At 38.7% G+C, this 57,671-nt stretch carries 54 protein-coding genes and 1 pseudogene (2 of these 55 running past the window's edge); 48 read left to right on the forward strand and 7 right to left on the reverse strand.

Annotation, left to right across the window (positions count from 1 at the left end):
- The 9 genes from MHH33_RS09290 to MHH33_RS09330 form a co-directional block, all read left to right on the forward strand.
- On the forward strand, positions 1-1,164 hold the 3' portion of the coding sequence (locus MHH33_RS09290; RefSeq protein ID WP_342543678.1) for a S8 family serine peptidase. 2,349 nt of this gene lie to the left of the window's left edge; only the last 1,164 of its 3,513 coding nucleotides appear in the window; its start codon lies off the left edge, out of view; its stop codon occupies positions 1,162-1,164.
- 900 nt (positions 1,165-2,064) lie between these two features.
- Positions 2,065-6,171, forward strand: coding sequence for a phosphodiester glycosidase family protein (locus MHH33_RS09295; RefSeq protein ID WP_342543679.1), 4,107 nt, complete (start codon positions 2,065-2,067; stop codon positions 6,169-6,171).
- A 168-nt stretch (positions 6,172-6,339) separates the two neighbouring features.
- Positions 6,340-6,669, forward strand: coding sequence for a hypothetical protein (locus tag MHH33_RS09300; protein WP_342543680.1), 330 nt, complete (start codon positions 6,340-6,342; stop codon positions 6,667-6,669).
- An 86-nt stretch (positions 6,670-6,755) separates the two neighbouring features.
- Positions 6,756-7,241 (forward strand): hypothetical protein, encoded by a 486-nt coding sequence (locus tag MHH33_RS09305; RefSeq protein ID WP_342543681.1) that lies wholly within the window; start codon positions 6,756-6,758, stop codon positions 7,239-7,241.
- A gap of 147 nt (positions 7,242-7,388) precedes the next feature.
- Positions 7,389-7,739, forward strand: coding sequence for a hypothetical protein (locus MHH33_RS09310; RefSeq protein WP_016427180.1), 351 nt, complete (start codon positions 7,389-7,391; stop codon positions 7,737-7,739).
- Between the two features lie 79 nt (positions 7,740-7,818).
- A complete protein-coding gene (locus MHH33_RS09315; RefSeq protein WP_342543682.1) occupies positions 7,819-8,235 on the forward strand; it encodes a DUF4304 domain-containing protein in 417 nt (138 codons plus the stop codon).
- Positions 8,236-8,282: 47 nt separating this feature from the next.
- Entirely contained in the window at positions 8,283-8,696 is a 414-nt protein-coding gene (locus MHH33_RS09320; protein ID WP_342543683.1) for a hypothetical protein, read from the forward strand.
- A gap of 240 nt (positions 8,697-8,936) precedes the next feature.
- Positions 8,937-9,683 (forward strand): formylglycine-generating enzyme family protein, encoded by a 747-nt coding sequence (locus tag MHH33_RS09325; protein WP_016427181.1) that lies wholly within the window; start codon positions 8,937-8,939, stop codon positions 9,681-9,683.
- Between the two features lie 313 nt (positions 9,684-9,996).
- Positions 9,997-10,386, forward strand: a complete 390-nt coding sequence (locus tag MHH33_RS09330) for a hypothetical protein (protein ID WP_342543684.1) — start codon at positions 9,997-9,999, stop codon at positions 10,384-10,386.
- Positions 10,387-10,641: 255 nt separating this feature from the next.
- Here the strand turns inward: MHH33_RS09330 and MHH33_RS09335 are convergent, their stop codons facing one another.
- Positions 10,642-11,046 carry a DUF3888 domain-containing protein gene (locus MHH33_RS09335; protein ID WP_342543753.1) on the reverse strand — a complete coding sequence of 135 codons (405 nt, stop codon included), beginning with the start codon at positions 11,044-11,046 and terminating at the stop codon, positions 10,642-10,644.
- A 611-nt stretch (positions 11,047-11,657) separates the two neighbouring features.
- Here MHH33_RS09335 and MHH33_RS09340 point away from each other — a divergent pair.
- Entirely contained in the window at positions 11,658-12,095 is a 438-nt protein-coding gene (locus tag MHH33_RS09340) for a VOC family protein (protein ID WP_342543685.1), read from the forward strand.
- A gap of 287 nt (positions 12,096-12,382) precedes the next feature.
- Positions 12,383-12,604: pseudogene (locus MHH33_RS09345) on the forward strand (DUF6366 family protein).
- Between the two features lie 107 nt (positions 12,605-12,711).
- Here MHH33_RS09345 and MHH33_RS09350 read toward each other — a convergent pair.
- Positions 12,712-13,605 (reverse strand): DNA/RNA non-specific endonuclease, encoded by an 894-nt coding sequence (locus MHH33_RS09350; RefSeq protein WP_016427183.1) that lies wholly within the window; start codon positions 13,603-13,605, stop codon positions 12,712-12,714.
- A gap of 222 nt (positions 13,606-13,827) precedes the next feature.
- Positions 13,828-14,214 (reverse strand): large conductance mechanosensitive channel protein MscL, encoded by a 387-nt coding sequence (gene mscL, locus MHH33_RS09355; RefSeq protein WP_016427184.1) that lies wholly within the window; start codon positions 14,212-14,214, stop codon positions 13,828-13,830.
- A 156-nt stretch (positions 14,215-14,370) separates the two neighbouring features.
- Here mscL and MHH33_RS09360 point away from each other — a divergent pair, with 156 nt between their 5' ends.
- Positions 14,371-15,057, forward strand: a complete 687-nt coding sequence (locus tag MHH33_RS09360; protein WP_016427185.1) for a lytic transglycosylase domain-containing protein — start codon at positions 14,371-14,373, stop codon at positions 15,055-15,057.
- A gap of 37 nt (positions 15,058-15,094) precedes the next feature.
- Here the strand turns inward: MHH33_RS09360 and MHH33_RS09365 are convergent, their stop codons facing one another.
- Positions 15,095-15,343 (reverse strand): GlsB/YeaQ/YmgE family stress response membrane protein, encoded by a 249-nt coding sequence (locus MHH33_RS09365; RefSeq protein ID WP_016427186.1) that lies wholly within the window; start codon positions 15,341-15,343, stop codon positions 15,095-15,097.
- A 535-nt stretch (positions 15,344-15,878) separates the two neighbouring features.
- Here MHH33_RS09365 and MHH33_RS09370 point away from each other — a divergent pair.
- Positions 15,879-16,553, forward strand: a complete 675-nt coding sequence (locus tag MHH33_RS09370) for a DNA alkylation repair protein (RefSeq protein WP_016427188.1) — start codon at positions 15,879-15,881, stop codon at positions 16,551-16,553.
- Between the two features lie 25 nt (positions 16,554-16,578).
- Here MHH33_RS09370 and yfkAB read toward each other — a convergent pair whose 3' ends face one another.
- Positions 16,579-17,691 carry a radical SAM/CxCxxxxC motif protein YfkAB gene (gene yfkAB / locus MHH33_RS09375; protein ID WP_016427189.1) on the reverse strand — a complete coding sequence of 371 codons (1,113 nt, stop codon included), beginning with the start codon at positions 17,689-17,691 and terminating at the stop codon, positions 16,579-16,581.
- Positions 17,692-17,805: 114 nt separating this feature from the next.
- On the opposite strand from yfkAB, the gene MHH33_RS09380 reads away from it, so the two are divergent.
- From MHH33_RS09380 to MHH33_RS09465, 18 genes are all read left to right on the forward strand, one after another.
- Positions 17,806-18,207 (forward strand): DCC1-like thiol-disulfide oxidoreductase family protein, encoded by a 402-nt coding sequence (locus MHH33_RS09380; RefSeq protein ID WP_016427190.1) that lies wholly within the window; start codon positions 17,806-17,808, stop codon positions 18,205-18,207.
- Between the two features lie 18 nt (positions 18,208-18,225).
- Positions 18,226-18,714: a DinB family protein gene (locus MHH33_RS09385; RefSeq protein WP_342543686.1), complete on the forward strand. Its 489-nt coding sequence runs from the start codon at positions 18,226-18,228 to the stop codon at positions 18,712-18,714.
- A gap of 137 nt (positions 18,715-18,851) precedes the next feature.
- Entirely contained in the window at positions 18,852-21,563 is a 2,712-nt protein-coding gene (gene acnA / locus MHH33_RS09390) for an aconitate hydratase AcnA (RefSeq protein ID WP_016427192.1), read from the forward strand.
- A gap of 130 nt (positions 21,564-21,693) precedes the next feature.
- Entirely contained in the window at positions 21,694-24,903 is a 3,210-nt protein-coding gene (locus MHH33_RS09395) for a BTAD domain-containing putative transcriptional regulator (protein ID WP_342543687.1), read from the forward strand.
- 504 nt (positions 24,904-25,407) lie between these two features.
- On the forward strand, positions 25,408-26,625 hold the full coding sequence (locus tag MHH33_RS09400; protein WP_342543688.1) for a substrate-binding domain-containing protein: 1,218 nt from the start codon (positions 25,408-25,410) through the stop codon (positions 26,623-26,625).
- Positions 26,626-26,720: 95 nt separating this feature from the next.
- Positions 26,721-27,494: an ABC transporter ATP-binding protein gene (locus MHH33_RS09405; RefSeq protein ID WP_342543689.1), complete on the forward strand. Its 774-nt coding sequence runs from the start codon at positions 26,721-26,723 to the stop codon at positions 27,492-27,494.
- Positions 27,472-28,179 (forward strand): ABC transporter ATP-binding protein, encoded by a 708-nt coding sequence (locus tag MHH33_RS09410; protein WP_342543690.1) that lies wholly within the window; start codon positions 27,472-27,474, stop codon positions 28,177-28,179. The genes MHH33_RS09405 and MHH33_RS09410 overlap by 23 nt, the downstream gene beginning before the upstream one ends.
- 12 nt (positions 28,180-28,191) lie before the next feature.
- The gene (locus MHH33_RS09415; RefSeq protein WP_342543691.1) at positions 28,192-29,052 is read left to right on the forward strand and encodes a branched-chain amino acid ABC transporter permease; all 861 of its coding nucleotides are present in this window, start codon (positions 28,192-28,194) and stop codon (positions 29,050-29,052) included.
- A 4-nt stretch (positions 29,053-29,056) separates the two neighbouring features.
- Positions 29,057-30,058 (forward strand): branched-chain amino acid ABC transporter permease, encoded by a 1,002-nt coding sequence (locus tag MHH33_RS09420; RefSeq protein WP_342543692.1) that lies wholly within the window; start codon positions 29,057-29,059, stop codon positions 30,056-30,058.
- Positions 30,058-31,068 carry a 3-oxoacyl-ACP synthase gene (locus tag MHH33_RS09425; protein WP_342543693.1) on the forward strand — a complete coding sequence of 337 codons (1,011 nt, stop codon included), beginning with the start codon at positions 30,058-30,060 and terminating at the stop codon, positions 31,066-31,068. Before MHH33_RS09420 ends, MHH33_RS09425 begins: the two co-directional genes overlap by 1 nt.
- Before the next feature lie 11 nt (positions 31,069-31,079).
- Positions 31,080-31,964, forward strand: a complete 885-nt coding sequence (locus MHH33_RS09430; RefSeq protein ID WP_342543694.1) for an alpha/beta hydrolase — start codon at positions 31,080-31,082, stop codon at positions 31,962-31,964.
- Between the two features lie 11 nt (positions 31,965-31,975).
- On the forward strand, positions 31,976-32,716 hold the full coding sequence (gene fabG, locus MHH33_RS09435) for a 3-oxoacyl-ACP reductase FabG (protein ID WP_342543695.1): 741 nt from the start codon (positions 31,976-31,978) through the stop codon (positions 32,714-32,716).
- Between the two features lie 16 nt (positions 32,717-32,732).
- Positions 32,733-34,217: an AMP-binding protein gene (locus MHH33_RS09440; RefSeq protein ID WP_342543696.1), complete on the forward strand. Its 1,485-nt coding sequence runs from the start codon at positions 32,733-32,735 to the stop codon at positions 34,215-34,217.
- 48 nt (positions 34,218-34,265) lie between these two features.
- Complete coding sequence (locus MHH33_RS09445; RefSeq protein ID WP_342543697.1) at positions 34,266-34,691, forward strand: thioesterase family protein; 426 nt, start codon at positions 34,266-34,268, stop codon at positions 34,689-34,691.
- Positions 34,691-34,990 (forward strand): hypothetical protein, encoded by a 300-nt coding sequence (locus MHH33_RS09450; RefSeq protein WP_342543698.1) that lies wholly within the window; start codon positions 34,691-34,693, stop codon positions 34,988-34,990. The genes MHH33_RS09445 and MHH33_RS09450 overlap by 1 nt, the downstream gene beginning before the upstream one ends.
- 203 nt (positions 34,991-35,193) lie before the next feature.
- The gene (locus MHH33_RS09455; protein WP_342543699.1) at positions 35,194-36,078 is read left to right on the forward strand and encodes a type II toxin-antitoxin system SpoIISA family toxin; all 885 of its coding nucleotides are present in this window, start codon (positions 35,194-35,196) and stop codon (positions 36,076-36,078) included.
- An 82-nt stretch (positions 36,079-36,160) separates the two neighbouring features.
- Positions 36,161-36,361, forward strand: a complete 201-nt coding sequence (locus MHH33_RS09460; RefSeq protein WP_342543700.1) for a hypothetical protein — start codon at positions 36,161-36,163, stop codon at positions 36,359-36,361.
- A gap of 103 nt (positions 36,362-36,464) precedes the next feature.
- Complete coding sequence (locus tag MHH33_RS09465; protein ID WP_342543701.1) at positions 36,465-36,608, forward strand: hypothetical protein; 144 nt, start codon at positions 36,465-36,467, stop codon at positions 36,606-36,608.
- Positions 36,609-36,750: 142 nt separating this feature from the next.
- Here MHH33_RS09465 and MHH33_RS09470 read toward each other — a convergent pair whose 3' ends face one another.
- A complete protein-coding gene (locus MHH33_RS09470) occupies positions 36,751-37,041 on the reverse strand; it encodes a HesB/YadR/YfhF family protein (protein WP_342543702.1) in 291 nt (96 codons plus the stop codon).
- 35 nt (positions 37,042-37,076) lie between these two features.
- Positions 37,077-37,682 carry a glycerol-3-phosphate 1-O-acyltransferase PlsY gene (gene plsY / locus MHH33_RS09475; RefSeq protein ID WP_342543703.1) on the reverse strand — a complete coding sequence of 202 codons (606 nt, stop codon included), beginning with the start codon at positions 37,680-37,682 and terminating at the stop codon, positions 37,077-37,079.
- A gap of 205 nt (positions 37,683-37,887) precedes the next feature.
- Here plsY and parE point away from each other — a divergent pair, with 205 nt between their 5' ends.
- The 17 genes from parE to MHH33_RS09560 form a co-directional block, all read left to right on the forward strand.
- Positions 37,888-39,861: a DNA topoisomerase IV subunit B gene (parE, locus tag MHH33_RS09480; RefSeq protein ID WP_016427209.1), complete on the forward strand. Its 1,974-nt coding sequence runs from the start codon at positions 37,888-37,890 to the stop codon at positions 39,859-39,861.
- The gene (gene parC / locus MHH33_RS09485; RefSeq protein ID WP_342541571.1) at positions 39,858-42,299 is read left to right on the forward strand and encodes a DNA topoisomerase IV subunit A; all 2,442 of its coding nucleotides are present in this window, start codon (positions 39,858-39,860) and stop codon (positions 42,297-42,299) included. Before parE ends, parC begins: the two co-directional genes overlap by 4 nt.
- A gap of 55 nt (positions 42,300-42,354) precedes the next feature.
- Positions 42,355-43,575, forward strand: coding sequence for an MFS transporter (locus MHH33_RS09490; protein WP_342541572.1), 1,221 nt, complete (start codon positions 42,355-42,357; stop codon positions 43,573-43,575).
- 208 nt (positions 43,576-43,783) lie between these two features.
- Entirely contained in the window at positions 43,784-44,509 is a 726-nt protein-coding gene (locus MHH33_RS09495; protein WP_342541573.1) for a Wzz/FepE/Etk N-terminal domain-containing protein, read from the forward strand.
- A gap of 13 nt (positions 44,510-44,522) precedes the next feature.
- Positions 44,523-45,221 (forward strand): CpsD/CapB family tyrosine-protein kinase, encoded by a 699-nt coding sequence (locus tag MHH33_RS09500; protein WP_342541574.1) that lies wholly within the window; start codon positions 44,523-44,525, stop codon positions 45,219-45,221.
- 122 nt (positions 45,222-45,343) lie between these two features.
- Positions 45,344-46,108, forward strand: a complete 765-nt coding sequence (locus tag MHH33_RS09505; RefSeq protein ID WP_016427214.1) for a CpsB/CapC family capsule biosynthesis tyrosine phosphatase — start codon at positions 45,344-45,346, stop codon at positions 46,106-46,108.
- Between the two features lie 29 nt (positions 46,109-46,137).
- Positions 46,138-47,955 (forward strand): nucleoside-diphosphate sugar epimerase/dehydratase, encoded by a 1,818-nt coding sequence (locus tag MHH33_RS09510; RefSeq protein WP_342541575.1) that lies wholly within the window; start codon positions 46,138-46,140, stop codon positions 47,953-47,955.
- Between the two features lie 24 nt (positions 47,956-47,979).
- Positions 47,980-48,135 carry a sugar phosphate nucleotidyltransferase gene (locus tag MHH33_RS09515; protein ID WP_342541576.1) on the forward strand — a complete coding sequence of 52 codons (156 nt, stop codon included), beginning with the start codon at positions 47,980-47,982 and terminating at the stop codon, positions 48,133-48,135.
- A 339-nt stretch (positions 48,136-48,474) separates the two neighbouring features.
- The gene (locus tag MHH33_RS09520; RefSeq protein WP_342543754.1) at positions 48,475-49,566 is read left to right on the forward strand and encodes an aminotransferase class I/II-fold pyridoxal phosphate-dependent enzyme; all 1,092 of its coding nucleotides are present in this window, start codon (positions 48,475-48,477) and stop codon (positions 49,564-49,566) included.
- Entirely contained in the window at positions 49,563-50,819 is a 1,257-nt protein-coding gene (locus MHH33_RS09525) for a glycosyltransferase family 4 protein (RefSeq protein ID WP_342541577.1), read from the forward strand. The genes MHH33_RS09520 and MHH33_RS09525 overlap by 4 nt, the downstream gene beginning before the upstream one ends.
- A 213-nt stretch (positions 50,820-51,032) precedes the next feature.
- On the forward strand, positions 51,033-52,259 hold the full coding sequence (locus MHH33_RS09530; protein ID WP_342541578.1) for an O-antigen polymerase: 1,227 nt from the start codon (positions 51,033-51,035) through the stop codon (positions 52,257-52,259).
- Positions 52,260-52,291: 32 nt separating this feature from the next.
- Positions 52,292-53,602, forward strand: coding sequence for a nucleotide sugar dehydrogenase (locus MHH33_RS09535; protein WP_342541579.1), 1,311 nt, complete (start codon positions 52,292-52,294; stop codon positions 53,600-53,602).
- A gap of 11 nt (positions 53,603-53,613) precedes the next feature.
- Complete coding sequence (locus tag MHH33_RS09540) at positions 53,614-54,345, forward strand: hypothetical protein (RefSeq protein ID WP_342541580.1); 732 nt, start codon at positions 53,614-53,616, stop codon at positions 54,343-54,345.
- Entirely contained in the window at positions 54,342-55,256 is a 915-nt protein-coding gene (locus tag MHH33_RS09545) for a UDP-3-O-(3-hydroxymyristoyl)glucosamine N-acyltransferase (protein WP_342541581.1), read from the forward strand. The genes MHH33_RS09540 and MHH33_RS09545 overlap by 4 nt, the downstream gene beginning before the upstream one ends.
- Positions 55,253-56,365 carry a Gfo/Idh/MocA family oxidoreductase gene (locus tag MHH33_RS09550; RefSeq protein WP_342541582.1) on the forward strand — a complete coding sequence of 371 codons (1,113 nt, stop codon included), beginning with the start codon at positions 55,253-55,255 and terminating at the stop codon, positions 56,363-56,365. The genes MHH33_RS09545 and MHH33_RS09550 overlap by 4 nt, the downstream gene beginning before the upstream one ends.
- On the forward strand, positions 56,358-57,269 hold the full coding sequence (locus MHH33_RS09555; protein WP_342541583.1) for a GNAT family N-acetyltransferase: 912 nt from the start codon (positions 56,358-56,360) through the stop codon (positions 57,267-57,269). Before MHH33_RS09550 ends, MHH33_RS09555 begins: the two co-directional genes overlap by 8 nt.
- Before the next feature lie 37 nt (positions 57,270-57,306).
- Positions 57,307-57,671 carry the 5' portion of a DegT/DnrJ/EryC1/StrS family aminotransferase gene (locus MHH33_RS09560; RefSeq protein WP_342541584.1) on the forward strand. It continues 793 nt past the right edge of the window, so 365 of the gene's 1,158 nt are visible here — the first part of the coding sequence; its start codon is at positions 57,307-57,309; the stop codon falls past the right edge of the window.

Raw genomic sequence — 57,671 nt, forward strand, 5'->3', positions numbered from 1 at the left:
CTGACAGTTAATGTGAATTTACCAGATTCCTTAAAGAAAAATAGTTTTGTAGAAGGATTTGTTCGTCTAGTTCCGGTTACCAAGGACCAAGATAAAGCCGTGCCTTTATCCGTTCCTTATATGGGCTTTTATGGAAATTGGGGTGAACCACTAAATATCGATCCTCCTGCATGGGAAAAAGATGCATTTTTAGGTTATACTGCACTTTGGGATGGAACATCAGAACGTTATCCAAAGGGATATGATCCTAGTACTGGAACGTTTGATCTTAACAAAATTGCCATCTCGCCAAACTACCATCTAAATGGTATCTATTCTTCATTTACGTCTTTACGTAATCTACAAAAAACAGAAATGTTTGTTGAAGATCAATCAGGAAATATCGTTAAATATTTAGGTGACTTCAGTGAATATACAGGGACACCATGGAAATTCAGAAAAAATATCATGTCAATTGGGGATACTTATTACAATGAACTCTATCCTTGGGATATGACAGATGAATCTGGACAATTTGTACAAGATGGAAATTATCAATATGTGATTAAATCGACATTAGACTATCCAGGCGCAAAACCACAGGAAGTTAAAATGCCTGTGAAAGTAGATTCGACACTACCTAAAGTTACAGACATTACTGTGACTCCAAAGGATGGAAAATACGAAATTTCCTGGAAAGGCACAGATAATGAAAACGGAAGTGGATATGTTGCTGCAATGGTTTGGGTGAACGGAAATTATTATCTACCAGGAAAAGAGTCAACATTACTATTAAACTACGAACCGAAAAATATTGTAGTAATTGGAGCAGACAACGCGTTTAACCACTCTTACACCGTTTGGGGAGATCAAAGTCCACAATATATGAGTGAATGGATGGTCCTTTCCAATTCTAGTGTATGGCCGACTAAAAGTTTAAACAATAACACTCCAACTGAGCTAGATTACTTTGCCCAAAACAGATCGGACTGGACGTTTTATGTTAAAGATACAAATGGTAATATAGTCGATACATTTGAAGTTAAAAATGAAAAAGAAGTTCATAGAAAATGGGTACCTAAACCGGATCTTCCAAATGGTAACTACTTTATTTCAGCTGATCTAGTAACAAAAGATGGTTTTAAAGTATCAACAACGTCAGTAAAAGTTACAGTTCTTCAATAACTAATAAAAAATAAAGAAAGCTAACCTTAATAAAGGGTTAGCTTTCTTAGTATGTTCTCGGAATTAGGATCTAACAAAAGAATAGGTCATATATACATTCGGTAATTCATTATAGATTTCTACATAATGAAATCATGTCCAAATAACTTGAAATTCTATTATATTATTGTATTACTGATAATATTTTCAATAAATTTTTATACATATAAGTCTATGGAACTATGCATTAATTAAATAGGTTGTTTTTCTAAGTAGCGCGATAACCATCATTATTGCTATCTAGATCCGATGAATCCCCACCAAAAAAACACACGTAACATTATATTTAAGAGTGAAGAGCGAAGTGACTAGTCACTTCGCTTTTCTTATGTAAATATGTATGGTTGTGGATTACCGATAATAGTGAGCAGGGATGGACTCGTAACTGTTTCTAAAGCGAAACGCCGAATCCCAATCTCCACATTGTGGGGGCTGGACGCCTAAGTTCTTGATGGCTACCGGATATGAAAAGGTAATATCACCGTTGCCTATTTTAGAGGAGATGCTGTTCCTCATCCCAATCGGGGTGTTATGTCAACCTACTGTGAATGCTAGAGTTAAAGTCCTTAATGTTTATTTAATAGATCATTTACAAATCTATAATATCTAAGACGTATTTTATTAACAATACAGCTTTAATATATATTAGTGGGGATAGCTTGAGTGGCTATCATGGTATTTGGCGAAGGAGGAGCCATTTTTCAGTATACATATTTACGCTTAAACAAGAAGGTACATTCTATGAACTCCTATTAATTAAAGATTTCAATTCAGAAGGACCAGCAGCACATAAGTGGTAGAAAGTACTGTATCAAGGGATCTATAGCAAATTTAATTAACCATTAATTTTGGAGGTTCTATATGAGGAAAAATTGGAAAAAAAGGATCTTACCGATTACCATGTCCTTTGCATTGGCAAGCAGTATTATTTCGCCAAGTCTTACATCAGCTTTAGGCAGTTTCGATTTAAACTCACCCGTCATTCAAACACCCATCAATGAATATCAAGCTAGTCTTGCTCCGGGTGTAACGGAAAAACACTACAGCTTTGAAGGAAAAGATGGAAAAAAGATTGAGAGTTTCGTAGTGGATGTTGATGTACAAAATTCGAGCGTATCCATTGAAGCAGGTACACCGAATGACGGAGCAGCATTTGGCCTGCAGCCCGTTAGACAGCAAGCCAATGCAGCAAATGGCGACAACCGTAAAGTAGTGGCAGCTGTGAATGCTGATTTTTATAATATGGCTACTGGTGAACCAATAGGCGTTGTTTACAAAGATGGACAAGCATTAAAGGCTCAGTATTCAGCATCACAAAAATTCTTCGGAATCAAAAAATCTGGTGAAGCCGTCATTGGGGACTCAACTCTATATGATGGAATGAAAGATCAATTACAAGAAGCGCTGGGTGGGAATGCCATTCTCGTGAAAAATGGTCAAGTCTATCAAACTCCACAAACGGGAGCAGATAGAGAGCCTCGAACAGCGGTAGGGATTAAAGCAGACGGCGATGTATTTTTTGTCGTGGTCGACGGAAGACAAGAGGTATATTCAGCTGGAATCTCCATGCCTGAATTAGCACAATTAATGATCGATTTAGGGGCAGTAAATGCGTTAAACCTTGATGGAGGTGGGTCTTCTACCTTCACAACTCGCGAACTGGGCGGCGATAATCTTGAGGTAGACAATCAACCTTCTGACCGTTCAGAAAGAAGCGTAGCAAACTCTTGGCTGATTGTCTCGAAAGAGCCATCCGACCACCTTTTTGATTCGGCTCATATTGAACCATATGACCAATCCTTTACCCCAAGTGCCACGATTCCATTCACGGCCAAGGGAAGAGACAAATCCATGGCTTCAGCATCTCTGCCAGCCTCCGGTTTAACATGGGAATTGTCTGATTCAACCTTTGGTACGATCGATGAGAATGGAAAGTTTTTATCAAATGGAAAAACAGGACAGTTGGAAATCATCCTGAAATATCAGGGCAATCTGGTTGGAAAAAATATCGTTGAAATTGCTAAGCCTGATGAGATGTCCTTTACTTCAACAGAGCTAACAGCAGCTAAAAATAGTCAAACCAATTTAAATTTAATGACAAAATTCCAAAAGAGAAATGTACACTGGAACTCTCAAGATATGGAGTTTGACATCCCTGAAGGAATGGGAACCATTGATGAATCTGGTGTCCTCCGTACTGGAGACAAAACGGTTTCAGGGACGATTACGGCTCGCTTGAAGGGGACAAACCTTTCAGCACAAATCAATGTTTCGGTTGGAAAGCTTCCTGAAGTCTTATTTGATTTTGAAGGTGGGCTTGAGGGCTGGAAACCATCTGTTGTGGGGCGCGGTGAAAAAGCGACACTAGGTTTGGCTGCCTATCCAGCACCAGTAAGATTCGGCAATCAGTCATTGAAATTGGATTTTGATCTAACAAGTGCACAAACTGGAACCACCCTTGGAGCCTATGCAGGACCTGGCTCAAATATCGCAATTCCAGATAATCCCTCCAGCATTGGAGTGTGGATTTACGCAACTCCGGATGCACAAGGTTATTGGCTGAGAATGAACATTGTGGACGGAAACGGCAAAACGCAAACCATTAATCTTAATCAAGAAAAACCAGGGATCAATTGGACAGGCTGGAAATACATCGAGGCCGACATACCAGCCTCCTTTACAGGTCCGTTCAAAATATCAGGAACACAAGCGGTAAGATTAATGGTTACGAAATCAGGAATCACCGTACCCCTGAGAAAAGGCACCATCTATATTGATAATATTAGAGCCGTATATGGAGATAAAGTGGATGACTTAAATCCTCCAGTTATCCAATCAATTAACGTAGAAGGGAAAGAATTCACGAAAAATGCGGTCAATTTGAAAGCAAATGTGAATGAATATGAAGATGATCCTTTTAAAACGGGAATTGACTGGGAAAAAATCAGATTTTTAGTAGATGGTAAAGACTACTCCAAATTAGAAGGTCATTTTTCATTTGATATGGATGGATCGGTCTCATTAAGTGGATTACAATGGGCGGATGGAACCCATCAAATAACCCTTATGGTCCCTGATAAATTCGGAAACCAAGCCGTTAAAACGGTCTATTTTACCGTGAACACTGGCGCGGCAAAGATGGAACTGGTCAAAAAACAAGATCAAGCCTTGCTAGGTGATGTGTTTGACCTAGTAGTGAAGGCTGACAATCCATCTGAAATCTCTGGCTCCACCATTAAAATGCAATTAGATAAGAACTTCCCAGTGGAAAATGTTACTTTTTCTAATGGGTTCAACACAAGTACATCAAGCTATGATACTGAAACTGGAATACTTACATTGAATCTAATGAATAGCGGCGAAACAGCGGCAACCGCAGAAGCTGCAACGATTCAGATTCGCATTCCTGCATCGACAAAAGAAGGCAGCAAATTAACCTATGAAATGATAGAAGCTAGCTTAAGCTACACGGAGCCAAAAGAAGAAAACTTCGTTTCGACATATTCAATGGCACCAGCCAGCTTCGAAGTGAAAGGTGCCTTCGATATTATCGCAGAGCCTATATTAATCGGGAAGCCTGTTGTTATGACAGTGAAAGATATGAACAACGAGTTAATCGCTGACGCAGAAATTTTCGCCATCATCAATGGCAACACGGAACCTGTTCTAGTAGGAAAAACAGATGAAAAAGGTGTTCTCCGTGTGGATACTATCACAAATGAAGTGAAGAACATCTCTTTATATGCTGTAAAGGATGGAAAGTATTCGTTTAAAGTAAACACGCAGACCTATCCGCCTCTTGCGGCAGTGACAGAAATAAAAAATATCCTTTCCACTCCAACAAGTGATCCTCATAAAGGAAAAGGTTTCACATGGATGTCGAGTCCGTTAGCGAAAGAAAAACCCGTTATTCAATTTGCACGAAAAAAGGATTTTGACAAGAAAGGTGAACGGTCGCTAGAAACCATCGACGGATCATCCACTAACCAGGTATTCTCTGGGGAGCAAGATCCTACGAAAAATGGAATCGTCCGAGTAAATGAAGTCACATTAAAGAAATTACAACAAGGGACAACATACGTTTATCGAGTGGGAGATGGAGAGAACTGGTCAGAGCTGCAAGAATTCACCACTTTAATGAGGAAGCAAAGCTTTGAATTTGCCGTTTTAGGTGACACGCAATCGCCAGCAGATTTAAGTGACTTTACGAAAATTCTTGGGGATCTTGATAAAAAAGACTTATCGTTCATGATCCATGTAGGCGATCTGATTGACGAATCCTCCAAATTTAAACAATGGGATGATACATTAAATGTCTTAAGCCAATACAGCAACATTCGTTCCACCGATCTTGTTGCGGCGCTAGGAAATCATGAATACATGGGAGATGCGAATGGTCAGCTAGCAAAAGCCATCTTAAACTCCCCTGAAAATGGACCTGAGGCAGACAAAGGCGGGACATATTCGGTTGATTACAATAACATGCACATTAGCGTACTAGGATACACCGATGATACCGAGATTTTGAACAAACAGTTAGAGTGGCTGAAACAGGATGTCACAAATTCCGATAAACCTTGGAAAATCCTTGTGACACACAAACCTCCTTATTACACAAATCCGTTTGGCGGGAATGAACTCATGAAACAAAAACTGCCACCGGTCGTCGATGAATTAGGGATTGACATCGTGTTCTCTGGCCATGATCATTCCTATGGCAGAACGAAAAAGCTGAAAGACGGAAAAGAAGATCCGAACGGAACGGTTTATGTGGTCGCCGGTACAACCGGTAAAAAGCACTATGATGCCGTGGCAGATGAGAAATTTGACTTCGTCAACATGGAAAATATCGCAATTTCATTACAAGCCAAAGTGAACAAAGATCAAATCAGCTTCACCACTGTTTCATCTGACGGTGAAACCATTGATCAATTTACAGTTGTAAATAAAGATTATCATGAAGAGTAAAAAATAAAAAAGGTGCTAGATATCATCCGAATTATGGGTGGTACTAGCACCTTTTATTGTTAAATTTACTTGTTAGTGCATTGGGAAGAAGCTAATCAACTATATAAAAGGTGATTAGCTTCTTTTTCTCAGTGCCCTCCTCATTGCAGAAGTGGCTCTGTTTTTTGGTTGAAGTGGTTCAAAATTGGGGTATTATTTTCATTTGTTTTTTTAGGATATTCTATTTACCTTTGGAGAAAAAGAAAAGAGGGTAAGGGATATTATTGGGATGATGAAGGGGTTGTATTTGACCTGCAAGGGAATAAAGTTTTTTGGGATGAGATTGAAAGTATTAAATTTTCCAATGTAAAAGGTATGAAGTCTACTGCGATTTATCCTCACTATACAAATCACGAAAAGATTAGAATCCGTCGTAAGAAATCGATGACAACAACTGCACACTCAATTGATTGGTTTTTGATTGAAAAGCCAAGGGAAATTCACAAGAAATGGTTTTAAATGCTTCCCTGAAATCGCAAGGTATTCTTTCAATTGAATTGTGTCCAGAGTTGTTATTTCAATATCCTTAAAATATTCAATAAGTAATGACAATTGGAGCCGATAAGCCTTTAATGTCTGTGGAGAAAAGCCTTCAATCCTTTTATCAGATTCAAATGCTTCCCATGCTTTTGACAGTAGCAATTTTGTTCCTCCTAAAAAAAGTATCGTTAAAGGAAATATTGCCAATTCTATCGAAATTAAGACATATGGATAGTTTACAAACGGACAGGTTAGTTGAAGAGTTCGGTATGCAAAGCGTTAGGCTTTCAAAAGATGAATGGGAATGGAGGGTTAATGTGTATTTGCTTCTTTCAATAGTTTTGAGTACGATTTTAGGATTTGCTTTACTTACTATGGGACCACTTATAGGCGGGGTCATTGCTTTTGGAATAGTTGTTGGTTGTATATTTAGAGGATTGTATTTACTAAATGACCTACATAAAAGTATTTTATCTATATCTCCCAAAAAAGATAAAGTCCAACAGGCATATGAAAATTATTTAAAGGAACGAGATAAAGATTCTAATTAAACTGATGCGTTAGTTAGAGATCATCGGCTGATTAAGAAGCCTTTTTTTATTGAACAAGCGGGGCAGTTTAGTTAAAAAAGGTTAACTTGCAGATTGTGGAGAATATGTAAATAGAGGAAAGAAGATGGGAGAGGAATGGTAAGTAACTTGAAGAAAACAATTGGTTGGACACTTGCTTTAACTACACTTTTAATCGGAGGAGCAATCTATTATTTCATAACAGTTTCTCTCTACGAACCATCGGAAGATTTATTTGACTTCCCTATTCCTAAAAAGGCTGAACTAGTTAAAGAAAATGAACACGCGGTAATTTATGATTGGTCCAGCGCATCCGAAGAAAATGGGATACCATTTGGGTATAAATTAGTTATCAAAGCGAATGGATGGGAAAGAGTTGAGAGTTCGGATATAGATGCTTCTCCCCATTACTCAAAAGGGAATCATCAAATAAATGTGCTTTCTCTAAGAAAGCAATTGACCCTCATCATAGAGAAATAACTGACATTGAAATATTTAGAACCTTATTCAACTGACGGGGCAGGTTAGTTGAACAAATTAACCTGAGAAAGGAGAAAAAATGGAATCGAATCAAAGAAAAATGATGGATAATGCCTTGAAAAAAATTGTGATACCGGCTTTAAGAAAACAAGAATTTAAAGGCTCGTTTCCTCACTTTAGACGGACAAATGAAAAGATTATAGATTTAATTACTATCCAATTCAACAGATGGGGTGGTTCATTTGGAGTTGAATTGGAAACGTGTCCAATAGAAGGTGTAACTATGAGTTGGGGAGAAAAAATCCCACCAAACAAAGCAACTACTCATCATCTAAACAATCGGTTTAGGTTAGGAGCAAAATCAGTTGATGAAGAAGGAATATGGTTTGATTTTGAGAATGCAAAAACAGAAGACGATTTTGAGGAAATAGCTTCAAGTGTTGTGGGTTTATTAAATACATCAGACCGTTTTTGGATTTCTATGTTGTTAAACTAACGGGGCAGGTTAGTTCAAGAAGAAAGTAGTAACAAGGGGGAATCAGATTGAAAAAAATGATACTATTTTTTTCTCTACTAGGTGTTCTGTTATTTACTTCGGGTTGCTTGAATGAAATGATTGGGCAAAAAATAACTGTGCAGAAACGAACTGGTGAAGAAAATATTTTTGAAGACTTCAAAGAAGTCACTCAAAGAAAACAGGTGAAAAAAGCGATAGGTATAGTGAAAAATGCTAATTGGGAAAATGAAAAAGTAGAAGTGGCAAGCTATGCTGACTACCAATTTCAATTTCCGTTTAAGAATAGCAGCGAAGACAAAATAGCGTCTTATTCACTATGGGTTAGCCAAAATGGTGAAAATATAGAGATACGTAGCGATAGTAGTAGATATGTGAAATTAACAAAGCAAGATTCAGCAGACCTATATGAAATTTTAACAGGAGAAGAATTAGTAAAATAATTCCCTGTCTTCGAATAATCTTCAACTAACGGGTGGTTTAGTTGAAGATTATAAAGCAGACTTTTAAGCTGTATGAATAGATGGATACATAGATTTTAAGGCAACTTGGTTGCCTTTCAGTTAAATGAAAGCGGACCAGATAATCAACAGTAGGATAATTAAATTATGTTAATGTAAATGTTAAGTTTGTGAAGAAATTTACTTAAAGTAACGGGCAGTTAAATAATAAAGGAGTTAGTAATGAAAAATAATTTATACGAATATGTTCAACAACAATTTGTTTCTATTCCTAGCGGTACAGAATTAATACGTGATTACCGAGTTACCAACAAATGGTTAAGTGCTAATCATCAGTTAGCAATGCCTGGCTCAAGAAAAGGGCATACTGAAAAAATAATGGTTGTAGAAGTGCATGGATTTTATTTGGATAAACTACCTGTAACTGAATCGTTATATAATACCATCTTAAATAATGAGTTTGAAATTACTTTAAACGATCGTAAACCAGTGACTAATGTTTCTTGGCTAGATGCCATAAAATTTTGTAATTCTTTTTCGATACAATTAGGCTTAAAACCTGCTTATGAAATTTTAGATGATACAACGAATATTTCATGTGATTGGTCAGCAAATGGATTTCGGTTACCTACTGATGCGGAATGGCAATATGCATGTAAAGCTAATATAAATAAATATTCATATGGTAGGCTTGAAGATATAGCTTGGTATAAAGGAAACTCGGATAACAAAATTCACCCAGTAGGTTTAAAACAACCTAATTTATTTGGGTTATACGACATGATAGGGAATGTTTGGGAATGGTGTTGGGATTTATATGATATCGAGACATATGGAGAATATCGAATTTTTAGAGGAGGTAGTTGGGCTGAGGAGGAAAGAGGGTGCGGTAGTACGTCTAGAAGACGAGGACATCCAACATTCACTATTGATGATTTAGGTTTTCGATTAGCAAGGTCTATTCTATAATTAATACCTAAACACGATACAGTTTGTTTGTATCTTCAGGACTTAAATACAATGCTCTTTGGGGTCATGCGTCTATTTATAGACATTAACTCCAAAAGGCTTTTTTTATTTTGAAGGGAGTGAGATGAAGGAAGACTTCGAGTTTGATCATCAGGCTGATTAAACAGCCCTTTTTCTTATTGAACTAACGGGGGAGGTTAGTTGAATAAAAAGGGATTTTTGGAATGGTGTTGAATAAGTTAATATATGTAAATTATTGAGACTTTTAAGCACTTTCCATTGGACAGGGGTATAAATTTAAAGGGGATGTATTATGCGTCGAAGTATTTCAGTATTATTGTTGCTGGTATTGGTATCATTTTTGCTTTCAGCTTGTGGCTATAAAACATTCGCTTTTTCTGGAGAGTCGGATAATTGGATGGCAGAATTAAAGGTTACTCAAACCGAAGACGAATATGAAGAACAGGAATTAAAAATTCAATATAAAGGCAATGACGTAGACTCTGTTGGAGAAATTAAATATATCGTAGAGACTAATGCAGGAGGTTTTAGCGGTAGCGGTTTATCATTGGAGAAAAATGGAACTCTAAAAGCTAGTGCTGAAGGTAATCCAACCAATGCCAAAATCATTGAAGAATCTGAGGTTATAGTAACAATAGAATGGAATAGCCATACTGAAACAATCATATTAAAAATCAATTAATTAATGAAATAACGTTGCTTAGTTGGTGACATATGAGCTGCTAGTCAGCTCTTTTTCTTATTGAACTAATGGGCAGTTTAGTTAAAGGTGACCTTGCCAGTAATAAAGTAATACTTGCTGTAAAACAATTGATGATTAATATTCCTTCTTCAACTAACGGGTGCTTAGTTAAAGATCATCGGGTTGTTTAAACAGCCCTTTTTCTTATTGAACTAACGGGGCAGTTTAGTTGAAGCCTATTTATTATTCGGGAGGTTATTTATACGTCTTTAGGTGCGTGTGATTTATCAATTTAACCTCAGGTCCAACAGATATTTCATAGGTCATTCGGTCCTTCCCTACTGGAACCCAGTGTCCACCATCGGTAGGCTCAATTTCAAATGTAATTTCTAAGTTAAAGCCACGAAAACCATTTACTCTTCTTGTTTCAATCACTTCAATTTTCCATGGAGTGACCTGAGGTGAAAAATCCTTTAAAATCTTCGGGTAATAATAGTTATTCAAATCTTTTGCAATATAAGGAGTTAGCATGTTCATAAGCATATCCTGTAATCTAAGCTCCTCAGAGTCTTGAGTTGGTTCAGCTGATGAAAGGATTGTTGTTTGAAAAGAAGTAATAACAACAAGGGAAAGTATAAAAATGATTATCCTCTTTTTCATTCTCTTCAATACACCTCTTTACGACTTTATCTAAATAATTGTATTGTGACCTTTTCTGAATAAAGTATGTGCTTATTGAAACTAACGGGGCAGGTTATTTGAACTGAATTTAAAACTTTTTGGAAAGAATTACGTATTAACTTTAATCATTTCAAATTAGGGGTGTAGATAATGAGCTTCCGATTTGAACTAAGTTTTAAAAACAAGAAAGTTAGAATATGGTTTGTTATTATGGTACCAGTTGTGTTAGGAAGTGTATTATTTATGCTTTTTACTGAAATTAATTACCATTCTTTAGTGTCTTTATTCCCTGTAATGGGTTGGTTGATTTTTTATATATGGCGTTATCTATATAGAAGGAAACAGAAGAAAGAATCTCCTAATACTTAATGTTACTTTGTGGTTCCATTCTAAAAGGATTAGTTTAATTATCTTTTCTTATTAAACTAACGGAGCAGTTTAGTTGAACATAGTTGTTTAACTTGTGTTCAACAATCGGGCCAGTTTGTTGAACAAGGATGTTTTCTATTTTTTAGCGAATTAGAATTACAAACAAACTTATCAAGGATACAGAATATTTCAAAATAACAGGAACGTAGGAGGTATGAGCTATGAAAATCCTCAGAATAGATCATGTAGGTGTAATCGTAAATGATCTCTCTGCCGCTAAAGAGTTTTTTCTCGATTTTGGCCTTGAGGTGCAAGGGGAATGGGAAATGGAAGGAGAGTTCATGAATCAGGTATTTGGTCTTAATGACGTAAAAGTAGCATGTGTAGGATTAGGGACTCCAGACGGTCAGGTATGGATAGAGCTAATCAAATTTTATAGTCCGTCAGATGAAAGAGAAATTCAGCAACCTTTTGCAAATACCCTGGGTATCCGGCATATTGCATTTGCTGTTGAAGATATTGAAGCTGTTGTTGCCAAGTTGAAAAAGAAAGGTATGGAAATCTTTAGTGAGTTACTACACTATGAAGAAAGTTATAAGTTATGCTACTGCAGTGGGCCAGAGGGAATTATATTAGAGTTGGCGGAGCAAATCAAATAAATTAAGCGTAATTAATAGTTATCGGGCCAATAATTGATGGATTTTGACATACCTCCAGTTAAATATGTAATCACGTCGATAAAGTTGTTCCGCAAGCGGGCGCGATTGTTATGTAAGCGTTTCTGTTCTTATTAAACTAACGGGTGCTTGAGTTCAAGATTCAGGAGCTACAATGTCTAACGAGTGCTTTACTTCAAGAAGGGGTAAAGACTTTTTATTATTCAACTAACGAGGCAGGAGTGGAAGAAGGTATAACTAAGATATAAGAAAATACAGTAATCAAAGGGATGTTTAGTTTGAATAATCGACAAGAAACTCCAGAAGAAAAAAGAGAGAGATTAAGACAATAAGAACTTAAAAAAAATCCGTATGGTGCAATAAGAGATGGATTAAATCGAGGTGAAAATGGAAATATAACAGATTTAGTTGGTGATTTAGGTTGGAAAGGAACAGGAATATTAATAATTGTATTAATAGTTGGATATGTACTTTACAAATTATTATATTAAATCTGATTAATATTTCCACTTTCATATAGAAGACTTAAATATATAGGCAGACCCAAGTGAATGAAAATATCACTAGGGTCTTTTATGTTCTATTAATTAGGTTACGTCTAGAATTTTATATCCTCAGGTACCTCAATCACATGTGATTCTAGTGGATTAATTGGGTCGTGATTACGTAAACACCCAAAATTAAGACCTGTAATTGTTTCTATACTTGATATTGGAACTTGATATGTTTTATATTCACCGTAGGTAAATTCCAAATTCTCAATAAGATCTTTTTGAGTCTGTAAATAAGCAGTTGCAGAAAGGTTACCATCTTCCTTAACCATAATAGCGATTTTCCAAAACTCTGAAGGTATTTTAACACCTCTGTAAACAATGTCATCCTCCCTAAAAACTGGTCCAGTAAACACTGTCACTTTTAGATTCCAGTTTTCAGCATTATCTAAAATATAATTCTCAAGATCCAACCAGATTTTTTGATTTAAATCGCTATGTTGGGGAGCACAATTTGTGAAATGGAATGTATCCTTATTCGCCTTTTCCGCTGCATCTCCCCAAATAGGATCGCTGCGGCGGACTAGATGCCCTCGATCAAGTGGATTGTTTTTATATAATTCAGGACCACACTGGTATTCTATTTCGATACGAGGATCCAGATACCATTTATCATTACGTTGAATACTTCTCAATTGGTTTCCATCAATATTTACCACCGTATAATATGCTAAACGGCGTGACTTACTCATGACTATCGAAAAATGAGTGTAATGAAGCACCTTGCTTCCGTCTTTTAGAAGGGCAATATCCTGTTCATCACTTCGGAATGTCGGATGTGGAACCTCATAATCATCACCAAGAAATTTTGGGTCATAACCAACCGAAGCTTCATACCATGAATCATTTAATATCTCAACTATCATCTCATCAGAATTATCTTTGGTGATTTCTTGCCCTTGCACAAGTTCATTAATTAACAATTTCTGATTTTCATTCAAAGTTGTGTCCTCCTTCTTTTTATTAGGTATTCTACAACTGATTTTAAATTCCTTCTTATAAGAAGAGGACAAACTATTTTATCTTTGTAAATATCAAGACAAACAAAACCCTCTAAGAAATCAAAAAAGGCAATAACATATTTGATATATAAAAAATGTTATTGCCTTTCATTTTATTAAATTTTATAGGAATCACCAATATTAAAGTATCAGATTCATTTTTTACTGATCATTTTTTTGGTTTTTCAATAAGTCGCGAATTTCAGTAAGCAAAGCTTCTTTTGCATCTATTACTGGGCCATCCTCAACCACGGCTTCTTTTTTGCGCTGGAATTTCATCAGGATACGGATGACCATGAAGATTGCGAAGGCAACAATGAGAAAGTCCACGATGGATTGGATGAAGTTTCCGACCATCACTTCTGCATCGCCAACTGGAATAATGATTCCTGTAAAATCAATACCACCCATTAACACGCCGATCAATGGAGTTATAATATCTGCAACGAGGGAAGAGACGATTTTACCGAATGCTGCCCCGATTACAACCGCTACTGCTAAGTCCATAACATTTCCTTTTAACGCGAATTTCTTGAAATCTTGCCACATATTTTTCTCACTCCTTTGCTCTCAGTCTACAAAAAGAATAAAATATTGTAAATGCAAGCAATATGATATTTGTCAAAAAGTAGACCACAAACTAAATTGAAGTGACGGTGTCTTACCATCTGTGATAAAATGATGAAAAAAACGGGATGCGAATGTATGAAAAAACGAAAGAAAATGAAACGATTGTCTGCAGTTACAAGAGGATTGTTAATCATACTTATGGTACCCATTACAATGACTCTGTTTGTTTTGACGAGTGTGTACTGGGGAGATTTACAAAGAATTCCAATCGTCCACACACTGACTGAATCGATACAAGATGCACCCAAAAAGATGATGGATATGGACATTCCTGAAGAATATATACCGATTTACAAGGAAGCAGCGAAGGAATATGAAGTTCCATGGACGCTGTTGGCAGCACATCATCGCATTGAAACGAAATTCTCAACTATGGATCCTCTACTGTCTCCTGTAGGAGCTGAAGGACATATGCAGTTTATGCCATGTACATTTGTAGGATGGCAGCATCCTAGTTGTTCGGGTCAAGGAAAAGGGGATATATCAAAAGAAGATAAAACAAACCCAGATGTCATTGCCGAATATGGTGGATATGGTATTGACGCCAATGAGGATGGGAAAGCAGACCCATATCAGCTAGATGACGCTATATTTAGTGCAGCGAACTATTTAGCAAGTAATGGAGCAGCAAATGGTGATCTTGAACATGCTATTTACATGTACAATCGCAGTGATGAATATGTAGAAGATGTATTATATTACTATCATAAATATGAAGAAGAGCAGGGCACACAAGGACAAGCTGCTTCTTCAGAACAATAAAAAAAGAGACGTTCAATTGAACGTCTCTTTTTTGATCTTATGTTTTGCGTAGTGCTTTTAAAATCATGCTTACGATGAAGATTAAAATAACTGCACCAATAAATGCTGGAATGATTTGAATATCGGCAACTGTTGGTCCGAAGCTGAATAACATACCGCCGATCCATGCACCGATGATACCAGCAATAATGTTACCAATAATTCCGCCGGGTATGTCTTTACCTAAAATAAGCCCTGCTAACCAACCAATGATACCACCGATAATAAGGTATAAAATAAATCCCATGTTCGTCATCTCCTGTTCGATAAAGTTTAATTTGACTTGCTAGTAATTAGATATCCTCAAACGATTCACTTCAAACCATTTTTTGAAAATATTTTTTACACCATAACAATTTCATATCCTACTGCAAACGAATAATTCTACAAACCAGTTTGACTTTGCGTGCATATAATAAAAACTTCAGCGCTAATCAATAGTCTGAACAAAAACAAAAAAAGTATGTATTTTAATTTCAGATTCCGATATTTTTTTCGTTTTTAATGTCAGAAAATTCGTAAAAAGTTTTGTGAATTGAAAATTAAAGGCGTATAATTAAAAAAAGGAGTGAGTTGAGATGGACGAAATCATGATGAGAAAACTTAACCGACAGGCAATGTGGTTTGTTGTGCTTCACACGATTTTTATCTTCAATCTCGCATTCGACGTCATTGAATTTACTTAAAAATTGTGGATAGCTTGCCTATCCACAATTTTTTTACGGATTGATACATAAAAGACCGCCCAATTACATACACCAAAGTAGTCAGGAGTTTTACTATTGAAGAGACCATGGGATCGATATACATATTGTCAAGTATTTGAAAATCTTCGCGATGAGCAATTGGCTTCACCTATGGAAGCATATATGAAACACAATTTTCCTTTTCTCGGCATTAAAAGTCCGGCACGAAATGAAGCATTAAAAAACTATTTTGCTGAACATGAAATTCCCGAAAAACAACAATTGTTTAAAGAAGTGTGGGAAATTTATCAGCTGCCTGAAAGGGAATATCAATATGTAGCAATAGCTTTATTAAGTAAAAAAATTAAAGCATTAACATTTGAGGATTTGTCTTTCATCGAGAAACTGATAACGGAAAAATCGTGGTGGGATAGTGTCGATTCCATTGCGCCATCCATTGTTGGAGAAATTGTAAAAAAGGATAGACCAAATGGAGAAAAAGTCATGCGATTGTGGTCAGATTCAGATAATATGTGGCTGAATCGCTCAGCTATTCTGCATCAATTGAAATATAAAAATGAAACAAACGAAAACATACTGGAAGAAATCATTTTAAATCATGCAGAATCGAATGAATTTTTCATACAGAAAGCAATTGGTTGGGCATTACGGGAATACGCAAAAACCAATCCTGTATTTGTTCAACAATTTGTAGAAGTGAATGAATTGAAACCTTTAAGTAAAAGGGAAGCACTGAAACACTTCAAATGAAAAAGCAGCCAATCGGCTGCTTTTGTTATTTTACGGAGTCACTGATGAATGTGTGGTCTTTATAATACATGTTTTTCACCAATACATTTGGTCCCAGACATTTTACTGCCGGGCAATGGCAGTTCAATTCTTTTGCAAGAGGCGAGTCCAGCCATTTGTCAAAAATGATTGGTAAGGAATCACTCTTCATATTACCGAGTACAGGTGCATCTCCAAAGTCTGTGACAATGACATCACCTGAGAAAATATTGATATTCAATCTTGAACGACCGTCAGGGTCATTACGAACGGTGACATTCGTTTCTTCTTTCAACCTTTGCTGAAGATGACGATCTTCTTCACTGGCGCTGCAAGGATAAAATGGCAAAGTTCCGAAAAGCATCCAGGTGTTTTTATCACGTACATCGAGTAAGTGATGAATGGCTTGTCGTGTTTCCTCTAACGTCAATGAAGTCAAACTGCTAGCGAAATCTGAAGGGTACATAGGGTGAATTTCGTGTCTTGCGCATTTCATTTCTTCAACTACTTGGCGATGTATGTGTTCCAAGTACGGCAGTGTTTTCTTATTTAGCATCGTTTCAGCTGAAACCATGACGCCCGCATCAGATAACATGCGGCTGTTTTCAATCATGCGGTCAAAGAGTTTTGCACGTTGTTCGTACGTTGGTTTTCGTTCCATAACTGCAAATCCAGTCTCCACAAATTCGTCTACCGTTCCCCAATTATGCGAGATATGTAAAACATCAAGATAAGGAGCAATCATCATATAACGCTCAGGATCCAGTGTCAGATTCGAATTGATTTGTGTGCGAACTCCACGCTCATGCGCATATTTTAATAGTGGAAGAACATAATTCGTGACAGATTTTTTCGATAGCATCGGTTCTCCGCCTGTAATGCTGAGAGTTTGTAGATGTGGGATTTCATCTAGCCTCTTCCGCAGAAGCTCAAAAGGGAGTGCCTCGGGATCTTTGTTTTGAAGTGTATAGCCAACTGCACAATGTGCACAACGCATGTTGCATAGCGTGGTGGTCGTGAACTCGATGTTCGACAGCGTCAGCTTGCCGTGTTTTTCCATATCTAAGTAAGCTTCCCAAGGATCATAAGAAGGGGTAAGCTTTTGAATTGTTGTATTCATCAATCAATCGTCCTTTCTACAATAAGTAATTGTCGCATATCAAAAGCCTATTGAAAACGTTAGATTTTAGATTTTGTTTCGATTCAAGTAATATAAGAAGAAAAGGTGATTTTTATGGATTATCCAAATCCAATACTCCTGTATGATGGTAGCTGTGGTTTTTGTCAGCAGTCTGTCCAATTTATCCTGCAGAATGAGCGTGACGAAACCATTTGTTTCGCACCACTTCAAAGTAAATTTGCGAGTCAAATAATAAAAGAACATCCATTTTTACAATCAATAGATTCAATCGTGGTTATTAAGGGAAAAGAATTATTAGTGGAATCGGATGCGGTGATAGTATTGTCATCGTATCTCAAGTCTCCGTACCATTTGGGTACTATGTTAAAAATGCTTCCCAAATTTTCACGAGATGGATTGTATCGATTCGTAGCAAAGCACAGACACCGTTTAATTCGTAGTAACCAATCGTGTTTACTACCATCCCCCCAACAGCGTAAACGATTTGTCGGTTAATCAAAGGAGAGGTTTTAGATGTTTTTAGAAGACAATAATGAAATACGGAAAGAACTTTTTCAAACGATAGAGGGTTTGACAGATGAACAGTTCAATAAAAAACCCGCAAATGACAAATGGTCGCCAAAGCAAATCTTTGAACATCTGGTGCGCATGGAAACCGTCATTACTACCAATATCGCAAGAGAACTTAAAAACCCGGATAGTCCGAAAGCCAGAAAAAAACCAATCGGCCTTTCAACAAATCGATTAATTAAAGTAGAAGCCCCGGGTTATACAGTTCCGACTGAAGAATACAAAACAAAAATGGAGATGCTGAAAGATCTCCATGAATCGCGACTCTTCTTATTAGATGTTTATGAATCAAGCACTAAAACCGTATTCAAAGAAAAATCATTCAAACATCCGATTTTTGGTCAAGTCCCATTGATTCAGTGGTTTCCGTTTGTCGGACTACATGAAAAAAGGCATTTAAAGCAATTGAAAAAAACGATTGAAATGTTGTAAGGTCATAAGCATTACTTATCACAACCAATAATTTTAATGTAATTTACTTATAAACTAGACTACGTTATGATAGGAACTGGAGAAAAGTCGCTACCAATAGATGAGAGCCTTTTCATAAGACAAAAGGAGGAAAAGACATGGCAAAAAGTAACTTGCATAATAGCCGTACTTCTTTCGATTTAAACGGTAAAACGTATAACTATTATCGTTTAGCAGCGTTAGAAGAGGCAGGGATCGCAAATGTTTCCCGCCTTCCTTATTCAATTAAAGTATTGCTTGAGTCCGTACTGCGCCAACATGACGGATATGTCATCAAAGATGACCACGTAGAAGAATTGGCAAAATGGGGTAAAGACGTTGACCCTGAAGCGGAAGTACCTTTCAAACCTTCACGTGTAATCCTTCAAGATTTCACTGGAGTGCCAGTAGTAGTTGACTTGGCAGCACTTCGTTCAGCTATGGCTGAAATGGGCGGAGACCCAGACAAAATCAACCCTGCAATTCCTGTTGATTTAGTTATTGACCACTCTGTACAAGTAGACAATTACGGTACAGGTGATGCACTTCGCATCAATATGGAACTTGAATTCGAACGTAATGCAGAGCGTTACCAGTTCCTTAGCTGGGCTCAAAAAGCATATGACAACTACCGTGCTGTACCACCGGCAACAGGTATCGTTCACCAAGTAAACTTAGAGTACTTGGCAAATGTTGTTCATGCTGTACAAAATGAAGATGGTACATACGAAACGTATCCAGATACATTAGTAGGTACTGACTCACATACAACAATGATCAACGGTATCGGTGTTTTAGGCTGGGGCGTAGGCGGTATCGAAGCGGAAGCGGGTATGCTTGGTCAACCTTCATACTTCCCGATTCCTGAAGTTATTGGTGTTAAATTAACTGGCGACCTTCCAAACGGAACAACTGCTACTGACTTAGCACTTAAAGTAACTGAAGTACTTCGTAAAAAAGGTGTAGTAGGGAAATTTGTTGAGTTCTTCGGAGCTGGTGTAACAAAACTTCCTCTTGCTGACCGTGCGACAATTGCCAACATGGCTCCTGAGTACGGCGCAACTTGTGGTTTCTTCCCAGTTGATGAAGAAGCACTTGATTACATGCGTTTAACTAGCCGTGACGCCGATCACATCCAAGTAGTTAAAGAATATTTAACTGCTAACGGAATGTTCTTCACAGCTGATAACGAAGATCCAACATATACAGACGTTGTAGAATTAGACTTATCTACAATCGAACCAAACATGTCTGGACCGAAACGTCCACAAGATTTGATTCCATTGTCTGAAATGAAGTCTGAATTCAACAAAGCGGTTGTTGCTCCTCAAGGCAACCAAGGATTCGGTTTATCTAAAAAAGAATTCAAGAAGTCTGCTACAGTAACGATGGCAGATGGGGCTGAAGTAACAATTCCTACAGGTGCTATTGGTATTGCTGCCATCACATCATGTACGAATACATCAAACCCATTCGTAATGTTAGGTGCGGGTCTTGTTGCTAAAAAAGCAGCTGAAAAAGGCTTGCGTCCACCAGCATACGTGAAAACTTCACTTGCACCAGGTTCTAAAGTTGTAACAGGTTACTTACGTGACGCTGGTCTATTACAACCATTGGCTGATGTAGGATTTGATTTAGTTGGTTATGGTTGTACAACATGTATCGGTAACTCGGGTCCAATGCTTCCTGAAATTGAAAAAGGCATCATTGAAAACGATCTACTTGTTACTTCTGTACTTTCAGGTAACCGTAACTTCGAAGGCCGTATTCACCCATTAGTAAAAGCTAACTACTTAGCTTCACCACCACTTGTTGTTGCTTATGCACTAGCAGGTACGGTTGATATCGACCTTCAAAATGAAGCACTTGGTCAAGACAAAGACGGCAACGATGTATTCTTTGCTGATATCTGGCCTTCAACAGAAGAAGTGAAAGAAGTTCTTCTTAAAACAGTAACACCTGAATTATTCCGTAAAGAATATGAGCGAGTTTTCAGTGAAAACGAGCGTTGGAATGCGATTGAAACATCAAATGATTCATTGTATACATTTGACGAAGATTCAACGTACATCCAAAACCCTCCTTATTTCGAAGGTTTAACAAAAGAACCAAGCGATATCCAAACGCTTGCAGGACTTCGTGTAGTTGCGAAATTCGGAGATTCAATTACAACTGACCACATTTCACCAGCTGGTGCAATTGGTAAAGATACTCCAGCAGGTAAATACTTGCGCGAACGCGGTGTGGAAGTACGCGACTTTAACTCATATGGTTCACGTCGTGGTAGCCACGAAGTTATGATGCGTGGTACGTTTGCAAACATCCGTATCCGTAACCAAATCGCAGCTGGTACAGAAGGTGGATTCACTACTTACTGGCCAAACGGAGAAATCATGGCAATCTATGATGCAGCAATGAAATACCAAGAAGACGGCACTGGCTTAGTTGTTCTTGCAGGTAAAGATTACGGTATGGGATCTTCACGCGACTGGGCAGCTAAAGGTACGAACTTACTTGGCATTAAAACTGTTATTGCTGAAAGCTACGAGCGTATTCACCGTTCTAACTTAGTTATGATGGGTGTTTTACCTCTTCAATACTTACCAGGTCAAAGTGCTGAAACACTTGGCTTAACAGGTAAAGAAGAAATCAGCGTAAACATTGCTGAAGGCGTGAAACCTCGTGATATCCTGAAAGTAACGGCTAAATCTGCTGACGGTTCTGTAAAAGAATTCGACGTGTTGGCACGTTTCGATTCAGAAGTTGAAGTTGATTACTATCGTCATGGCGGTATCCTACCAATGGTATTGCGTGACAAACTGAAAAACTAAGAATTTTTTAAAGGCTGTCCTTAGGGGCAGTCTTTTTTTGTTGTGATTCCCTTTTATAATTGTCATTCAATTTCGAACATTCATATGTTACACTTTTTGGAAGAGAGTTTGTAAGAAAGGGAATCATTACATGAACCTGCCTTTACTGAAATCAAAACTCGTACCACCCGTAACCAGTGAGATTTATATGCGACGGTCTTCTTTGACACGCACATTCAAGCAAATCGCTTCCAAAAAATGCACATTGATTACAGGTGGGGCTGGATACGGCAAAAGCTCGGCAATTGCTCAATATATTGCTGACAGCCGCGTCAATTGTTCCTGGTACTCCGTTTCTTCGGAGGATGACGACCTGGTACCTTTTTTACGCTATTTAATCGGCAGCATCCAAAGAGTGGTTCCAAGCTTTGGGCAGCAATTATTGAAAGATTGGTCCACACAGCCAGCCTTTCCCACAGAGAAAGAATTAATCGCTTGGCATGCCTGGTTTGTGAATGAACTGGATCAGATTGCTGAACCACTTGTCATTATTATCGATGACTACCAGTTAATTGATCATGTTTTCTCCGTCAATTTTATGATGGAACGAATCTTGGAACATTGTCCAATCGATGTTCATATAGTGTTGATTTCGCGCACTCGACCAAAATGGACGCAATTATTAAAGTTGAAAATGAGTGGCCAATTACTTGAAGTGAAAGAAAAGGACCTGGTCTTCACGGAAGAAGAAATACTCGTCTACTTCGAAGACTATTTCAACCGTCATTTATCAGATCATGAGTCCAAACGTATTCTAGAAATTACGGAAGGATGGGCCATTGCCATTCAATTAATGGCGGTACAGTCTGTTAGTTCGGAGAGCCCATTTGATGTGGCGATTAAACCAGCGATGGAAGATCTATTTCATTATTTATCTGATGAGGTCTTTATGAGATTTACGGAAGACGAGCAACAATGGCTTTTGCAGTTTTCAATATTCCCGACGTATTCCTTGTCATTCATTGATGATTTTTATGGGAATGCGGCTTCGGAATTTTTACAATCGTTTCGCAATCATCACGGCTTTATCCAACAACTCGGTGAGGATACAGTCTATCGGTATCATGCGTTGTTCCAGCAATATTTAATTGCCAAGTGGAAAAAATCCAATTCGGAAAAATTGAAATTAGCCCAGAAAGTAGCAGCTCGCTATTTTGAGCAGCGAAACGACTCGATTCGCGCCATTCATCATGCGATTCAATGTGAAGATGCTCATTTCATTTCTCAAATCGTCATGGCTGTGGCACCAAAATTATTGAAATTGGGACAATTTGATTTAATCATCGATAGTTTAAAAGAAATTCCATTACAGTCTTTCAATGAATACCCTGCGCTCTCGTTTATTGAAGGTGAAGCCAATCGCTATCGTGCTTATTATGAAAAATCAAAACAGGCGTACTTGAAATGTCTGGCACTCGCTACAGAAAAAGATGATGCCTATTATATGAGCACCGCGCATGCGGGCCTTGCACATATTTATTTAGATACAATTCAACCCGGTTTGGCAGATCCGCATCTCGCATCAGCGATTTCATTTGCGAACCAAACATCAACCATGTCGCAAACGGACATGTTCAATTTAAAACGTCAATTTGCCGAGAATCTCGTGAATTTAGGAAAAATGAGAGAAGCCAATGCGTTTATCGTCAAAGAGCAGTTACCAGGGGATCTATTGACCGATGGCAATTTGGATGCGCGAATTTTATTGAGGACGGGAAAACTATCTGCTTCCATTCATCTGCTTGAAAACCGTTTAAGGGAAGGGAATATAGTTCCCGACTCTCATCGTGAAGCTGCTGTTCTCCTCGCCCTGTTGCATGCCATGATTGGGAATCTTACTGAAGCGAGCAATTATGCGAGTAAAGGGATTGAAAGTGGCATACGTGAAAAGTCCAGTTTTGTAGAAGCTGTCGGGTTGATTCGAAAAGGACATTCAGAAAGTATCGACCGACTGCATTTGTTAGATGCACCTGAGCGTTTGTATTTGCAAGCCATCGACATAATGGACCAATTGGATGTTTCCAGAGGAAAAGCTGAGCCTTATTTGGGGTTGGCGCTGTTAAAAGCAAAGCAAGGTCTTCATCATGAGGCACTTGTCCTTGCTGAAAAAGGATTGCGGGAAACAGAGTCAGTTCAGGATTCCTGGCTGTCTGCTTATATTAAGATTGGTATTGCGATGATTTATTGCATGTATCATCAATATGATCAGGCAAATCAGTATGCCAGACAAGCAAAAGCTGACTTTGTGGCATGCGGCGATTCGTTTGGTTTAGTGGTTGCATCATTTTGGTTGAGTTTATGTTCAATGCAATTAAATGACTCTCCTCAATTTACGGAAGAAATAAAGTGCTTTTCCCGCTTTCTTTTGACCGAACAGTATACATTTTTTGTCGATAAACTAACGATGTATGGGCCGCTGGATATGCAACAAGTATACTTACTCGTTCAGCATGCTTTAAAACTGATGCCTGATGATGAGGATATTCAACGCTTAAGTCAACATTTGCAACTAGATACGCAAATCAACTATCCGGGTTATACTTTGCATGTACAATTGCTTGGACCGTTAGCCATATCGCTCGGCAATGAAGAAGTGGAAGACAAAAAGTGGCAAAGGGAAAAAGCAAAGGATTTATTTGTGTATTTATTCATTCATAGAGACCGGTATGTTCCGAAAGATGAGTTGGTAGGAGAACTGTTTGTTGATCAGGATGAGAAAACCGCAAATCGGGATTTTAAAGTGGCTTTGAATGCACTTTACAATGTTCTGGAACCTAAAAGATCTCCTCGTGCAGAATCTTATTTCATCATCCGGAAACAAAATATGTATCGTATCCATCCGAAAGCCGCATTGATCAGTGACGTCCAGCAATTTCAACAACTGGCGACACAAGGATTGGAAGAACGCAATCCAAAGCAAGCCATCATTTTATTGAAGTCTGCTGCGGCGCTTTATAGAGGGTCTTTTTATTTGAACCAAAGCCCCTGTGACTGGTTCCAATTTGAGCAAGAGCAGTTTCGGCAATTGTATTTGCAAGTGATTGAAAGGCTTGCTCAAAATTCGACCAGACTGCAGGAATTCGCTCAAACGATTTATTGGGCTGAGAAACTAATTAAACTCGAACAAACGTGGGAAGAAGCCTACCGTCTTTTGATGTATGCCCACTACCAGCGACACAACCGCTCCCAAGCAATCAAATGGTATGAGCGTTGCGTGCAAATGCTGGAAAATGAATTTGAGTTAAAACCGATGGAAACGACTGAACAAATGTTTGAATTGATTACGATTGGCTATACCTGACCTGTTTCGAGCTTTTCTCGGAGCGGGTTTTTTCGTAGGTTTCAGGGGATATTGCGTCTGGGGTTACTCGTCGGAGAAAAGATTTTGCTCCTGCATCGCTACGCTAGCTTCGTCGCAGAGAAGATTGCTCCTGCGGTTACTCGTCGCATAAAAGATTGCTCCTGTTTCTGCATCGCTAGCGCTAGCTTCGAAACATGAAAGTGCGTTGCATCGCTACGCTAGCTTCGTCGCAGAAAAGATTTTGCTCCTGCGGTTACTCGTCGCAGAGAAGATTGTTCCTGTTTCTGCATCGCTAGCGCTAGCTTCGTTGCAGAAAAGATTTTGCTCCTGCGGTTACTCGTCGCATAAAACCTTTTGCTCCTGCATCGCTACGCTGCTTCGTCGCAAAAAAATTCCACTCTGGCAGAGTGGAATTTTTTTGTAACTGTTTTGTAACTCTTGTTCTATAAGATGAACAGGAAGCAAGTAAACGCTTACAAATGCGCGAAGGGGAAGGGGATTTTCATGAAGAGAAAGTCATGGTTGTTTCTTGTTTTAATTTTTGTTCTTGTTTTTAGCTCTGCTTGTAACAATAAGGATTCACCCGAAGCGGAAGCTGAAGGAGAAGCAACGGGCGGTACCATTAAAATCGGAGTTTTGGCATCGTTAACTGGCGCACTTGAATCATACGGTAAACAAACACAACGTGGATTTGATCTTGGCATTGAATATGCCACTGACGGAACGATGGAAGTAGCGGGAAAGAAAATTGAAATTATTTATGAAGATACGGAAACAAAACCGGAAGTAGCGGTTCAAAAAGCTACCAAATTACTAGAAGAAGATGAAGTGGACTTCATCGTTGGTTCATCAAGTTCAGGTGATACATTGGCGGTACTGCCTCTTGCTGAAGAATACGAAAAAATCATGATTGTAGAACCAGCGGTAGCGGATAGTATTACGGGTGCAGAATTCAATCCGTACATCTTCCGTACGGGCCGTAACTCATCACAAGATGCGGTGGCAGGTGCTGCGGCAATCGCGAAACCAGGCGTAAAAATTGCTACATTCGCTCCTGACTATTCCTTTGGTCTGGACGGCGTTGCGGCATTTAAAAAAGCTGCAGAAGAATTAGGTGCTGAAATTGTGTTAGAAGAGTATGCAGATCCTGCAGCTACTGATTTCACTTCAAATCTACAAAAAGTGATTGAAGCAAAACCAGATTACTTGTTTGTTGTTTGGGCAGGAGCAAACTCACCTTGGAATCAAATTGCCGATTTAAAACTTCAGGAAAAAGGCATCAAAATTTCAACGGGTGCACCTGATATCCCAGCGTTGTCCATTATGGAACCATTGGTAGGCATGGAAGGCTTCTCTGTTTACTATCACACATTACCAAAAAATGACGTGAATGATTGGTTAGTAGAGAAACATAAAGAACGCTTTAACGGGGAAGTTCCTGATCTATTCACGCCAGGTGGTATGTCAGCGGCGATTGCAATAGTCGAAGCGTTGAAAAAGTCAGAAGGCAATGTGGATAGTAAAGAACTAATCGACCTTATGGAAGGTATGTCGTTCGAATCGCCTAAAGGCAAGATGACGTTCCGTGAAGAAGATCACCAGGCGTTACAAGCATTGTACTCTATCAAACTTGAAAAACAAGATGGCGTACCGTATCCAGTGCCGGTGTTAATTCGTGAATTGTCACCAGAGGAAACGGAACCACCAATTCAAAACAAATAACACGTGGAGACGGCCTGTTTAAACAGGTCTGTCTCTCTCCACGTTCAGGATTCATTCCTGCATGTGGAGAGAGACAGAAGAAAGGATGAACATCGATGACAACGATTTTAAGAACCGAAAACTTGACCATCCGTTTTGGTGGACATACAGCCGTGGATCATGTCAATTTTGAAATGCCTGAAAAACATTTCAAATCCATCATCGGACCGAATGGAGCGGGAAAAACCACTTTTTTCAATTTGATTAGCGGTGAATTAAAGCCAACCGAAGGGAAAGTATATTTCAAAAATGAAGACATGTCCCGATTTTCTTCTGTTGACCGCACACGAAAAGGGTTAGGTCGATCTTTTCAAATCACGAATGTATTTCCCAACCTGACTGTTCTCGAAAACATACGCCTGGCGGTGCAATCAAAAGAAAAAATTCGATATCAAATGTTACGCCATATCAAGACGTACCCTTCACTTATTGAAAAAGCAGAACAATTGATCGAAGTCGTCTTGCTGTTGAACAAGAAACAGGCGATAGCCAGTCAATTGTCTCATGGTGAAAAACGCAAACTAGAAATTGCGATGCTGCTTGCTTTGGATACCGAAGTATTATTGTTGGACGAACCGACTGCAGGCATGTCACTCGAAGAAGTACCAACCATTCTAGAAGTCATCAAGCGGATAAAGCAACAGGAGAATAAAACAATCTTGCTGATTGAACACAAAATGGATATGATTCTGGATTTATCGGATTCCATTATGGTGCTGTTCAATGGCTCGCTTCTGGCAGACGGCACACCAGAAGAAATTATGCAAAATGAAACAGTGCAAAATGCTTATTTAGGAGGCTCCTACAATGAACACCATGCTCAAAGTTGATGGCGTCCACACCCATATCGGGCAATATCATATTTTACAAGGCATTTCGTTTGAAGCAAAAGAAGGAGAAGTCAGCGTATTGCTAGGTCGTAATGGTGCTGGAAAAACGACGACGTTGAAAACCATACTTGGACTGACTCCCGCTTCAAAAGGACAAATCACGTTCAAAGGTCAGGATATCACCAAAAAACCGACACATGCCATCGCGAATACAGGCATTGGCTATGTACCAGAAGATCAGGGGATATTTGGCGCATTGACTGTTGAAGAAAACATGAAAGTGGCCATGCGTAAGGATGATGAAGCCACTTTGGCCAAACAGGACTATGTCTTGAACCTCTTTCCGGACTTGAAAAAATTCTGGAAAAAGGACGGGGGTCATTTGTCAGGTGGTCAAAAGCAAATGCTTGCGATGGCTAGGGCTTTTGTTGGGAACAGTCAGTTGCTACTGATTGACGAACCATCTAAAGGTCTTGCTCCCATTGTCATTGAAAAAGTGATGGAAGCCATTATTGATATGAAAAAACATACAACGATTGTCTTGGTCGAACAGAACTTTATGATGGCAAGTCGAATCGGTGATACATATACACTCCTCGATGACGGGAAAACGGTCCAGACAGGTCGAATGCAGGAATTAATCCAAGACGAGCAAGTGAAACGAAAATATTTAGGAATCGGATAAGGAGGATCAGTCATGGAACTACTCTTGAATTTAACCATCAATGGGCTAGCCACTGGCATGTTAATTTTCCTTCTTGCTGCCGGCTTGACCTTGATTTTTGGTTTGATGGACGTACTTAACTTTGCACATGGAGGGTTATTTGCCTGGGGAGCCTACTCGTCCGTTTGGTTTTATGCGTTGACAGACAGTTTTGGCCTGGCGATTCTCGGAGCAATCGGTACGGGAATCATTCTCGGATTCATTACGGAAAAATTGATTATCACACCTGTCTATGGCAATCATATTCAACAAATCTTAATTACGTTAGGATTCATGCTTGTTTTAACTGAGCTATTGAAAGTCGTGTTCGGTCCTAATCAGCTTCCAGCAAAAACACCGCCCTACTTAGTTGGAAGCTGGGAAATTGGGGATGTCATCATTATTAAATACCGAGTTTTCATTATTGTAGTTGGTTTCCTGATTTTCGGGATTTTCCAATACATCTTAAAGAAAACAAAAATAGGCTTGATTGTCCGAGCGGGAGTCATGAACAAAGAAATGGTGCAGACACTAGGAATCAACATCAAAAATGTATTTCTGTATGTCTTTATTGCCGGTGCCGCATTAGCAGCACTCGGAGGGGCACTGATGGCCCCGTATTCAGGGGTGATTTATGCAGAAATGGGCATGGAGTTTGCCATCTTAGGTTTCATTGTCGTGGTTATCGGAGGGATGGGCAGTTTTCCAGGATCACTGCTTGCAGCAATTTTAGTAGGTTTAGCTGGAAGCTTTATGGCGTATTACGTTCCATCACTTTCGTTAGCCGTTAACATGATGCTGATGGCCATCGTATTAATATTCCGTCCGCAAGGATTATTCAAGGCAAAGGGGTGAAGACATGACCAGTAAATTTCAGTGGAACAATATTTTTCTATCCATTATCGCGATTGTGTTGTTCATCTTCCCTTTTGTAACGGATTCCAGGACCTGGACAATATTATTGACGCAAATTTTCATCTTTTCAATTTTGGCCATGAGTTATGACATTTTACTTGGCTATACAGGCATCGTCTCATTCGGACACGCAATGTTCTTTGGAATGGGTGCCTATACCACCGCGGTCATGCAAGACCGGATGGAACCGACCATCGGTGTCTTCATATTATCAATCGCAACCGGCATGTTCCTCGCAGGTGTCGTCAGCCTTATTGTCGGTTTGATGACACTGCGTCTGAAGAGTCATTTCTTTGCCATGCTGACACTTGCTGTATCCGGATTATTTCTCGTACTAGCAGAAAAATGGCGCAGTCTGACATCAGGAAATGATGGTTTCACGTTCCGCGCACCGGAATTCTTCAAAGATCGTATGGTTTTCTATCTCGTTACACTCGTGTGCCTTGTGGTGGTGTATTTGTTATTAAGAAGATTTGTGCAATCTCCGATGGGGCACGTGCTGGTAGCGGTACGAGAAAACGAGCAGCGAACAAAATCACTCGGATTTAAAACCCTACACTATAAAGTGATTGCCTCCGTAGTAGCTGGCGTTGTGGCAAGTTTGGCTGGTTCTTTATATGCGGTAAGTCTACGATTCGTGAATACAAGTGTATTGACGATGGATATCACGCTGGACGCGTTGCTCATGACCATTATCGGCGGCGTCGGGACATTGATAGGTCCAATTATTGGAGCTGGTGTAATCGAATTATCCCAACATTATTTATCTGGAATGGCTAAGGACTATCCGATTTTTGAACGATGGATCATTTTCTTCGGAATTGTCTATATCCTGGCGGTGATATTCTTCCCTTCAGGCATTGTGGGAACCGTCCGACAAGCAATTCACAAACGAAAAAACCCCGCAGTACTTGAAAAGTCGTCGTCCGGCACGGAGGGATTGTAATGCAAATTGGTATCGTCAGCACAGGTCTTTACATACCTAGCCATTCCATGACAGCAGAAGAAATCTCTTTAGCATCAGGGGTATCTTTACAGGTAGTCAAAGAGAAGATGGGCATTACGAAAAAACCGATTCCAGGTCCTGACGATCATACAGTTCAGATGGGCATCTGGGCAGCAAAGGATGCTTTAGACAGAGGTCATGTCGATCCTAAATCAATTGACTGCGTGATCTATATAGGCGAAGAGCATAAGGAATACCCACTATGGACCGCAGCCATCAAAACACAAGAAGAAATCGGCGCATTGCATGCATGGGGGTTTGATATCGCACTGCGTTGCGGCACAACCATACTGGCACTTAAATTGGCTCAAAGTTTGATGCTTGCAGACGATTCCATCGACACAGTCCTGCTTGCAGGTGGATACCGAAATGGGGATTTCATCGATTATACAAACGAGCGGACCCGCTTCATGTTCAATCTCGGAGCGGGAGGTGGCGCGATGATTTTGAAAAAGAATCATGGCCACAATATTTTGCTTGAATCGGATATCATGACCGATGGATCCTTTTCGGAAGATGTCGTGGTACCAGTCGGAGGGACGAAAATGCCACTGACGAATGAAGTGTTGTCGTCGGGTTCTTACCGACTCGATGTCACCGATCCAGAAGGAATGAAAAAACGTCTGGAACAAAAATCAATGCAAAACTTTTTGAAGGTCATCCGACACTCTTTGTCGAAGAGCGGATATACAGAACAAGATATTTCTTACGTTGCCATGCTCCACATGAAAAAATCAGCACATGACTACGTGCTCAATGAACTGGGGTTAACGGAAGACCAGTCCATTTACTTGCATGAATACGGTCATATTGGCCAAATGGATCAAATCATTTCTTTGCAGCTCGCACAACAACAAGGAAAGCTTCAAAAAGGAGATATTGTCGTATTGGTTAGTGCTGGTATCGGCTATGCGTGGGGAGCAACAACAATCAAATGGGGTTCTGAATAGGGGGAGGTTTAATGGCAATGCAAAAAATATTACTCGATAATGGCGAAACGATTTCATACCGTGAACGGTACGGCGGAGAGCAAGTCGTCGTCCTCGTTCATGGAAATATGACTTCTTCTCAGCACTGGGATGTGTTGATTGATGCTCTGGATCCAAGATATAAACTGTATGCGCTTGACCTGAGAGGCTTCGGGGAATCAAGTTACCATACTCGTGTTCAAGGAATAGCTGACTTTGCCGCTGACTTGAGAGGTTTCGTGGATGCACTCGGACTTGAAACATTTCATTTAGTCGGCTGGTCTACAGGTGGTGCGATCTGTATGCAATTTGTCGCTGACAACCCAGGATACTGTGAGAAACTCGTCCTGCTTGCTTCCGCTTCAACCCGTGGGTATCCATTCTCCGGGACGAAGGCAGATGGAACACCCGATTTGCAAACTCGTCTTCAATCTATCGAAGAAGTGGAAACTGATGCAGGAAAAACAAAAGCCATACAAGGATTATATGATACGAAAAACCGTGAAGGACTTAAAGGACTCTGGAATGCACTGATTTATACACATAAACAGCCTGACGAGAAAAAATACGATGAATATGTATCGGATATGCTAACGCAACGCAATCTGGCGGACGTATACCATTCATTAAACACGTTCAATATCAGCAATGTTCATAACGGGCTAAGTCAAGGCACAAATCAAGCCAAGGATGTCACCATCCCAGTACTAATTTTAAGAGGCGATCGTGACTATGTCGTATCCGAAGAGATGACACAGGAAATCGTGGAAGACCTTGGGGAAAACGCCACTTATATTCCATTAACTAATACAGGTCATTCACCGCTCATCGATGATTTGCCGCAACTGACACAACGAATCGAAGAATTTTTAGGTTAGGAGGATACTATATGCGTTTAGATAAGCAAGTTGCGATTATCACTGGTGGGGCAAATGGAATCGGCTATGCATCAGTCGAGCGCTTCGCCCAAGAAGGAGCTCGTGTCATTCTGGCAGATTATGATGAATCTACCGGAGTGAAAGCAGCAGAAGAGTTAAAAGAGCAAGGCTATGATGTCACGTTCGTTCAAGTCGATGTGGCGGATCGCGACAGTGTCCAGCACATGGTCGCACAAGCGGTTGAAATTTACGGTGGCATTGATATTTTGGTGAATAATGCCGGCATCACCAGAGATGCCATGCTAGCAAAAATGGACATTGCTGACTTTCAGAGGGTTCTTGATGTCAATTTAACGGGCGTCTTTAACTGTACACAAAGCGTATTGCCACACTTAATCGAAAAAGGAAAAGGGAAAATTATTAATACTTCTTCAGTCAGTGGTGTATATGGGAATGTCGGACAGACCAATTATGCGGCTTCAAAAGCAGCGGTCGTGGGGATGACCAAATCGTGGGCAAAAGAATTGGGACGCAAAGGCATCAATGTCAATGCTGTGGCACCAGGATTCACCTTGACTGCAATGGTCGAAAAAATGCCTGATAAAATCATCGACCAAATGAAATCGATTGTTGGACTGCAACGATTGGCTGTACCGAAAGATATTGCTAATGCCTATTTATTTCTCGCATCGTCAGAATCAGATTATGTTCATGGGCATGTTCTGCATGTTGACGGTGGCATTATGATGTAAGAAAGGAAGGGTACGTATGTATAATGATCAATCCTGGTTTTTAAAACGAGCACTATTGGCTCCCTCCCGTCTTGCCTGTGTTGATATCGATAGTGACCAGCAGTGGACATATGCTCAATTTGCGCGTCTCATTGAACAGTGGGTACAACGCTTAACGCAAGAGAAGTTGCAACAAGGGGACCGTGTGGCGATACTTGCTGCCAATCACCCTGAGCTACTAGCCATTTTATTTGCCTGTGGATTGAAAGGTTATATATATGTACCTTTGAATTTCAGATTAAGCCATCATGAACTCAGCGATATTCTGGAAGATTGTGAACCATCAATCCTAGTAACGGATGATGTATACGAAAACATAGCACTTTCATTTGATGGTAAGAAAGTCATGAACAGGGAAGTACCTTTCAATAATGAACCTTGTGTATTCGAAATGCACTCTATCCAATCTGTTTCGGCGGATGAACCGTGGATGATGATTTATACAGGAGGTACGACAGGGAAACCAAAAGGAGTACTCCTGTCTTATCACAACGTCAACTGGAATGCGTTGAACACAATTGTTAGCTGGGGGTTGTCGGAACGAGATTGCACTGTCAACTATATGCCTTTGTTCCATACAGGGGGATTGAATGCTTTGTCGATCCCAATCCTGATGACAGGGGGAACAGTGGTCATCGGTCATCGATTTAATGCAGAACAAGCATTGAACGAAATTCTGAAACGAAAAGCAACGATTTCCTTATTCGTTCCAACGATGTATGAATTGATGACACAGTCAGAGACGTTCAAGAAACATGATTTTCCTGACGTCCGAGTATTTTTATCAGGTGGCGCTCCGTGTCCGGTTACGGTATATGAACAATTTGAAAACAAAGGTTTACCTTTTAAAGAAGGCTATGGTCTTTCTGAAGCGGGACCAAATAATTTTGTAATAGATGTCAGAGTGGCCAAAGTCAAAAGAGGATCAGTTGGCAAAAGCATGCAATTTGTAGATACTTTGATTGTCACGAAAGACCATCAACCTGCATTAATCGGGGAAGTCGGGGAGCTTTGGATTCGCGGGAGGCATGTTTTCAGGGGCTATTGGCGAAATGACAAAGAAACCGCAGCTACGATGCAAAACGAATGGTTGAAAACAGGGGATCTGGCGAAAATTGATGCAGACGGTGATACGTATATTGTCGGACGAAAAAAAGACATGATCGTAACCGGTGGGGAGAACGTCTATCCTCAGGAAATCGAACATTGTCTACTCCTGAATCGTACAATCAGGGAAGCGGCTGTCATCGGACTCCCGGATGAGAAGTGGGGCGAAGTCGTTACCGCATTCATTTCATTGAGTGACCCTGCTCTATTTGAAGAAACTCAATTGACCGAACATTGCCGTCAATTTTTAGGAGGCTATAAAATCCCGAAAAAGTTTGTGGTGTTACCGGAACTGCCGAAAACGCATGTCGGAAAAATTGATAAGAAACAACTATCAGCCTTGAAAGTCGTGTAACTGCTTTTTCTTGCTCAATTTTGTATAATGGTGCAAGAGGTGAGCAAGATGTTTGTCAGTGAAAAAGAAATTGAAATCCGTTATGCCGAAACAGACCAAATGGGTGTCGTTTACCATGCCAACTACTTGGTATGGATGGAAATCGGAAGAACCAGCCTGATTGAAGATTTAGGCTACACGTATGCCGGACTGGAAAGTGAAGGCTATTTATCACCAGTGATCGATTTGAGTATCCAATATAAAGCGTCGTTGAAATATGGTCAGAAAGCAACTGTTCGCACATGGGTTGAGTCTCATGGTAAACTTCGAACAACCTATGGTTACGAGATCTTACATGAGGATAGAACGGTAGCAGCAACAGCAAAGTCAGAACATGTTTTGGTGAAAAAAGAAACATTCCGACCTGTATCGCTTAAAAAAGTGAATGCAGAGTGGGACGCTACATATGCAGAAATCGCCAAGGTGAAGAGCTGATGGCTTTTGGATTGAAACGCCACGAGTTGACGGCATGGAAAGAAGCAGTCAGCAGAGGCGAAATCGCATTTTTGACGCATTATTGGCTGGATGACCGATTCCCGGGATGCAAGACGGTTACGAAAGTCGGGTGCGCAGACGTAGAACGATTGATTACGTGGGGAAAGCAATATGGCTTGAAGGCTGAATGGATCGACTACAAGGAAGCTTATCCACATTTTGATTTATTCGGACAGCATCAGGTAACGATCTTACGTAAAGAAAATATGCTGAACCAATTGCACCGTTTTGCCAATTAGAAAACCCACTTTGAGTTGACGCTCAAAGTGGGCTTTGTTTTAGGTTTTACTTAATTGATAGTGGAAAGATGAGTATCGGAACCAATATAATAGAAAACTTTCTCCTAACATTAATATTATTTAGTTTGCAAATAGAAGGAATATTGCATCACTTTTGGAGTTTCTATTCGTAAATTATGGTAAAATTAGGTGGGAGGTGAATCATGGTAGAAAATCAACAAGAATCATATAGATGGTACAAGAATCTCCTCAACAAAAAGGTTCTAGGACCTATAATTCTTATAATAGTTCTGTTTTTGGTAAAGCTGTTATGGGGCGATTCAATTCTCTCCTTTACCCAAAAAAACAAGTGGTTCATTCTTATTGGCTTTGCGGCGGTAATTCTATACATAAGTTGGGCATTTGAAGGATTTTTTAAAAAGCATAAACAAAATTTGCGGAGAACATGGTATTTCCTTTTCATTATTGGGGTTGTGCTGTTGCTTAATCATACTGGTTTTAATGTGAAAGAATGGCAACGATACACATTGTTAGCGGGGATGTTCATCTTTGTTGATTTAGCCTTGTTTTTAACTCCAACTATTAAGAAAATCGGCGGAGCTGAAATGGAACAAATCAATGATGTGGAAAGCATCAATGAGGAAATGCAGAAGGTTATTGTTCAAACACAAAATAGAAGTTTGCAATTCACAGATATATTGGACAGGATGCAAATATCTTCTTTTGAAACTCAAGAATGGAATGAAATAGAGAATTATCAGGAGAGCTTAGAAGATTTTTTATATTCCTATGGAGAAACTTGCAGACAAAATATCACAGTATTCAAGAAAAATAATGACAATTTCTTTAGGCAAGAATTAGGTACAATTCTTGGAGTTAATATTACAGATGAACAAATGAATTCCATAAATGAGAAAGTAGTCGTTCATATAGACAAGCATACAGTCCTCATTCCATATCTCGAAAAAATATTTCCAGTAGTCATTTCTATTGAATCGGAAAAGGAACATGTTTTGGATATTGATATAGATCATATTATTAATCTTTCTATGATACATAGTTGGTTAAAAAAACCACTTGAAGAGTGAGTTTCTTAAGTGGTCAACATTATAGATAAAAAAGTATAAGTTTGATAGAATAAGGGTAAATGATAGTAAAGGAGTGGAGAAAATGGTAGAGCGTACAAGTACAACAGAAGGTATGGTAGTAACTGTAGCTAAAAGACGCAGAGGTAAGGTTAAGTCTCCTTTTTTACGAGAGAAGGCTACCCGAACAGCTCCACGAACTTCACCATCATTGTATACAAGGGATTTATTTAAGAGAAGCGATGAAGCTGTGGATCGTTTAAGAGATAGCCGTTCAATGAAGTGAAAGGGTAGCTTATGAATATTCTCAGTCTTTTTTGTTTAAACCTCTCATATCTTGACCATACAGACAGTATAATTGTACAAAGATTTGTATGGGAGTTGATCCATTGGGAGAAGAAAAGAAGAAAACTACCTTCTTAACGGATAAGCCGTCTGGAACGTTACCAAAGCGTGAAAAAGATGAGAGTTACCTTCTCAATTTAAATAAGAAAATGAAAGACAATATTAATAAAATAAAGAAGAGCAGATAGGTTTACGGTCTATCTGTTTTTTTATATACTTTTTTGATGATTCTATATTGCTTATTAACCATTAATAGAGATGAAAAAGCAACCATCAAAAGTTACAAAAAAATAAGACAAAGCAGACGGAATGGATACCGTCTGCTTTGTCTTATTTTACGTATGAATATGTAAGTTCTTTTTGTTTCGGATCAACAGTGACATGTAAATCATGTCCGTCAAAATACCAAATATCTCGGTCTTCAATGTAAAAATGAATATCTTCTTCAACTAATTCAACGGATAGTTCCATCGGTTGCTCTTTCGTTACACCGAGTGAAAATCCGTCATGGAGCTGACTGGAGCCACCGTAGCGGGCGTAAAACCGAATATATTCGCCGGCTTTTGCTTCCATGTCTTCTTTAAACCATTGCATTGCTTCATGTGAAATCACGATTTTCATGCGACACCAACCTTTCGTGGTCTAATCGTATTGTATTATATCCACTTCACTTTTGGCTCGGTTCCCGCTTTGATCCGGGTGATATTAGCACGATGACGGTAAAGAATGAATGCAGTAAGTAAAACAATCACTACCAACAATGGAATATCGGTTTCAACGAAAATGTTATAGATTACCGTATATAGCAAAGCAATTACTCCTAGAACCATCGAAGTTAAAGAGACCATTTTTGATATCTTCAGTACGATAAAGAAAGAAACCAGCATTAAAACGAAAATCGGCCAGTGGTACCCTAACAGAATCCCGCCTGAAGTAGCTACGGCTTTGCCTCCTTTGAAATTAGCAAAGATAGGATACATATGACCAACTACTGCAATTACGCCTAAAAATAACGGGTGGAGGCCTGTATCTACGAAGAAAGGAATTAGCGGTAGACAAGTAGCTGCCGTTCCTTTTAAAATGTCCAAAATTGACACAATTAAACCTGCTTTCAGACCTAAAGTCCGAAAAGTATTCGTTCCACCCAAATTCCCACTTCCGTGTTGACGGATATCCGTCTTGTAAAAAAGTTTCCCAATCCATAATGCTGATGGTATAGACCCTAGCAAGTAAGCTAGTAAAATAGCGATAACAGTATTCATATAGTGCTCCTTTAATAATTAGTACGAACTCTTAATATCTACAAATAGTTTATCATGTGTCACAACCGGTCACAACGCTTTAGGTGAACTTTCATTTATCCTATAAATTACCTGTTGATCATGGAATATACTACTAGACTCATTGCAAAGGTGACATTCATTCTATACAATGAAAACATCTGTTTGTTTTTTGGAGGAGAACGATTTGGCAAAAAATCAATCAATATCAGCTTATAACGACGATGCAATTCAAGTACTCGAAGGACTGGAAGCAGTTCGAAAACGTCCAGGAATGTATATTGGTTCTACGGACGCTAGAGGCTTACACCATTTAGTGTATGAAATTGTCGACAATGCAGTCGATGAAGCACTTGCTGGATTTGGTGATCATATCGTTGTCAATATACATGAAGATCAAAGTATCAGCATTCGCGACTTTGGACGAGGAATGCCTACTGGAATGCACAAAACCGGAAAGCCAACACCCGAAGTTATTTTTACCATTCTGCATGCAGGCGGTAAATTTGGACAAGGCGGCTACAAAACAAGTGGTGGTTTACACGGAGTAGGTGCATCGGTAGTAAATGCGTTATCTACGTTTTTGGAAGTTACAATCCACCGCGATGGCAAAAAATATCGCCAGCGTTTTGAAAATGGTGGACACCCCGTTACAACACTTGAACAAATCGGCACAACGAAAGAATCAGGAACATCCATTCATTTCTTGCCTGATCCAACCATTTTTTCGGTTACAAAATACAATTATGAGACATTATGTGAACGTTTGAGAGAGTCTGCTTTTCTATTAAAAGGGCTTAAAATCGAACTGAACGATTTACGTAATGGCACAAAAGACGTATTCTTTTTCGAAACCGGCATCGAAGCGTTTGTCGGTTATTTGAATGAAGAAAAAGATGTATTGCATCCAGTTGCCTATGTTGAAGGGGTTCAGGATGACATCGAAGTGGAGTTTGCATTCCAATTTAATGACGGCTATTCTGAAACGATTTTATCGTTTGTTAATAATGTCCGTACGCGTGATGGCGGAACCCATGAGACAGGAGCGAAATCTGCCTTGACGCGCGTATTTAACGAATATGCACGAAAAACAAGTCTACTTAAAGAGAAAGATAAGAACTTGGATGGAGCAGATATTCGTGAAGGAATTTCAGCAATCGTTTCAGTGCGTATTCCTGAAGCCATTCTTCAATTTGAAGGACAGACGAAAGGTAAATTAGGTACGAGTGAAGCTCGTGCAGCAGTGGATGCGGTAGTTTCCGAGAAACTGTTGTATGTTCTTGAAGAAAATGCTGAATTGAGTGCCTCACTTGTCCGTAAAGCGATTCGTGCACAACAAGCACGAGAAGCTGCTCGTCGTGCCCGAGAAGATGCACGTAACGGCAAAAAATCAAAGAAATCAGCTTCAATTTTATCTGGGAAGCTGACTCCTGCACAATCTCGTAATGCTGCGAAAAACGAATTATATCTGGTGGAGGGTGACTCTGCCGGCGGTTCTGCGAAACAAGGACGAGACCGCAGTTTCCAAGCGATTTTGCCACTTCGAGGAAAAGTTATCAATACCGAAAAAGCAAAACTTGCGGACATCATGAAAAACGAAGAAATCTCGACGATCATTCACGCAATCGGCGGTGGAGTAGGCGCTGATTTCTCAGTTCCGGATATCGCATATGATAAAATCGTCATCATGACAGATGCCGATACGGATGGAGCACATATTCAAGTATTGCTTCTGACGTTCTTCTACCGTTATATGAAACCATTGATTGAAGCAGGAAAAGTATATATTGCTTTGCCACCCCTTTACAAAGTTTACCGTGGAGTCGGCAAAAAAGAAGTTCTTCAGTACGCTTGGACGGAAGCTGAACTTGACGAAGCCATCCGAAAAATCGGTAAAGGATATATGATCCAGCGTTATAAAGGTCTTGGTGAAATGAATGCAGGACAATTATGGGAAACAACGATGAATCCTGATACAAGAACATTGATTCGAGTAGAAATTGATGATGATGCACGTGCGGAAAGACGCATCACTACATTGATGGGTGACAAAGTTGAACCAAGAAGACGATGGATTGAAAACAATGTTAATTTTGGTCTGGATGAAGACAGCAATATTCTAGAAAACGAACTCATCCATGCTGAGGAGGATTCAGAATGACACAAACCGAACGTTATCAAGATCTACCCTTAGAAGAAGTCATCGGCGACCGGTTTGGCCGTTATAGTAAGTACATCATTCAAGATCGAGCATTACCTGATGCCCGAGATGGACTTAAACCCGTACAACGTCGTATTTTATATGCAATGTTCCATGAAGGAAATACAAACGAAAAACCGTTCCGTAAATCAGCAAAAACTGTCGGTAACGTAATCGGTAACTATCACCCACATGGTGACAGTTCCGTTTATGAAGCCATGGTAAGGATGAGTCAGGACTGGAAAGTTCGCCACATGTTGATTGAAATGCACGGGAACAACGGTTCTGTAGATGGTGATCCACCTGCTGCTATGCGTTACACGGAAGCACGTTTGTCGGCCATCGCAGGAGAAATGCTTCGTGATATCAATAAAAACACAGTTGACTTGGTACAAAACTTTGATGATTCCGAGTTGGAACCAACTGTACTGCCAGCTCGTTTCCCTAATTTACTTGTAAACGGTGCAACAGGGATTTCTGCTGGATATGCAACAGACATGCCGCCTCATGCATTGCATGAAGTGCTAGACGCTGTGTTAATGCGCATGAACAATCCTGAAGTTACTGTTAATGAATTAATGACGGTTCTGAAGGGGCCCGATTTTCCTACTGGAGGCATCATTCAAGGTGTGGATGGTATCCGAAAAGCTTACGAGACAGGAAAAGGCAAAATCGTTGTCCGCTCAAAAGCAGAAATCGAAGCTTTAAAAGGCGGTAAGGAACAAATCGTTATTACCGAAATTCCTTTTGAAATTAATAAAGCGATTTTGATTAAGAAAATAGATGAGCAACGTCTCGATAAACGTCTGGACGGTATTGCAGAGGTCCGTGATGAATCCGACCGCACTGGTTTACGTATCGTAATCGAATTGAAAAAAGATATTGATGCAAAAGGTATTTTGCAGTTCCTGTTTAAAAACACCGACTTGCAGATAGCTTACAACTTCAACATGATTGCGATTCATAACCGTCGTCCGACAATGATGACATTGCCATTATTGCTTGATGCTTATATTGAGCATCAAAAAGATGTAGTGACTAGACGTTCTGCATATGATTTACAAAAAGCAAAAGACCGCATTCATATCGTGGAAGGTTTGATGAAAGCACTATCCATTTTGGATGAAGTAATTAAAACCATCCGTGCATCTCAGGATAAGCGCGATGCGAAAAATAATTTAATTCGTGCTTTTGCATTCACTGAAGCACAAGCTGAAGCGATTGTTTCTCTACAACTTTATCGTTTAACAAACACCGATATTACGGACTTGAGAAATGAAGAAGCTGAATTGCAAAAAACAATTAGTGAATTGATGGCAATATTAAATAACGAATCAAAATTGACAAAAGTCATCCAAAAAGAATTGCAAGCCATTCGTAAGCAATTCTCTGAGCCACGGAGATCCGTTATTGAAGACCAAATCGAGGAAATCAAATTAACGCTGGATGTCTTGATTCCGAGTGAAGAGGTTATGGTTACCGTGACGAAAGACGGATATGTAAAACGTACAAGTACACGTTCATACAGTGCTTCTAACGGTAAAGACTTCACAATGAAAGACTCAGATTATCTATTATTTGAGTCGATGATGAATACGCAACATCACTTGCTACTGTTCACAAGTTTAGGAAATTACATCTATCAGCCGATTCATGAACTGCCTGATATCCGTTGGAAAGACCTTGGCCAGCATATATCGAGTATCGTTTCACTTGATTCGAACGAAACAATCATCAAAGCAATTCCAATCGAAACCTTTGATGAAAACCGCTATATTTTAGCTGTTTCAAAACTGGGTCAGATTAAACGTTCTACACTGGCTGAATATCAAGTTCAGCGTTATTCACGAGCATTGAATACGATGAATTTGAAAAAAGGCGATCAAGTTATGTATATTGATCTCGTAACGGAAACCGAAGACGTCTTCATCGTCACGCATAACGGCTATGCTGTACGATTCAATATGCAGGAAGTTCCTGTTACCGGTGTGAAAACTGGTGGAGTGAAAGGGATTAACTTGAAAGATGGCGATGTTGTAGCAAATGCAACGATCATTCCAGCTGATGCACGCGGAGATTTATTCCTCGTGACTCATCGAGGCGCCGTAAAAAAAATGGCATTAAAAGAATTCGAACAAGGCACTCGTGCAAAACGAGGAGTTGTTGTTTTACGCGAATTAAAATCGAATGCTCACCGCGTAAGCGGCGTATTCTATGTTGAAGATAATGAACAAGTAATTATAGAGACAGCAAAAGGCGTTCGTGAAGTTGTTGAAACGAAACCAATTCGTGTGTCAGATCGCTATTCAAACGGCTCATTTATTGTCGATACAGACAAAGACGGGGCTGTCGTAAGATTATGGAAAGCACTGAAAACAAACGAAGATAGCAAGAAATAGAAGGGGTACAACAAGGGAGCTATAATGGCTTCCTTTGTTGTATACAGGGGATTATATGTGGAAGAATCGTAATGTATGGATTATTTTAGTGGGGGAAATGATTGCGGGTCTTGGTCTCTGGACTGGAATCATCGGAAATTTGGAGTTTATGCAGGAACGAATTCCTTCTGATTTCCTGAAGTCAGTCATCATGGCAATTGGTTTACTAGCTGGAATTTTAGCTGGACCACTGGCCGGCAAAATAATCGATCAATCGAAGAAAAAGACGGTTTTGTTGATTTCAGGATTTGGTCGTATGATCAGTGTAAGCTTCATGCTGATTGCAATCGGAACAGGCTCCATCTGGTGGATGGTCGCCTTCATGATCAGCATCCAATTGTCGGCGGCATTTTATTTTCCAGCATTGCAGGCAACCATACCATTAGTGGTTAAAGACGAACAGTTGCTGCAAATGAATGGCTGGCATATGAATGTTGCTACTATGGCTCGTGTTATTGGAACAGCGCTTGCAGGTGTCGTATTGGTCTATTGGTCATTGGAATCGCTATATTATATGTCCATCATCGCTTATGCCGGTCTGTTGATCTTTACTTATATGCTCCGCATCGATGAAGGTCAGGGTACAGAAGCACAAGTGAAAGTAGCTTCACCAGGTAAAGGCGGATTCATGGAAGTGTTTCCGATTTTAAAATCATATCCAGCAGTCATGATGACTTTGGTCATGACGTTAATTCCTTTATTGTTTATTGGATCGTTTAACTTGCTGGTCATCAATATCAGTGAGCTGCAGGATTCATCATCCATCAAAGGGGCAATTTATGCCGCTGAAGGTATTGCATTTATGCTGGGTACTGTTGTTGTTAAGTATATTGCAAATAAATGGCATACGAGTACGATATTATTTTTCTTTGCATTTGTAATCGGCGTTGCTGAATTAATCTTAATTTTTGCTGCCAGTCCAGTTTTGTCGGTAACCGCATTTGCGGTATTTGGTTTTGCAGTGGGTAGTTTTTTCCCAACCGCTATGACAATATTCCAGAAGCAAATGCCAAAAGCGTTTCACGGCAGATTTTTCTCGTTCCGAAACATGCTCGAGCGCGTAATTTTCCAGGTCGTTTTATTGGCAACAGGAGCATTGTTGGATCTAATCGGTTTACAATGGATGGTCGTTGTATTTGGGGTAATCAGTTTATCTCTGACCACAGTTTTCCTGATTCAAATGAAGAAACGTAACATCAAATTGGATACAAATGATCAAACCGCTGAAATTATATGATTTCAGCGGTTTTTTCCTGTTTTGTCGTTTTTATCCAGGAGTAAAACGTACAACCCGTCAAAATTGCTTAATTTAGTTGGTTTTTTAAATGTGAAAAGAATTTCAATAAAATCGAATCGTTGTTACCGTAAAAATCCTTCAAATGTCATGTTGTTAATGGTTTTATCATATAAATAAATTTATAGCTGGGAAGGGGGAACTAAAGATTATGGAAGAAACTATAAGTTTACAAGAATTTTTCCAAACACTTCGAAAGAGAATGCTTCTGATTTTTTCTATAACACTTTTAGTAACTGCGCTGAGTGGCGTAATTAGTTTTTATTTTATTACACCGATCTACGAGTCTTCAACTCAGCTTTTAATAAATCAAGAAGACACAAACACAAACCAAATGCCTGATTTAGATATTCAAACAAATTTACAGCTAATAAATACCTATAGCATTATCATAAAAAGTCCAGCGATACTTGATCTTGTTATAAAGGAATTGGCACTTGAAAATATGACTACTCAATCATTAAACAAAAAAATAAATGTCAATAGTGAAGGCGATTCTCAAGTTGTAACAATTACTGTCCAGGATGCGGATCAATATATAGCTCGTGACATTGCCAATTCGACTGCTGACATTTTCCAGCGTGAAATAACGGATCTTATGAACATCAATAATGTGGGTATATTAGCAAAAGCCACTGCAAGTGAAAAACAAGAACCTGTAAAGCCCCAACCTATATTAAACATAGCTATTTCAATGGTTATTGGATTTTTACTTAGTATTGGGCTCGCTTTCCTTTTAGAGTACCTTGACAATACATTAACTTCGGAGCAAGACATTGAAAAGCTACTTTCCTTACCAGTGATAGGTTCTATTTCATCCATGGAGATAAAAGAACAGAAAAAAATAGCAAGACTTAATAAAATGCAGCAAAAGTAAGGAGGAGATATGAATGGCTAATCGGATGAATAAGAAAATGGAGACGCAACTAATAACAATTGAAAATTCAAAATCTCCTATTTCAGAACAGTATCGAACATTAAGAACAAACATTCAGTATTCTTCGGTAGATAAAGAATTGAAATCCATTATTATTACTTCACCAAATCCTGGAGAAGGAAAATCAACGACCATTGCAAACTTAGCTATTGTGTTTGCTCAACAAGGAAAAAAAGTGCTGCTTGTAGATGCAGATTTACGGAAACCGACAATTCACTATACCTTTAATATTAACAATACAAAAGGTTTAACAAATTTATTGATGAAAAAAGCCTCACTAGGAGATGTTATACAACAAACTCCAGTACTTAATTTGTTTCTATTACCTAGCGGAACAATTCCCCCATATCCAGCAGAACTACTTCAATCAGAAATGATGTCTCAATTGATGGACCGATTAAAAGCTAGTTTTGATTTAATTTTATTTGATACACCTCCTATACTTGCCGTAGCAGATGCACAAATACTGGCAAATAAAAGTGACGGATCTATTTTGGTAGTGAAAAGTGGTTCTACAGAAAAAGAAGGAGCCGTTCGATCAAAAGATATACTAATGAGTTCAAGAAGCAAACTATTAGGAGTTGTGTTAAATAATAAAATGATGAAGGACTCACCTTATCAAACCACCTATTATTACGGTCAAATCAAGTAATTAGGTTAGCAATGGTTTCATACAAAATAATTAAATTCTTTACTAATTATTAATTGTAATATCATTTCGAAAACTAATATTCATGTTAAAGATTACCAAAAAATACATTTACGAGGATGGGAATGTTGATTGATATACACTCACACATAACTTTCGGTCTTGATGATGGCGCACGAACATTAGAAGAGAGTGTCAATATGGCTAAACAAGCTGTTTCTGAAGGGATATCTACTATTATCGCAACACCCCATCACCGACATCCTTCTTACCATAACCCCAAAGAAATAGTTGTAAAGAACGTTCTTAAGCTGAATGAAATATTTTCAGCTGCACAAATTCCTTTAACTGTATTGACTGGGCAAGAAATAAGATTATTTGGAGAACTGGAGAGTGTCTTAGATTTAGATGAAGAACTATTAACATTAAACCATTCCAAGATGATATTAATCGAACTGCCATCGTCTAATATTCCACTATATACGGAGAAGTTGTTTTATAACTTACTAGTAAAAGGAATTAAGCCCGTGATTGCACATCCAGAGCGCAATGCTGAAATTGCAAGGAATCCAGAAAAACTTTATCAATTAATAAAAAATGGTGCATATTCTCAAGTAACCGCAACAAGTGTAGCAGGCGGGTTCGGTAGAAAATTACAACGCTTGAGTATTCAAATGATTGAATATCAATTGACCCATTTTATTGGATCAGATGCACACAATCTGACTAGCCGAGTGTTTAAATGGAAAGATGCATGGAACATAGTAGATAAAAAATTAGGAATTGAGTATACGACAAACTTGAAAAAGCAATCGATTGAACTTGTTAATAATCAAAATATTAGCAAGCTACAGCCCGAGCAGATTCCAAGAAAAAAATTTTTTATTTAAATCCTACTAAAGAAAAGAGTATGTGCTCAATGACGGTAAAGAAATGGAAAACATTACTTTTTGTATTGGATTCTTTTATTGTTGCTTTTTCGATGTTTGCTAGTTATTTAATTCTATATCCCTATTTAAATGTTTTAACAGAAAAAGTGTTAATTCTAAGTGTAATAACTATTTTTTTAGCACATCATTTTTTTGCTTGGCGTTATGGACTTTATCGAAAGGTTTGGTTGTATGCTTCAATTGGTGAACTTACCTCAATATTTCGTGCAGTGACCTATTCGATTATTTCAGTAATGCTTATGCAAGTAATAGTCAATCAAGATATTTACGTTCGCGTGTTAGTCATCACATGGATGGTTCATATTCTTTTTATTGGTGGTTCACGTTTTTCCTGGCGCTTAGCTGTTGATTTAAAGAAACGAAAATTAAACTTGAAAACAAAACGTACTTTAATAGTAGGAGCAGGAGCAGCAGGTACCATGGTGGTTCGTCAATTATTAAGAAATCAGGATAGGCAATTACAACCAGTTGGTTTTATAGATGATAATCTCTTTAAGCAAAATCTTGAAATTTATGGAGTTGAAGTATTAGGGAAAATCATTAATATTCCAGAGATTGTTGAAAGAAACAAAATCGAGTTAATTATTATTGCTATTCCCTCATTGTCTAAACAGGAAATGATTGTATTAACTAAAATTTGTGTTGGGACAGGCGTGAAAACTCAAACTATTCCTAGGATAGAAGATATTATGACTGGTAAGTTATCCGTAAATGAAATTCAAGATGTTCGTTTTGAGGACTTACTTGGGCGTGAGGAAGTAAGACTTGATATGCTCGCAATTGCAAATCAACTTACGAATAAAAAAATTCTTATAACTGGAGCTGGTGGCTCCATAGGTTCAGAAATATGCAGACAAGTGGCGAGATTCGAACCTAAAGAAATTATTCTATTAGGACATGGAGAAAATTCCATTTATAAAATTGATTTGGAAATGCGGAACCTAGTTTCATCTAATACTAAAGTTATACCAATAATTGCTGATATCCAAGATCGCAGTCGGATTTTTGAAATTATGGAGATTTATAAACCAGATGTAGTTTATCATGCAGCTGCCCACAAACATGTACCACTCATGGAATTTAATCCAAGAGAAGCAGTCAAAAATAATATTTACGGAACTCTGAATGTAGCAGAGGCAGCAAAAGAAATTGGTGTTTCCTGCTTTGTAATGATTTCGACTGATAAAGCAGTGAACCCACCAAATATCATGGGTGCGACGAAACGATTTGCAGAAATGATTATCCAAAACTTGGCGGTTAATAGTAAAACGCACTTTGCCGCTGTACGGTTTGGAAATGTCTTAGGTTCTAGTGGAAGTGTTGTTCCTCTATTTAAAGCACAAATTGCGAAAGGCGGACCAGTCACTGTTACTGATCCTGAGATGACTAGGTATTTCATGACGATTCCTGAAGCATCGAGTCTTGTCATTCAAGCAGGAACACTTGCAACAAATGGAGAGATATTTGTCCTTGATATGGGAGAACCCGTAAAAATTGTGAACTTAGCAAAGAGTTTAATCCGCTTATCCGGGTATCAAGAAGATGAAATTGGTATAGAATTCACAGGAATTCGACCGGGTGAAAAATTATTTGAAGAATTATTAAACGAAGACGAAATTCAAAACGAACATGTTTTTCCGAAAATTTATATTGGTAAGTCCACACCAATTAACAATATAGATATGAAGAATTTATTGGATAAGATGCTTGATTTAAATAATGAGAATCTTAAAGATTTGTTACTTAAAATTGCTAATAAACAAAGCTTCCGAAGTGTAATTCAATAAAATCAATTGGTTTGAGGTGTAGAGATGAAAGGAATTATTTTAGCGGGTGGAAATGGCACAAGACTTTACCCAATTACAAAAGTTATTTCTAATCAATCAAAGAATATAAAACCTATTAGCCCAAACCCAATTCTTAATATGGGGATTGCAGCCATTATTGGATTAATGCTAGGAGTCTGAATTACCTTCCTGAGACAAAAAAGCGTTCAACTGTTTATTAGGGACATGAACGACTTTCCAAAGCCAAAATCCGCAGCCAAATCCAAATCAACCAGCCATTCATCTCTATAGTGAACATCGTGTTCGCGCCTAGCAACTCACCCGGGTCACTCGCACCCAATACACCAAACTAGAATACTAGCAACCGCAGCACCCAGCGCGAATACACAAAAAATGCAATACCCATAACGAGTAGAAAGAAGGAATATCTTGTCAGGTATCCGGAACGAGAAGTCGAAGAGTGATGGGAATTCTCAACTAAATCCAAAGTCAGAGAAAATCTATCTTTCATCGCCACATATGAGTGAGGAAGGGTTTGAGCTGGCATTTGTTCAAGAGGCTTTTGATACGAATTGGATTTCACCACTTGGGGCAAATGTCGATCTGTTTGAGAAAGAGCTGGCTGAAAAAGTGGGAAGTACATCTGCAGCGGCCCTTTCATCAGGAACGGCAGCTCTTCATTTGGCTCTAAAAGCAGCTGGCGTCGAGCAAGGAGATATTGTTTTCTGTCAGTCGTTAACTTTTTCGGCGACGGCCAATCCCATCATTTATCAAAATGCCACTCCAGTTTTTATTGATAGTGATGATGAAACGTGGAATATGAGTCCTACCGCATTAGAAGAAGCGTTCCAGAAATATCCGAAGGTGAAAGCCGTCATAGTCGTACATTTATATGGGTTATCGGCGAATATGGACCCGATCGCCCGGCTTTGCAAAAAACATCAGGTTGCGTTGATTGAAGATGCGGCTGAATCGCTTGGAACCTACTACAAAGGTACGCATACTGGGACTTTTGGAGACTATGGTGTTTTTTCTTTTAATGGTAACAAAATTATTACTTCTTCAGGCGGTGGGATGATAGTTTCGGACAATGCGGAGAGGATTGCCAAGGTTCGATTCTGGGCTACACAAAGTCGAGATCCAGCAATTCACTATCAGCATAGTGAATTAGGATTTAATTACCGGATGAGTAATGTCGTTGCCGGAATTGGTCGAGGTCAGCTGAGAGTGCTAGAACAACGAGTGGCAAAGAAAAAATACATTTTTGAATTTTATCAAAAAGAGTTAAGCGGCCTGGATGGTGTGGAGTTTATGCCCATTCACGATTGGAATGAACCGAACTATTGGTTAACTGCCTTGACCCTAAGCGGAAAAGTTCGTCCACTAGACATTATGAAAGCTCTTGAAAAAGAAAACATTGAATCAAGGCCAACTTGGAAGCCGATGCACTTGCAACCATACTTCGCGAAATACGATTTTATAGGAGCCAATGTATCAGAAAAGTTATTTGAAAATGGTGTCTGTTTGCCATCTGATACAAAAATGACCGATGAGGACTTGGGAAGAGTCGCGGACACAATCAAAAAACTGTGGGGAGCCTCAAAAAATTGAAAAAGAACATTTGGATCTTCAATCATTATGCCACCGATACGTTTAAAGACCTAGGGGGACGGCATTTTTGGTTTGCTGAAAACTTAATCCGCCAAGGACATCAAGCTACCATTTTTTGTGCAAGCACGATCCATAATACAGACGAGAATATTGATACAGGGGGTCAAAAATACAAAACGGATGAAGTAAACGGCATTCCGTACGTATTTGTGAAGACTCCTAGTTATGTTGGAAATGGCAAACAACGAATTAAAAACATGATCGTATTCTATCGAAATCTGTTCCCCGTCTCAAAAGAGGTTGCAAAAATTCACGGGAAGCCTGATGTGATCCTCGCTTCAAGTGTTCATCCGCTAACTTTAATAGCGGGCATTAAACTCGCGAAAAAGTTTGGCATTCCTTGTGTTTGTGAAGTGCGGGATCTATGGCCTGAGTCCTTAATCGAATATGACTCGATAAAAAGAAATAGCTTAGTCACCAATCTGCTATATTGTGGGGAAAGATGGATTTATAAAAAGTGTGACAAATTGATTTTTACGATGGAGGGTGGGAAAGATTACATAATTGAACGAGGGTGGAACAAAGAACTCGGCGGACCGATTGATTTAACGAAAGTGCATCACATTAATAATGGTGTTGATTTAGAGCGTTTCACTGAAAATATAAAGCGTTATATAGTAGTGGATTCTGATTTAAACAACCCCAAACTGTTTAAGGTTGTGTACACAGGATCGATTCGGAAGGCAAACAATGTAGATCTGGTTGTAGAAATTGCAGACATCATCCAGAAAAAAGGTGTTAATCATATAAAGTTTTTAATTTATGGGCGAGGAACAGAGAAAGAGAATTTAGAAAAATATTGTGTCGAACATGGAATTAAAAACATTCAATTTAAAGGGTTTGTCGATAAAAATCATATCCCGTATATTCTCAGTAAGTCCGATTTAAATATTGTGCAGCTTTTTTCACAAAACGGGCTCAAACGGTTTGGTACGAGTGTGAATAAAATGTTTGAATACTTTGCAAGTGGGAAACCAACGCTTTCAGGTTGTGAATATGGGTACGATCTCATTCGAAAATATCAATGTGGTATTGTGATCGATAATGCTAGTACGAATCAGCTTGCGGAAGCCATTATTAACCTGTCTAATATGCCTCAGGATGAAGTTGCAATTTATAGTCAAAATGCATTAAAAGCCGCACAAGACTATGATTTTAAAGTGTTAACTAGAAAGCTTGAACAGTTACTATAATTTTATAGATTGGTGGTCAGGATGGGCTCTTTAAAGGAAAAATGGATAAGAATTCTGGAAGGATTACTTCATCAATGATTTTACAACACCAAAATTTTTAGCTGGAGAATTTTCCTTAAATACTGATCTATGTAAGGATGTGATCTGTCTATTATTAATATTACATTTAAAAAAAAATATCTATATACACTATTCGTAATAATCGTTTTTAAAATGCTATTGGAATACGGTTACTTTTTATTTGTAAATCCAGTATTTGAATATGAAGGGTTTACTATTAAGATATCAATCTTTAAATTATTCGAATCTTACCTAGTAGTTTTCATCTTAAGTATTTTTATAATTAAATTAGAAAATCTAAGTTATCCAAGCAAAATTGTAGTATATGTACTGTTTATCAATTTACTTTTACCTATTTCATCACTTTATTGGTTACAGGATCATTCACGAGAATTTTTTCTAACCATTTCACTGTCATTTTTATTACTTTTTTATATTCTAGTAAAAACCCCAATGCTAAAACTTCCTACTTTAAAAGAGGGGAAAAATTTATCATTTTTAATATTATTTTTCTTAACCATCATTGTTTATGTTTTTTTAATCGTTACTGGTGGTCTACAAAGAATAAATTTTGATCTATCAAATGTTTATTCAACTAGAGAAGAATTTAACGCTAGTAGTGATAATTGGTTAATGGATTATTTATTGCCTTGGCAAGCGCATATAACAAATATCTTCTTGTTGATTTATGGATTGATCAGGAAAAATAGAATATTAGTTGTTATCTCCTTAATTTTACAAATTTCAATTTTTGCAATGACAGGACATAAGAGTTATCTTTTTGCGCCTATTCTTATTTTTGGAATTTATTATTTCTTTAAAAAGGGTTATCAGAATAATATATTATTTTTTATCACATCTGCCTTAATATTTTCACAAAGTACTTTATATATTTTGTACAGTATTTCTAATAACCCAAATATGTTATCGCTATTTTTAAGAAGGCTATTTTATGTTCCTGCACAGTTACATTTTTTATATTTTGATTTTTATGAGAACATGACGAAATATAAGTTGTCCGCATCTTTCCTTTCTTTTATCATTGATAATCCATATGGAACTAATCCAGTTTATTTAGTAGCACAAAAAGTATTTGGTAGAGACTTTAGCCCTAACGTAGGTATATTCGGGGATGCTTATTTGAATTTCGGAATAATTGGAATTCTACTTTTTATGTTGATCTTAGGGGGAGTATTAAAAATATTAGATAGTGTGTCAAAAAATACTCCATTAGTTTTATCAACTGGAATTATCATCATTCCTGGAACTGCACTAGTTGATGCAGCCCTATTTACTAGTCTTTTAACTCATGGAATATTATTTGCAATTTTTGTTATATGGCTAACTAATTCCGTGGTTAACAGACACGAAAAGACTTGATGGCAAGCTCAAAAAAAAATGAGGGTGGAAAAATGGAGACTATAAAGGAAAAATTGCTTAATAAAACAGCAACACTGGGGGTCATAGGGCTAGGTTATGTTGGTCTTCCTCTTGCTGTGGAGAAGGCAAAAGCAGGGTACCGGACAATCGGATTCGATATACAAGATTCTAAAGTAGTTATGGTGAATTCCGGTATCAATTACATTGGAGATGTCGTGAACGAAGACCTTGAACAAATCGTACAATCCGGCTACCTTACCGCCACCTCAGATTTTGCACAGGTTGCACAGGCAGATTGTGTATGTATTTGTGTGCCGACACCGTTAGACCTCTATAAGCAACCGGATATTAGTTATGTGAAAGCTTCGGCAGAAAGTATTGTTCCTTATATGCATAAAGGAATGTTAATCGTTTTAGAATCTACAACCTATCCCGGTACAACAGAAGAACTCCTGAAGCCGATTTTTGAATCATCGGGTCTGAAATGTGGGGTCGATTTCTATCTTGCGTTTTCGCCTGAACGAGTCGATCCGGGGAATTTACGCTATAAAACGAAAAATACCCCAAAAGTGGTAGGGGGAATGACTGCAAAATGTACGGAAATCGCAGCGAGTTTATATGAGAGCATTTTAGAAGCACCGATTTATCGGGTTTCATCACCTGCGATTGCAGAAATGGAAAAAATCTTAGAGAACACCTACAGAAATATCAATATTGGCCTCGTCAATGAATTAGCCATTCTTTGTAACAGAATGGGTATTAATTTCTGGGAAGTGGTCGATGCTGCTGCAACGAAACCCTATGGATTTCAGGCCTTTTACCCAGGGCCAGGTTTAGGGGGCCATTGTATTCCACTAGATCCCTATTATTTATCGTGGAAAGCGCGTGAATATGGGTTTCACACATCCATGATTGAGGCTTCCATGATGATCAATGACCGAATGCCGGAATACTGTGTGGAACGAGCAAGTAATATTTTAAACAAATCGAAAAAGGCGTTAAGTGCATCGCGCATTTTAGTCCTTGGTGTCGCGTATAAACAGGATATTGAAGATTATCGAGAAAGCCCAGCGATTCGAGTTATCGAAGTATTAGAAAAAAACGCTGCTGATGTGATCTATTATGATCCTTATATTTCAGAATATCGTGATGAACACGGTGTGATCAAAAAAGGTGAATCAAAATTAACTGCGGAGCTTATTGAAAGTGCTGATTTAGTAATGATCACAACTGCCCATACAAAGGTAGATTATGATTTCGTTCAGCAACATGCGAAGGCAATCTTTGATACGAAAAATGCCATGCAGAATGTTTTGAATCGAGAAAAAATCGAATTGTTGTAAGGGGAGACGAAATGGAATTTACAACAAAAGCCTACATCGAGCTGCTGGAATTATTAAGACACAACGGGTATTACTTTTGCATGTATCGCGAAAGTGAAACTGTCAAAAAATCGGTCATCATCAGGCACGATGTTGATTTCTCACTTGAAAAAGCACTAGAAATGGCCAGACTAGAACATGATCTAGCCGTGAAATCAACCTATTTCATTCTATTATCCACTAATTTTTATAATATCTTTTCAAAAGAATCCTTCGAAAAGCTAAAACAAATCCAGTCGTTAGGTCACGAAATTGGCATTCATTTTGATGAAAAACGATATGATATTCAAACTATTGAAGATATGCAGAAAGCTGTACAAATGGAAGCCAAAATTCTCGGTAACTTACTAAATACTGAAGTGAAGGTAGTTTCCATGCATCGACCTTCCAAACTCGTATTAGAAAATGATATTCAATTCCATCAAATCATCAACTCCTATTCCTCCAAATACTTCAAAAGCATGAAATACGTATCAGATTCAAGAATGAATTGGCGAGAAGATCCGATTGAAACGATTGAATCTGGAAAATATGAAAAGCTGCACATTCTGACCCATCCTTTCTGGTATTCTACTGAAATTGAAACAATGGAAGTTAAGCTAAAGGACTTCCTCAAACAATCGATAAGTGAACGATATAATTTTATGTATGACAATTTCACCGCATTAGATCAAGTGATTGATTGGAAGGAGATAACAGGGTGATTCGTATAAAAGATATCACAGACTTTTTAGACACTACAGAAATGCCCTACACATTTATCGGTGATTCAGAACTCACGATTCATACCTATGTTTCCATTGAAAATATTGCTGCCAATTTAATTTCATGGATTAAAGACGAGAAAAAAATGCAAGCCATTATGGGAAAAGTCATTACAAATTCGCTCATTGTCTCACTACAATTTGATACAAGTTCTTTTGAGAAGGCAAACTTTATTTTTTGTGACAATCCAAAAGCCATATACTTTACGATACTCAATCAATTTTTTCATGAAGAGACGAAGGTTGAATTTATTAGTGCAGCATCGGTTGTTGAAACGAGGAGTATCGGTAAACAGGTTTACATTGGTCACCATTGTTATATAGGGCCAGAAGTTGTGATTTCAGACAATGTACGAATCGAAAATAATGTTTCGATCCAAGGGAAAGTCACGATTGGAAAAGATACAATCATTCGTTCAGGTGCTGTGATTGGTACTGATGGGTTCGGCTATTTTGAAAATACTGACGGGATCAATGTTAGAGTTCCCCATTTTGGCGGTGTGATCATTGGCGAAGATGTGGAAATTGGGGCGAATACGTGTATTGACAGAGGAACGTTAGGGGATGTGGAAATCGGGAATCATGTAAAAATTAACAACCTTTGTCACATCGCCCATAATGTCATCATTGAAGATCATGTCATGATTGCCGCGTTGGTCAATATCTCTGGAAGTGTGTGGATTAAGAAAAATGTTTATATCTCTCCTGCAGCGACGATTCGAAATCAAGTAACCATTGGCGCCAATAGTTTAATCGGCTTAGGTTCGGTCGTTGTAAAAGATGTGGAGGATAATGTGGTGATTGTCGGTGTGCCAGGAAAAAAAATAAGAAATCATGTGGGTGAGAAATGACGAACTTACGATTTGCCATCATCGGTTGCGGGAGGATTTCACCGAATCATCTGGCCGCCGCTATTCAAAATAAGTTAGACATTGTCGCCATTTGTGATCTCGATGAAAAGAAAATGGAGCAGACCTTTTCAACATTTGATTTAGGGGTTGCAGTAACTAAATATACGGATTATCGACAGATGCTGGCAATTGAAAAACCTGATTTAGTGGCGATTTGTACAGAAAGCGGGAAACATGGACAAATTGCGTTGGATTGTATCGATTCGGGAAGCCATTTGATTATTGAAAAACCCATCGCGCTTTCTTTAGAAGAAGCTGATCAGATTATTGAAAGGGCAGAGGCGAAAAATTTAAAAGTAAGTGCTTGCCACCAAAATCGGTTTAATAAATCGGTTCAAAAATTGAGAGAAGCAGTAGAGGCAGGTCGTTTTGGTAGACTACTTCACGGAACAGCCCATATCCGCTGGAACCGTGGAGAGGACTACTACATCCAGGCACCTTGGCGAGGGACTTGGCAGCAAGACGGTGGGGCACTCATGAATCAATGCATTCATAATATTGATCTTTTGCGGTGGATGATGGGTGACGACATTGTAGAAGTTGTTGGAATGACGGATAATTTAAAGCATCCATTTATCGAGGCAGAAGATCTTGGAATTGCGTTAGTTCGATTTTCGAACGGTAGTTACGGTGTAATTGAGGGAACAACAAACATTTATCCTCAAAATTTTGAGGAAACGCTCTATGTGTTCGGGGATCAAGGGACCGTTAAAATCGGTGGGAAATCAGTAAATATTATTGAAGAATGGCTGTTTGCGGATCAATTGGACGATTCACAGGAAGTAAAAGCCAAGTATCACGAGAATCCGCCAACCGTCTATGGCTTTGGACATACGCCACTCTATGCAGACGTCATTGAGGCGATAAAACAGGACCGTGAACCATATGTGACGGCTGAAGATGGCAGAAGGGCATTAGAACTCGTCCTTGCCATTTATAAGTCAGCAGCTGAAAAGAAAAGTGTCCAACTCCCACTGGAGAAGGCGAGTACATTAGATTTTATTAATTTATTTCATCGAGTTAGTGGAAGTGGGCAGGGGCATGACTGAACTCGAAAAGTATCTGCAATTCAGCGAGCAGGAAACGACCATTCCTTTATTTTCAAAAGGCTGGTGGATGGATGCGGTTTGTCCGAATGAATGGGATGCCATATTAATTAAAGAAAACGGCGAAATCCGTGCGTCTTTGCCATACTATCTCCAACAAATCGGAACCGAGAAAGAAATTAGAAAAGCGACGTTAACCCAAACGAATGGCATCTGGATGCGATACCCACCAGATCAAAAATACGAAAGAGCACTGACGTATGAAAAAAACATGATGAATACCATCATAGATGAAATCGAGAAACTGGGGTTAACAAAATACCAACAATACTTTCATTATTCCTTTACAAACTGGCTTCCTTTTTATTGGCGTGGCTACTCGCAAACAACAAGGTATACGTATGTCATACACCATACTTCCAATTTGGATGAAGTCTATCAAAATTTCAATTCCAATATACGAAAGAATATAAGAAAAGCAGAGAAAAGCTTGCAGATTTATGAAGGTCTTGGAATCGATGAATTCTATCATTTAAATAAACTGACGTTTGAGAGGCAAAACTTAGAAATCCCCTATTCATTTGAAACGGTTTTGAGAATTGATGAAGCATGTGAACAAAGAAATGCTAGGAAAATATATTATTGTGCGGATGAGCAACATAAAATTCATGCCGCGGCTTATTTTGTTTGGGATGACGAGACGGTTTATTATTTAATGTCCGGTTCAAATCCTGACTATCGAAACAATCAATCTCTAACTTTACTGATTTATGAAGGCATTAAATTAGCAAGTAGGTTGAATCGGAAGTTTGATTTTGAAGGAAGTATGAAGCAAAATATCGAGCAGTTTTTCAGACAATTTGGTTCAAGGCAAATGCCTTACCATAATATTCATAAGGTTTTCTAGGGTTACGGACGTAATGGGTTTTCCGGGTGGAATTTATGTGGATTGGAGAGTGGCTATGCAGTATCGTGATTTACAGGCTCAATATCAAACCTATAAACATCAAATCGATTCAGCGATTCAAGGTGTATTATTTCATTCCAATTATATCGAAGGAAGAGAAGTAAAGGCACTCGAAGAACGATTAGCTGAATATGTGGGCGTGAAGCATTGCATCACGTGTGCGAATGGAACAGAAGCGATGACCCTTGTGCTGATGGCGTGGGAGATTGGGGAAGGCGATGCCGTTTTCATTCCAGATTTAACATTTTTCTCAACAGGAGAAGTGGTTTCGTTTTGCGGTGCAACACCGGTGTTTGTGGATGTATGTAAAGATACCTTTAACATGGATCCAACGCAACTAGA

Source organism: Paenisporosarcina sp. FSL H8-0542, assembly GCF_038632915.1.
Lineage (GTDB): Bacteria > Bacillota > Bacilli > Bacillales_A > Planococcaceae > Paenisporosarcina.

Coding starts and splice junctions, on each gene's coding strand:
- MHH33_RS09400 (WP_342543688.1), top strand. CDS start 25,408: ATGAAGAGAAAGTCATGGTTGTTTCTTGTTTTAATTTTTGTTCTTGTT.
- MHH33_RS09325 (WP_016427181.1), top strand. CDS start 8,937: ATGAAAAATAATTTATACGAATATGTTCAACAACAATTTGTTTCTATT.
- plsY (WP_342543703.1), bottom strand. CDS start 37,682: ATGAATACTGTTATCGCTATTTTACTAGCTTACTTGCTAGGGTCTATA.
- MHH33_RS09340 (WP_342543685.1), top strand. CDS start 11,658: ATGAAAATCCTCAGAATAGATCATGTAGGTGTAATCGTAAATGATCTC.
- MHH33_RS09530 (WP_342541578.1), top strand. CDS start 51,033: ATGCTATTGGAATACGGTTACTTTTTATTTGTAAATCCAGTATTTGAA.
- MHH33_RS09535 (WP_342541579.1), top strand. CDS start 52,292: ATGGAGACTATAAAGGAAAAATTGCTTAATAAAACAGCAACACTGGGG.
- MHH33_RS09540 (WP_342541580.1), top strand. CDS start 53,614: ATGGAATTTACAACAAAAGCCTACATCGAGCTGCTGGAATTATTAAGA.
- MHH33_RS09500 (WP_342541574.1), top strand. CDS start 44,523: ATGGCTAATCGGATGAATAAGAAAATGGAGACGCAACTAATAACAATT.
- MHH33_RS09420 (WP_342543692.1), top strand. CDS start 29,057: ATGACCAGTAAATTTCAGTGGAACAATATTTTTCTATCCATTATCGCG.
- MHH33_RS09490 (WP_342541572.1), top strand. CDS start 42,355: ATGTGGAAGAATCGTAATGTATGGATTATTTTAGTGGGGGAAATGATT.
- MHH33_RS09305 (WP_342543681.1), top strand. CDS start 6,756: ATGACAATTGGAGCCGATAAGCCTTTAATGTCTGTGGAGAAAAGCCTT.
- MHH33_RS09460 (WP_342543700.1), top strand. CDS start 36,161: ATGGTAGAGCGTACAAGTACAACAGAAGGTATGGTAGTAACTGTAGCT.
- mscL (WP_016427184.1), bottom strand. CDS start 14,214: ATGTGGCAAGATTTCAAGAAATTCGCGTTAAAAGGAAATGTTATGGAC.
- MHH33_RS09335 (WP_342543753.1), bottom strand. CDS start 11,046: ATGAAAAAGAGGATAATCATTTTTATACTTTCCCTTGTTGTTATTACT.
- MHH33_RS09405 (WP_342543689.1), top strand. CDS start 26,721: ATGACAACGATTTTAAGAACCGAAAACTTGACCATCCGTTTTGGTGGA.
- MHH33_RS09555 (WP_342541583.1), top strand. CDS start 56,358: ATGACTGAACTCGAAAAGTATCTGCAATTCAGCGAGCAGGAAACGACC.
- MHH33_RS09470 (WP_342543702.1), bottom strand. CDS start 37,041: ATGAAAATCGTGATTTCACATGAAGCAATGCAATGGTTTAAAGAAGAC.
- MHH33_RS09380 (WP_016427190.1), top strand. CDS start 17,806: ATGGATTATCCAAATCCAATACTCCTGTATGATGGTAGCTGTGGTTTT.
- yfkAB (WP_016427189.1), bottom strand. CDS start 17,691: ATGAATACAACAATTCAAAAGCTTACCCCTTCTTATGATCCTTGGGAA.
- MHH33_RS09495 (WP_342541573.1), top strand. CDS start 43,784: ATGGAAGAAACTATAAGTTTACAAGAATTTTTCCAAACACTTCGAAAG.
- MHH33_RS09520 (WP_342543754.1), top strand. CDS start 48,475: ATGAGTGAGGAAGGGTTTGAGCTGGCATTTGTTCAAGAGGCTTTTGAT.
- MHH33_RS09505 (WP_016427214.1), top strand. CDS start 45,344: ATGTTGATTGATATACACTCACACATAACTTTCGGTCTTGATGATGGC.
- acnA (WP_016427192.1), top strand. CDS start 18,852: ATGGCAAAAAGTAACTTGCATAATAGCCGTACTTCTTTCGATTTAAAC.
- MHH33_RS09550 (WP_342541582.1), top strand. CDS start 55,253: ATGACGAACTTACGATTTGCCATCATCGGTTGCGGGAGGATTTCACCG.
- MHH33_RS09385 (WP_342543686.1), top strand. CDS start 18,226: ATGTTTTTAGAAGACAATAATGAAATACGGAAAGAACTTTTTCAAACG.
- MHH33_RS09295 (WP_342543679.1), top strand. CDS start 2,065: ATGAGGAAAAATTGGAAAAAAAGGATCTTACCGATTACCATGTCCTTT.
- MHH33_RS09515 (WP_342541576.1), top strand. CDS start 47,980: ATGAAAGGAATTATTTTAGCGGGTGGAAATGGCACAAGACTTTACCCA.
- MHH33_RS09415 (WP_342543691.1), top strand. CDS start 28,192: ATGGAACTACTCTTGAATTTAACCATCAATGGGCTAGCCACTGGCATG.
- MHH33_RS09360 (WP_016427185.1), top strand. CDS start 14,371: ATGAAAAAACGAAAGAAAATGAAACGATTGTCTGCAGTTACAAGAGGA.
- MHH33_RS09425 (WP_342543693.1), top strand. CDS start 30,058: ATGCAAATTGGTATCGTCAGCACAGGTCTTTACATACCTAGCCATTCC.
- MHH33_RS09410 (WP_342543690.1), top strand. CDS start 27,472: ATGAACACCATGCTCAAAGTTGATGGCGTCCACACCCATATCGGGCAA.
- MHH33_RS09315 (WP_342543682.1), top strand. CDS start 7,819: ATGGAATCGAATCAAAGAAAAATGATGGATAATGCCTTGAAAAAAATT.
- MHH33_RS09365 (WP_016427186.1), bottom strand. CDS start 15,343: ATGGGATTTATTTTATACCTTATTATCGGTGGTATCATTGGTTGGTTA.
- parC (WP_342541571.1), top strand. CDS start 39,858: ATGACACAAACCGAACGTTATCAAGATCTACCCTTAGAAGAAGTCATC.
- MHH33_RS09395 (WP_342543687.1), top strand. CDS start 21,694: ATGAACCTGCCTTTACTGAAATCAAAACTCGTACCACCCGTAACCAGT.
- MHH33_RS09440 (WP_342543696.1), top strand. CDS start 32,733: ATGTATAATGATCAATCCTGGTTTTTAAAACGAGCACTATTGGCTCCC.
- MHH33_RS09455 (WP_342543699.1), top strand. CDS start 35,194: ATGGTAGAAAATCAACAAGAATCATATAGATGGTACAAGAATCTCCTC.
- MHH33_RS09445 (WP_342543697.1), top strand. CDS start 34,266: ATGTTTGTCAGTGAAAAAGAAATTGAAATCCGTTATGCCGAAACAGAC.
- MHH33_RS09450 (WP_342543698.1), top strand. CDS start 34,691: ATGGCTTTTGGATTGAAACGCCACGAGTTGACGGCATGGAAAGAAGCA.
- MHH33_RS09510 (WP_342541575.1), top strand. CDS start 46,138: ATGACGGTAAAGAAATGGAAAACATTACTTTTTGTATTGGATTCTTTT.
- MHH33_RS09330 (WP_342543684.1), top strand. CDS start 9,997: ATGCGTCGAAGTATTTCAGTATTATTGTTGCTGGTATTGGTATCATTT.
- fabG (WP_342543695.1), top strand. CDS start 31,976: ATGCGTTTAGATAAGCAAGTTGCGATTATCACTGGTGGGGCAAATGGA.
- MHH33_RS09430 (WP_342543694.1), top strand. CDS start 31,080: ATGGCAATGCAAAAAATATTACTCGATAATGGCGAAACGATTTCATAC.